Origin of the sequence: Saccharopolyspora indica, from assembly GCF_027853965.1 — a bacterium.
Classification (GTDB): domain Bacteria; phylum Actinomycetota; class Actinomycetes; order Mycobacteriales; family Pseudonocardiaceae; genus Saccharopolyspora; species Saccharopolyspora indica.
The window spans coordinates 450,510-508,180 of record NZ_JAQGLB010000004.1; the positions used below are offsets into that span (position 1 = coordinate 450,510).

Here is a 57,671-nt window from a genome sequence, read left to right on the forward strand (position 1 = left end):
ATCGCGGAACAGCCACGGGCGGCCCAGGCAGCCGCGCCCGACCACGACGCCGTCGCAGCCGGTCTCGGCCATCATCCGCAGCGCGTCGTCGGCGCTGAAGATGTCGCCGTTGCCGAGCACCGGGATGGTCGTGACGTGCTCCTTGAGCCGGGCGATCGCCGTCCAGTCCGCGGTGCCCGAGTAGCGCTGGGCGGCGGTGCGGCCGTGCAGCGCGACCGCGGCCGCACCGTTCTCCTCGGCCAGCCGGCCCGCGTCGAGGTAGGTGGTGTGGTCGTCGTCGATGCCGATGCGGAACTTCACCGTCACCGGGATCCCGGCCGGTTCGGCGGCGCGCACGGCGGCCTGGACGATGTCGGCGAACAGCCGCCGCTTGTACGGCAGCGCGGAGCCGCCGCCCTTGCGGGTCACCTTCGGCACCGGGCAGCCGAAGTTCATGTCGACGTGGTCGGCGAGGTTCTCGTCGACGATCATCTGCACGGCCTTGCCCATGGTCACCGGGTCGACCCCGTAGAGCTGCATGGAGCGCGGGTGCTCGTCGGGGTCGAAGGTGATCATCTCGAGCGTCTTGGGGTGCCGCTCGACCAGCGCCCGGCTGGTGATCATCTCGCACACGTAGAGACCGGCGCCGTACTCCCGGCACAACCGTCGGAAGGCGACGTTGGTGATCCCGGCCATCGGCGCGAGCACCACCGGCGGATCGACCTGGTGCGGGCCGATCTTCAAGGCGGGCTTGGACAAGGTGGCGGTCACGCCCCCCATTGTCGCCGACGCCCGAAACGACCTTCAGCCCCCTCGGGGCAGGTGGCGTCGCCATGCCCATTTGGGGTAATGCCCACTTGTCCACATGCCCCGTATGCTGGATGCGAGATTAGGAGGGGATATGACGGCATTGGACGATTTCCGGCCGGTCGCCGAGGTGACAGCCGATGAGCGTGCACGCGTCGCGGTGGGTAAAGCCGGAGCCCACAAGGATGATCGCTACGCTGTGTCAGTGAATGCTGACGGAGCGATACTGCTGACTCCGTTGGCGAGCATTCCCAAGCGCGAGCTGCTGGTCTGGGAGAACGCCGAACTCCGCGCCTCGCTGTTTCGCGGCCTCGCTGAGGCGGCGGAGGGCAAGGGGCGGCAGCTGCCTTGGGTGACCGCCGATGCCGACGAGGATGACGACGACGAGTGAGTGCCCCGCCGTTCACGCTGATCTACCAGCCGGAGGCTGAGAAGGTCCTGCTGGACCTGTATTCCAAGAAGCAGTACGCGACGAAGTTCAAGAAGGTCCGCAAAACGCTGCGACTTCTCGAACAGGCCGGGCCACGTCATCCCGGCCTGCGCTCGCACGCCTACCAGTCGGTGCCCGCACCGGACGGCGGCACGTTGTGGGAGTCGTACGTCGAGAACCACACGCCATCGGCCTGGCGAATCTGGTGGTTCTACGGTCCGGACGAAGAGCAGATCACCATCGTCACGATCGGCCCGCATCCGTAATGCGTGGTGGCTTGGCCGACGCGTGGGTGGCGGCGCGGGAGTATGCGGCCAGGTTCGGTGAGCCGGATCCGGAGGCGCTTGTGCAGATCAGGAGTGCGCTCGCAGAGGCCGGAGTGGGCAGGCCCGAATCTCCCGAGGAAGCCGCGGTGCGGCAGCGAGCTTTGGTTCGTCTGTTCTCCGGCGACTCCGAGTGTGATGTTCGGTAGCTGGCTCAGCCGGGGATGCGGCGGTACTGCTGGGTGTTGTCGCGGTCGCGGAGGACCACTCCGATCGCTTGGAGCTGGTCGGCGAGGTCGGCCGCTGCGCCGCGCTGCTTGTCGGTGAGGGCCCGGGACCTGGCGCGGAGCAGGCCGTTGGCCTCCTCGTCCAGGCCCGGCTGGCCGTCCAGCCACTTGCGGAACTCGTTCTCGTGCGGGTCGGCCGCGCCCGCCCACGGGTAGCCGCAGCGCTCGAAGGCCTCGCGGACCTGGGCCTTCGACAGGTCCGACGACTTGTGGCGGGCCAGCTGGCGGGTGGTCGCGTCCAGGAAGACCAGCTCCTTGCCGTCCTGGAACACCGCGTCGATCCGGTCGCGCTGGAGGTACCGCTCGGCGCCGTCCTGCTTGAGGTGGACGCCCGCCGGGTCGACGGTCACCTCCAGGGCCTCCTTCTTCGCCTCGGCCGCCAGCCAGGCCCCCGCGAGCAGACCGACGACCGCCAGCACCGGAACCGCCCAGACCGTCGGCAGCTCGGCGGCCAGGAGCAGCGGGCCGGGGGCCTCGCCGATCAGCTCGACGATCCAGTTCACCAGGGGTTTGACCAGGAAGCCCAGGCCGAGGCCCAGGGCGCCGCAGCCGATGACCAGCGCCCAGAGCACCGAGCTCTGGAGGCGGAGGGTGGTGGTGGACTGTCCCGTCTCTCCGGAATTTTCAGTGGTGGTCACAGTCCCGCCTCTCCGCGTTTTTCAGTGGTGGTTGCGTTTCGTGTCGTTCTCGCGTTTGGCGGTTTCTTGTGGCTGGGTTGCATCACGGTCCCCCTGAGGTGCGTCTCCTGCCCCTTGTCTGACGCAAGGGGTGTCATGCGTGGTCTCCGGCGTGGTTGCACGGCCGGGAGAGGAAACGGGTGATCATCCGGCGCAGCATCGGGCGCGGATCGTGGTCGGGGTCGGCGTTGAGGAACGCGCCGTCGATGGCGACCTGGATCCACTGAGCGGCCTCGCCGGGATCCAGCGCCGGGTCGATCGCGCCGGCGCGGATGCCGCGTTCGACCAGCGCCGCGAAGCCCGCGTGCTGGATCGCGGCGGTCTCGGTGATGACCTGCGCGAGTTCGGGATCCTTGCCGACCTGGCGGACGATTTCGACCAGGATGCCGGGGGCCAGCGGGTCCATCGCGTCCGCGGCCAGTGCGTCCACCATCGCCAGGATCGAGGCAAGCGGATCGCCGTCGGCGTGCCGGGCCACGAGCTCGCGGGTGGCGGGCAGGTCCTGCTCGAAGATCGCGCGGAACACCGCCCGCTTGTCGGTGAAGTAGTAGAAGACGCTGCCCGAGCTCAGCCCGGCTGCCTTCGCGATCTCGGCGGCCGAAGTGCTCTCGAAGCCGCGTTCGGCGAACAGCACGGTCGCGGCGCGCATGATCGCTTCGCGCCGCGCGGCGGCGCGTTCGGGATCGGCGGTCCGGGCCATGCGGCCAGACTAGCAGATTAACTGATCGGTCAGTTAAAGAATCAGGCCCGAAGAGAGGGCGCCCGCACGCGAGCGCCCTCCGCATCACGCGGGGGCCTGGTCAATTTCGTACGAAATTGACGCCCGGCCCGGTCGGGGACGGTCAGAACTCGGCGTTGAGGCAGGAGAGGCGGCCGCCTGCCGTGCCCGCTTTGCCCGGTTCGGTGTGGGTGTGGCTCTCGTGGATCACGAACGACTTCGCGTCCTGGCGGGTGTCGAACGACCAGGTGCCCTCCGCCGTGGCGGTCGCGTTGCCCTGCGCGTCGGTGTGGAAGTCCAGCCACACCTCGTTCTGCGGGTTGGCGAAGGCCGGGTCCACCGACGGCTTGACCGGGTCCGCCTTCTCCTGGAAGTGCGGGCCCGCGTCGTCGCCGGTCGGGCCGCAGGGCTTGGTGTGCACGTGCGCGCCGTACTGGCGGTCGGGGACCAGGCCCTTGAGGTCGACGGTGATCTTGGTGTTGCCGTTGGTCCGCTCGGAGGTCAGGTCGACCTTGGCGCCGTCCGGGACCAGGGCCGGGTCGTAGGTGACCGCCTTGGCGTCCGGCGCGAAGGAGCCGTAGGTCGCGGACGCGTGCTTGGCCTGGGCGGTCTGCTCGTGGCCCGGGGGGTGTTCCTCGGGAGTGCCCTCCTCGGCGGGTTCGGGCTGGCCGCCGCACCCCGCGACCAGCGCAGCTGCCGCGCACGCGCCGAAGATCGAACTGAGCAGTCGGGTCCGCTGCTGGGGCATGGGTATCCGTCCTTATCCATCACCGGCTGTAGTGGTGTTGATTCTGCCCGTGATGTCGATCTCGCGGCCACGGGCATAGGTGGGTGCTCTCCGGATCGAGCCTAGGGCGGGGTGCCTGCGGTGTCCTGTCATGTGAACCGGGGCGAATGCGAGATCGATTCGCGGTTAGGTTGGCGGCATGGCGTTGGCGCGGGGTGCGGACCGGACTTGGTTGGTGGCGCTGGCCACCGCGATGTGGGGCACGGATGCGCTGTGGCGGCAACCGCTCGCGACGACGCTGCCCTCGGCCAGCGTGGTCTTCTGGGAGCACGTGATCATCGTGCTGCTGCTGGCGCCGCTGCTGCCCCGCGCGTGGCGCGCGCTGCTGGCCTGCGGGCCGCGCGAGCGCATCGCGATGATCACCGTCGGCGTCGGTTCGTCGGCGTTGGCCACGGCGCTGTTCACCGCCGCGTTCAAGTTCGGCGATCCGGTGACGCCGCTGGTCCTGCAGAAGTTGCAGCCGATCTTCGCCGCGGTGGCGTCCTTCGCGCTGCTGCGCGAGCGGTTGACCGGGCGCTACTTCCTGTTCGCGGTCCCGGCGCTGGTCGGGGCCTGGTTGCTGGCGTTCGAGAACCCGCTGCACATCGAGGTGTCGCAGGTGGTGCCCGCGCTGCTGGCGCTGGGCGCGGCGGCGCTGTGGGCGGCGGGGACCGTGCTGGGCCGGTTCGTGAGCCGCCGGATCCCGGCGCGGGACGTGACGGCGCTGCGGTTCTCGATCGGTCTGCCCGCCGCGGCGGTGGTCCTGCTGGTCAGCGGCTCGCCGGTGGCGGTCGGCTGGGACAACGCGTTCGGCCTGGTGCTGCTGGCGCTGATCCCCGGACTGCTGGCGCTGGGCCTGTACTACGTCGGTCTGAGCACCACGCCCGCGGCGCGGGCGACGTTGGCGGAGCTGTCGTTCCCGGCGACGGCGGCGATCGTCGGGGTGTTCGTGCTCGGCGCGGACCTGAGCGCGACGCAGTGGGCCGGGTTCGTGCTGGTGGTGGTGATGGTCGCCGCGCTGGGCTGGCACGAGCGGGTCAGCCGCGTGAAGCTCGTCGAGGCCCCGGAGGTCGAGCCCAGCCCGAGCAGGTGAGCGGCACGCGTCGGTGTCGGCACATCCTTCTGCAGGTCAGAGCCCGTGAGTGGTTTGGGGTGCTATAGCCCCACAAAGCACTCACGGTCTTTGACCAGGGCGAACGGAGCGGTCAGGGTGCCGGGCGCCAGCGGCGCTTCCGGCCGCGGGGGATGACGACGGCCAGCGCCGCGGCGGTGCCGATCACGAGCACCGCGGCCGTTGCCACGATCGCGGCGGTGATGTCCGGCGTCGGGTCGACCGGGGGCGGCATGTGCACTGCTGCCGGGATGACCGGCGGTTTTCCCGCTGCGGTGGGGAATTCCGCGGTCACCGCCGTGGCCGGGTCGACGACTCCGCTGCCCAGCAGCGGGTGCGGGGCGCCGCCCGGCGGCGGGTAGGCGGTGTCGCGCAGGCGGCGGGCCAGGTCCGCGCCGGTCAGGTTCGGGCGGTAGGAGAGCACCAGGGCCGCGGTGCCGGCGACCTGTCCGGCGGCGACGGAGTCCCCGCCGGAGATGAACAGCCCGTTGCCGCGAGGACCGATGCCCGTCATCGCCACGCCCGGAGCCGCCATGTCCACCTTGATGCCCGGTGCGGCCAGGGTCGGTGCGCCGCCGGGATCGGTCGCGGCGACGGACAGGACCTCCGGGTAGGCGGCGGGGAAGGCCGGGACGACCTCGTCGCCGGTGCCGGTCGACGCGGGAGCCACCACGACGGCCCCGGCGGCTGCGGCCTCCCGCACCGCGGCGGCCAGGGAGTCGCTCGGCCCGGGTGCCTCCGCTGCCACCGAGATGACGCGCGCACCGCCCGCGACCGCCTGGCGGATGCCACCGGCGAGGCTGTCCGCGGTGGCGTTGCCCTGCTGGTCGGTGGCCTGGACGGCCAGGATCCGCGCGCCCGGTGCGACTCCGGAGAAGCCACCGCCGGGGCGGGGCGCGGCGGCGATGATGCCTGCGACGAAGGTGCCGTAGCCGACGCAGTCCGGACCGGCGCCGGTCACCCGGCCGGACAGCGCCGGGGAGGTCGCGTCCACGCCGCTGCCGACGACGGCGACCGTGACGCCCGCGCCGTTGCCGTGCGGCCAGGCGCGCTCCGGCCGGAGCTGGGCCTGCGCCCACGGCTTCTCGTTGAGCTCCACAGTGGACCCGGTGCGGCATTCCTGGTGGGACTGCAGCACCGGGGCGATCGCGGGCAGCTCCGGCGGAGCCGCTACCGCCACCGGAGCCGAAAGCACTGACGCGGCACCGAGAACAGCCAACAACCGAAAGCCATTTCGCACGCCTCGAAGCTAAGCCGCCCGAAGCCCCGCCGACACGTCCCGGAAAAGGTGAGGCCGCTCCGAGCGACGCCGCGCAGGTGGGGCGGGCGTCGGCGATTTCGCGCGAAATCGACGTCTCTCGCGTGTGCGGCGTGACGCTTTCGCGCGAAATCGCCACCCGGACCCCGACCCGCTGGCAGAGGCCCGTGAGTGCTTTGGGGCGCCATAGCACCCCAAAGCACTCACGGGAGCTGAACGGGGGGAGACGGAGCCGATGACGGTGCCGGGTCGTCAGATCGGGAGGTCCTCCGGGTGGAGGTTGCGGAGGTCTTCCAGGGTCGGGTTGGGGAGGGTGCTGAGGCGGCCCGCCTGGCGGGTCATCGTGGATTCGAGGAGCTGGCGGGCGTAGCGGGCGTTGCCGAAGCTGCGGTCGCGCGGCATCTCCTCGAGGTGGCGCAGCAGTGCCGTCAGGACGTCCTCGCCGCACTCGTAGCCGTTGGTGCGGGCGCTGGCGGCGAAGATGTCGGCCAGCTCCGCCGGGGTGTAGTCGGTGAACTCGACGTGGCGGGAGAACCGCGAGCCCAGGCCCGGGTTCGTCGCCAGGAAGTCCTGCATCTCCGCCGGGTAGCCGGCCACGATCACCACCACCTCGTCGCGGTGGTCCTCCATCAGCTTCACCAGCGTGTCGATCGCCTCGCGGCCGAAGTCGTTGCCACCGGCCGAGGTCAGCGCGTAGGCCTCGTCGATGAACAGCACGCCGCCGCGGGCGCGCTCGAAGGCGTCGCGGGTGAGCTGCGCGGTGTGCCCGATGTACTTGCCGACGAGGTCGGCGCGGCTGACCTCGACGAGCTGACCGGTCGGCAGCACGTCCAGGTCGGCGAGCACCTCGCCGTAGAGGCGCGCCACCGTCGTCTTGCCGGTGCCGGGCGGGCCCGCGAACACCAGGTGGTTGCTGATCTTCGGCGTCGGCAGCCCGGCCGCGGCGCGCTGCCGGTTCGCGGCCAGCAGGTTCACCAGGTCCTCGACCGCCGACTTCACCGACGGGATGCCGGTCATCTCGCGCAACCGGGTCAGCGCCGTGGGCTTGTCCGGCTCCGCGGCCTCGGGTTCGGCGCCGATGTCGGCGGGCAGCATGCGGGACAGCTCGTCCTGGTCGGCGTCGGGGAGCCCGGCCAGCCGGACCGCCTGCCGGTCGATCATCTCCTCGAAGAGCTTGCGGGCGGCGCGGCCGTTGCCGAAGTCGGGGCCGCGGTGCATCCGGCCGAAGTGCCGCTCCAGCGCCTCGCGGGTGCCCTCGCCGAGCGAGTAGCTGTGCGCCTCGCACATCCGCTCCACGATGGTGACCAGCTCGGGCACCGCGTAGTTCTCGAACTCGACGGTGCGGTTGAAGCGCGACGCCAGCCCGGGGTTGGAGGCCAGGAAGCCGTCCATCTGCTCGGAGTACCCGGCGGCGATGACCACCACGTCGTCGCGGTGGTCCTCCATCAGCTTCACCAGCGTGTCCACCGCTTCGCGGCCGAAGTCGGGCCCGCCGCCCTCCTGCGCGTTCAGCGTGTAGGCCTCGTCGATGAACAGCACGCCGCCGAGCGCCTTGGTGAACGCTTCGGTGGTCTTGATCGCGGTGCCGCCGACGATCTGCGCGACCAGGTCGGCGCGGGCCACCTCCACCAGGTGCCCGCTGCGCAGCGCGCCGAGCGAGGCGAGGATCTCGCCGTAGAGGCGGGCCACGGTGGTCTTGCCGGTGCCGGGCGGCCCGGCGAAGATCAGGTGGCGGCTCATCGGCAGCGCGGGCAGCCCGGCCGCCTCCCGCCGCTTGGCCATCTCGGTGAGGTTCACCAGGGTCGTGACCTGCTGCTTCACCCCGTCCAGCCCGACCAGTGCGGCGAGTTCGGTGAGCGGTCCGGCTTCCGCGTCGCTGGTTCCGGCGTTGTCCCGGCTGTCCAGGTTCTCGATCTCCAGCCGGGAGCTGTCCGGCGTGTGCACGCCCGCGCCGCCGTTGCCGGTGGCGGTGCAGTTGGTCACCGCGACGTGCTCGGTGCTCTCCACCCGGACGCCGTCGCGGGTGTTGTCGACCAGCTCGCAGTCCTCCAGGGTGGCGCGGCCGCCGTCGTGCACCAGCACGCCGTGCCCGTCGTTCTTGACGACCTTGCTGCGCAGCAGGGTCAGGTCCGCGTGGTCGGCGACGGTGACGCCGTCGCCGGTGCAGTCGCGGATCTCGCACTCCCGGAGCAGCCCGGTGCCGCCCTGCTCCACGGCCACCCCGGTCGCCGCCCGGATCACCGCGCGGTCCGCGGTCGGGTCGGCGTCCTCGCCGATGCGCAGGCCGGTGCGCGTGACGTCGCCGATCTCGACGTCCTCCAGCCTGCCGTGCCCGCCGCCGAACACCGCGATGCCGTCGCCGCGGACGTCCTGCACGGTGATCCGGCGCAGCATCGGGTTCGCCCCGGCGCGCACGGTGATCCCGGTGCCCTCGACGTCGTGCACCTCCAGCCGCTCGAACTCGGCGACCGACTCCTCGGTGAGCACCACGCCGTCCGCCGCGCAGTCGCGCACCGAGGTGTCGCGGAAGATCGGCCCGGCCAGCTCGCCGACCTCGATGGCGGCCTTGCGGGTGCCGAAGATCCGCAGCTCCTCGTAGTTGCCCTTGGCCTTGTCGGTGATCAGCAGGCCGTTGGCCTTGGTGCGGCCGATCCGGCAGCCGGTCAGCACCGGTTCGCTGCCGCCCAGCACCACCACGCCGTGCTCGCGGGTGCCGGTGATCGAGCAGTCCCGCAGCGTCGGGCGGCCCTGGCTGTGCACGTAGGCGCCGATGGCGACGTCCTTGACCGCGGTGCTGCGGATCGTGGTGCTGCTGTTGGCCTCCAGCGCGATCGCGGGCTTGTCGGTGCGGGAGATCTGGCAGTCCTCGACGGTGCCGCGCGAGTCGGCGTTCGCGCAGACGCCGTTGCCGCGGCTGTCGCGCAGCACGCAGCGGCGGATGGTGGGCGCCGCGCGGTCGCTGATCACGATCGCCGAGCTGCCCAGGTGCTCGATCACGCAGTCCTCGACGACGCTGCCGGACTCGGAGGTGTCCACGATCCCGGCGCCCGCCGCGTTGGTGACCCGGCAGTCCCGCATCGCCAGCGAACCGGACTCGCGGGCCAGCACGGCGGTCCAGGCCGAGCCGGCCACCTCGCAGTCGTCCATCGCCGCTTGCCCGCGCGGAACGTCCACAGTGGGCAGTTCGGGGTCCCGGCCGCGCAGCACCAGCCCGCTGAGCTGAACGGCCTCGGACACCACGCGCACCGCGCTGCCCCGCACCGGGGACAGCTCCACGGTCCGCGAACCCTCGGCCGCGATGATGGTGACCACCTTGGTGATCACCAGGTTCTCCTGGTAGCGGCCGGGGTGCACCGAGATGACCGACCCGGGGCGGGCCTGCTCCAACGCCGCCGCAATGGTCCGGTGCCCGTCGGATCCCTCGGCTCGAACGGAAAGCACAGGCCGCGCCACAGATACTCCTCCAGCCACCGCGGGTCCGGGCGCGAACCCGGAATCGCTCGAGTTGAAACGGTGTTCCCAGCCTGCCCGGTACGTCCCGGTCGCTTGTAGTCCCAACTACGTAGCCCGCAGACCCCTATTCATGGGACTGCCCGCGCGGGGTTACCGGGGGGTTAAATGGAGCGGACGAATCGGAGGGCACCGGAGCCGCCCGAACTCGGCGAACGCACTAGGGGTGACCGAACGTGGCCAGGGTGAGCAGGGGGCTGGTCGCGGCATGCGTGGCGTCGAGCGCGACGGGCTGGCTGCTGGGCCGCTGGTCGCGCCGCCAGGCGACGCCGGAAGTGCGCTGGCTGCGCCAGGAGCTCACCGCGACCAGCAACGCGCTGATCGAGGCCGAGCAGGAGCGCGCCGACCTGCGGCGCGCGCAACGCGAGCTGATCACCGCGATCTCCCACGAACTGCGCACCCCGCTGGCCAACATCCGCGGCGCCGCCGAAGCCCTGAAGGACGGCGTGGCGCAGGAACCCGAGCGCTACCTGGACAGCCTGATCGGCGGCGCGCAGCGCCTGAACCGCGTCACCAGCGATCTCTTCGAACTGGCCCGCCTCCAGGTCGACAGCCTGCAGCTCACCCCGGCCAGGCTCGCCGACCTGCTGGATTCGGCCCTCGCGGCGGCACTTCCGGTCGCGCTGGAGCGCGGCGTGCGGCTGCACGGCGTCGGCCTGGACAGCGCGACGGACCCGGTGCTGGTGGACGTCGCGGTGACGACCCGAGCGCTGGCGAACCTGGTGATGCACGCGGTCCGGCACACGGTGCCCGGCGAACCGGTGACGGTGACGGCGGTCGTGTCGGGCAACGAGATCGAGGTGATCGTGGTCGACGGCTGCGGCGGCATCGCCGCCGAGCTCGACCTGGCGGCGGAACCGGCCGACAGCGGCCTGGCGATCACCAGGGGCCTGATCCGCGCCCACGGCGGCGAAGTCCGCATAGACCAGGTGACCGACGGCTGCCGCTTCACCACCCGCCTCCCCGCAGGTCGCCAAGACCCGTGAGCGCTTTGGGGTGTCATAGCGCCCCAAAACACTCACGGAGCCATCGTCACTGAACGAATCGGTCGGCCTTCACAGCGGCGACGAAAGCCGACCACTGCTCACGGTCAGCGACGAAGTAACCGGCGGCGCGGTCCTTGGTGTCGCGGACCGCAGCACCGCTGGCTAACGCACCGACCTCGACGCATGCGTTGCCCGTTGAACTCCTGCTGGACTTGCGCCAGTTCTGTGGTTCCTTTGCGGCACTACGGGTTGCGTGAGGTGGTAGGCCGTGAGCGCTTTGGGGTGTCATAGCGCCCCAAAGTACTCACGGGACCTGCCTCACTGAACGAATCGGTCGGCCTTCACAGCGGTGATGAAGGCCGACCACTGCCTGCGGTCAGCGGTGAAGTATCCGGCGGCGCGGTCCTTGGTGTCGCGGACTGCGGCACCGCCGGCTAACGCACCGACCTCGACGCAACTGGTCTGCTGCCCCGATCGACTCGACTTCCGCCATCCGGTCGGCTCTGTCATCTGGTTGCCTCCAACTTGTCCGCGCATTCAGCAATGAGCCGCACCGAGTCGTGTTGGCTCATGGTCAACTCGCGCAGGCTAGTTACCGCTTCCAGGTATGCCCGCGCGATCCCCACGTTGTGCAGCGACACCGACGATCGGTAGTGCTCCAGGTGCACGATCGGTGTCGCTTTCGGAAACTCGAAAACGATGAAGGCGCCCATGTGTGCGGGATGCCATCGTTCCGCACCGGCTGGAAGGACTCGAACCTCGACGTTCGGCCACTCGGCCATCTTGACCAGGTGGCGCAGTTGCTCGGCCATCACCGTCGCGCCGCCGATCCGCTCGTTGAGCGCGCCTTCGGCGATAAGCGCCACGAAGTCAGGAGCGTTCTTGGAGGTCAAGATCTCACGACGGCCCACACGCATGAGCACCATCGTCTCGACCTCGTCCGGCGGAAGCCCCTGCATGATCGCCCGCGCATAGTCGGAGGTTTGCAGCAGACCGGGGATCACGCCCGTGGCAACGTCGATGATTCGGGTCGCGGTGCGCTCAAACTCGATCAGCGTCGTCAGCTCTTTCCGGGCACCGGTCTTGCTGGTGGAAAGCCAATCGGGGCGGTCGTCGCGAGCCATGTCGGCGAGTCGTTCGCGCTCTTCCTCCGACACGCCGTAGGTGGCCAGCATTGCGGCAACCTCTTCGGGTGAAGCTGCGCGCTCACCTGTCTCGATCCGGGCGTACTTCGAGTGATGCCCGCCGAGCTTTTGCGCCACTGCGCGCACGGTCAGCCCGGCCTGTTCGCGATATTCCCGCAGTTCAGCGCCCAAAGCGCGCAGTCGCGGTGATCCGCTGCTGGTGCTGGCCATGCGACGAGCATAACGACGGCTCATAACCCCTCACCCATTCGCATCATTGGACGTGTCGCGCGCGACATCTATCGTTGTTCGCGACAAGACTAGGACTTGCGACAAGAACTGTCGCGGTCTCCAAGAGTGACGGAGGGTATGCGAGTGATGTACCAGCCCTACCCCTTCCACTGGGTTCCGGCCGCTGGGCAGCGGCATGCGAGTACTGATCGGCGGCCCGAGGGCGCTTTGGCGTATCCGACCGGGACTTCTGTGGCGACGTTGTGCCGGGAGCAGGTCGTTGCCGACAACACCGAGATCGGCTGGTTGTGGCCCACCTGCGATGGCTGCAACACCGAAGCACACCGCATCGTGCGGGAACTTTCCGCCACCTCGACCGGACGGAGCATCTGACATGGCCACCGCACTGCCCAGCATCATCATGATCACCGCTGGCGTCGCGTTCTACGTGTTCGCGATCTGCTGGAACACCCACCGCCCCCAGCACTCCGGCAGCGGCGAAGGCGCCCTGACGGTCCACCAGCTCATCGCCCACGTCGAAGCCGAACGCCGCCAACGCGAACGAACCGGCCGCCACCGCCTCCGCGAACCCGAGCCACCACCGTCCACACCGGACGCACCACCACCGCTTGAGCTCCAGCACCGGATCCTCAAAGCGCTCCGCCACCTGTAGTCCCACGCGATTTCGCGCGAAACCGTCACCGCCCACGCGCACCGAACGCCGATTTCGCGCGAAATCGCCCACCAAGCCAGAACCCCGCCGCACCGTGCCCCCGACCACGCGGCCCGGGCTCTGCGGGCCGGTCGGCGCAGCGCCCCTCCCCGACGCGCCGACCGGCCACCCCCGCTCAGAATCCGCCCGGTGAAGGGCACCTTTAGGCAAGTAACTTGCTAAAAGGTGCCCTTCACCGGGCCCCATCACCCGTTGCGGGGAGAGGTGAAGGGCACCTTTCACCGACTAACTTGGTGAAAGGTGCCCTTCACCTCGGGGAAATCACCCGAGTTGGGTGGAGCTGTTAGGGGGTTGGGCCGAAGCGGTAGCCGACGCCCCAGATCGTGTTGATGATCGTGGGGTTGGCTGGGTCGGTTTCGATCTTCTCGCGTAGGCGGCGGACGTAGACGCTGATCATGGAGGAGTCGCCTACCTTCCACTGCCAGACTCGCTGCATCAGCTCGTCCTTGCGGAAGGTTTCGCCGGGGTGGTCGAAGAAGAAGTCCAGGAGGTCGCGTTCGCGGCCGGTGAAGCGGAGGGGTTTGCCCGCTTTGGTGACCTGGCGGGTTGTGAGGTCCATGACCAGGTCTTCGACTTGGCGGGTTTGCGGTGCGGGTTGTGGTTGGGGGGTGTGGCCCGCGGAGCGGCGGAGGAGGGCTTGGGCGCGGAGGACCAGTTCGCGGGGGCTGAAGGGCTTCGTGACGTAGTCGTCCGCGCCGAGTTCCAGGCCGTGGATGCGGTCGTCCTGCTCGCCCAGGGCCGTGACCAGGATGATCGGCACCGAGCTCTGCTCGCGGAGCTTGCGGCAGACGTGGGTGCCGTCGAGCCGGGGGAGCATCCGGTCGAGGATCACCAGGTCCGGGTTGAAGGCCTGGAAGCCGTCCAGCGCCATCACGCCGTCGGCGGCCACCGCCACCAGCATCCCGGCGTGGTTGAGGTAGCTGGCGATGACCTCGGCCATCATCGGATCGTCTTCGACCACCAGCACCCGGTGCCGTCGCTCCGCACCGGACGGTCCGATGTTCACCGCACGCCTCCGATCAAGCCGCCCGGACCAGAGCCTAACCGGTGCGCGGTCGACCACCCGTTGCCTCCCCGCCCAGGGTTCCGGCGAAGTCGCCTGAGCGGGGCCTGCGTCAGTTTTGCCTATAACCGACCGGGTGTTCCGGGCGCGGCGGGGCGTCAGTTTCCGGCAAAACCGACGCAGGACTCAGCCCGCGGCGGACTTTGCTGGAACCCTGCCCCGCCGGGCCCGGGGGAGCCCGCCTCACTCCGCCTTGAGCAGCGGGGTTTGCAGCAGGACCGCCTTGCGCCGGGTGATGTACTGCGCGCGGCCCGGGGGCAGCTTGCGCGGCTTGGCGTCGTGGAACGCCTGGCCCTCCGACGGCGGGCAGGACAGCAGCGCGGCAGGCGTGTTGACCTCCAGCATCCGCCGCACCAGCGGGTCGTACATGGCGCGGGACAGGCCGTTGGCGCTGCGGGCGACGATCAGGTGCAGGCCGATCTCGTGGCCCTGCGCGAGGCAGTCGAGGATCGGCAGGAACGGGTTGTCGCCCTGGTCGGAGCCGAGCATGTCGTAGTCGTCGACGATCAGGAACAGCTCCGGCCCGCTCCACCAGTCGCGCTTGCCGAGCTGGGCCGGGCTGATCTCCGGGCCGGGCAGGCGTTCCCGCATCGCCCGGGACGAGCCCATCACCGCCTCCCGCACCAGGTCCTTGGAGACGGCGTAGCCGAGCCGGTACTCCTCCGGCACCACGTCGAACAGCTCGCGGCGGAAGTCCACGAAGGTGATCCGCGCTTCCTGCGGGGTGTACTGGCGGGCGACCGCGGCGGCGACGTGCTTGAGCAGGTTCGTCTTGCCGGTGGCGTCGTCGCCGGCGATCAGCAGGTGCGGGTGCTGGGTGAAGTCGTGCCACAGCGGCTCGATGTCCTCGCCGGACAGGCCGAGCGGAACCCGCAGCTGACCGTCGGCGGCGGGCAGCTCGGTGACGTCGAGGACGGCGGGCAGCATCTTCACCCGCGGCGCGGCCGGTCCGTGCCAGGCCGACGCGATGGTGGTGATCAGCTCCTGGGTGCCCTCCGCCGTCTCGCCCGGACCGTCCAGGCGGGGCACGCCCGCGAGGAAGTGCGCCTGGTCGTCGGTGAGGCCGCGGCCCGGGATCTTCGGCACGGTCGCGGCGGCGCGCATGTTGATCGCCGACTCGACCGGGTCGCCGAGGCGCAGCTCGAACCGGGTGGTCAGCTGGTCGCGCAGACCGGCGGCGACCTCGCCGGGGCGGCTGCCCGCGATCACCACGTGGATGCCGTAGTTCAGGCCGCGGGTGGCGAGCAGGGTGAACTGCGGGACCAGGTCCATGAAGTCCTGGCGGATCGTGGTCCAGCCGTCGACCACCAGGAACACGTCGCCGTAGGGCTCGTCGGCGAACTCGCCCCGCGCGCGGCGCCGCCGGTAGGTGCTCATCGAGTCCACGCCCCACTCGGCGAACTTCTGCTCGCGCTCCTCCAGCAGGGCGTTGACCTGGTTGATGGTGCGCATCATCCGCTCGGTGTCCAGCCGCCCGGTGACGCCGCCGACGTGCGGCAGTCCGGCCAGCGACGAGAGCATGCCGCCGCCGAAGTCCAGGCAGTAGAACTGCACCTCGCGCGGGGTGCGGGTGAGGGCGAGCGCGGTGATCAGGGTGGCCAGCAGGGTGCTCTTGCCGCTCTGCGGGCCGCCGGTGACGAGCACGTGCCCGCCCGCGCCGGACAGGTCCGCCAGCAGCGGTTCGTGCCGCTGCTCGAAGGGCCGGTCGATGATGCCCAGCTGCACCTGCAGGACGCGCTCCGCGGCGTCCGCAGTGGTCAGACCGCGCTCCGGGTCGACGCTGAGCTGCGGCAGCATCTGCTCCAGCGTCGGCGAGACCTCCAGCGGCGGCAGCCAGACGCGGTGCGCCGGCGGGCCGGAGTCGTGCAGCCGCTGCACGGCGACCTGGAGCAGCGACTCGCCGCCGTCCTCCTGCGGCAGCTCCGGTTCCTCCGGCATCGGCAGTTCGCGCTGCGGGACGTAGGAGGTGCTGTAGGGCACGATCTGCCGGGCCACCACGGCCTGCCGGATCTCGCGCCGGGCCTGCCGGTAGGCGCCCGAGACGTAGGCGGCCTTGAACCGGGTCAAGGTGTCCACATCGGTCTTGAGGTAGCCCGCGCCTGGCTGCGAGGGCAGCTGGTGGGCGTCCGGAACGCCCAGCACGCCGCGGCTCTCCATCGCGGAGAACGTGCGCAGTCCGATCCGGTAGGACAGGTGCGATTCGAGCTGGTGCATGCGGCCCTCGTCCAGCCGCTGGGAGGCCAGCAGCAGGTGCACCGAGAGGCTCCGGCCGAGGCGGCCGATCATCACGAACAGGTCCATGAACTCGCGGTGCGCGGCCAGCAGCTCGCTGAACTCGTCGACCACCACGAACAGGGTCGGCAGCGGGTCGAGGTCGGCGCCTTCGGCGCGGGCCTTCTCGTACTCGGTGACCGAGCTGTAGTTGCCCGCCTTGCGCAGCAGCTCCTGGCGGCGGACCAGCTCGCCGTGCAGGGCGTCCTTCATGCGCTCCACCAGCGACGCCTCGTCGGCGAGGTTGGTGATGACCGCCGAGGTGTGCGGCAGCTCGTCCAGGCCGAGGAACGTCGCGCCGCCCTTGAAGTCGACGAGCACGAAGTTCAGCGTCTCCGAGGAGTGCGTCAGCGCCAGCGCGAGCACCAGGGTGCGCAGCAGCTCGGACTTGCCGGAACCGGTGGCGCCGATGAGCATGCCGTGCGGACCCTGCCCGCCCTGCGCGGACTCCTTGATGTCCAGCTCGATCGGCGAGCCGTCGCCGGTGACGCCGATCGGCACCCGCAGCCGCGCGCCGCCCGCGGCCCGCCTGGCCTGGGTCCGCGCCAGGTCGTGGGTGCGCAGGTCGCTGATGTTGAGCAGCGTGGTGAGCTCGAAGTCGGCGGCCAGCGGCTCGGTGGTGTCGGTGGAGATGGCCAGCCGGTAGGGCGAGAGCAGCCGGGCCAGCGCATCGGCGCGCAGCGGGCTGAGGAAGTCCGGCGTGCCGACCGGGGAGGCGTCCTCCTTGCCCGCCCGCCCGATCCGCACCAGGTCGACGCTGTCCGGGGCGACCTGCAGCAGCAGCGTGCGGGGATCGTTCTGCCAGTCCAGCGAGCCGCCGAGGTCGATCACCGTGGTGTTGCGGTAGCCGTTGGTGGCCATCCGGCTGCTGGAGGCAGGTTGCGCGCCGTCGAGCACCACCACGACGTAGGGCTCGTCGCGGGTGGGCATCGCGTCGCGGTCGAAGAACGGGCGGCCCGCCAGGTCCTCGCCGAGCAGGCCCTCCAGCTCGCCGACCGTCTCGGCGGCCAGCCGGACCGGGCCCGCGCCGTCGGTGTCGGTGGGGTGCAGGCAGTGCGGCAGCCACTTGGTCCACTGCCACTCGTGCAGCTCCCGGCCCAGCACCACGATGCGCAGGTCCTGCGGCGCGTGCAGCACGGCCAGCTGCGCGATCATCGAGCGCACCATGCCGCGGGCGGCGTCGAGGTCGCCGCGCAGCAGCACCCGGGCGTAAGCGCGCAGGTACACCGGGACCGGCTGGTCCGGGACGGTGGAGTAGGCGCGGATGAAGCGGCGCAGCGCGTGCGCGGACAGCGGCTCCAGGTCCTCGATCGGCTTGGTGCTCGGCTGCGCGATCTTGGTGCCGAGCTGCTGGTCGCCGACGGCGATGCGGACCTCGCCGAAGTCCGGGTGGTCCGGCCGCACCTCCCACAACCGGGAGGTGCCGACCAGCGACCAGGCCGCGCTCGGGTCGGGGTGCCGCCAGCGCTGCGCGTGGCGCTGCGCCACCACCGTCTTGCGCACCTGGCGGCGCACCTGGCCGAGGTAGCGCAGGTAGTCGCGGCGGGCACCGGTCATCTCGCGCTTGCGGTCCGCGGCGGCGCGCAGGAAGTTCGCGGCGAGCATGCCGAGCGCGGCGAGCACCATCATGCCCATCGCGAAGTACATGATGGTGCCGCCACCGCCCATGCCGGGCCGGAGGAAGATCATCACCATCGCCAGCGAGCTCAGCGCCATCGGCAGGTAGGTGATCATCCCGGAGAACCCGCCCTGGACCTCGGGCAGCTCCGGAGGTTCCTGGAGGGTCAGCTCGCCGGACGGCATCGGCGGCCCGGATTGCCGTTCAGGACGGCGGAACAGCGTGACGCTCACGCGGATTCCCTTCCCGCTGGGGAAAACTGTGACGGGAGAAGAATTCCACTGAGGACCGGTGATTTTCAGGTCACGTAAATCGGCGACAGCACGATTACCGGATTCGGCCTTAGGGTTTCCCCAGGACGACGGCGCAGGATGAACCTACTGCCGCGCCGCCGTCCCCGGCCTCGAAAGCAACTGTCCCCCGGCGATCGAGGCATTCCGGTGGCGGCGTTGGGCATCCGAAGCATGGGTCCGGTGCCCGGCGCCGCCGCCGTTTTCGAATTCCTTGCGGGAAAAGGGAGCGTGAACCGGCGTGAGCACCAGCGCAGTCGCGGGTCTGTGCCGACTGTCCATCCGGGCGCCAGATCGGAACTTCGATCTCGCGGTGCCCACGGACGTGCCGCTGATCGACCTGATGCCGACCATCATCAGCTACGCGGGCACCCAGGTCGAAGAGGCCGGGTTGGAGCACGGTGGCTGGGTGCTGCAGGGCATGGGCCGCGAGCCGCTGGACGAGGAGGCGACCCCGGAGGCCCTCGGCCTGCAGGACGGGGAGACGCTCTACCTGCGTTCGCGGCAGGAAGCCATGCCCGCGGTGCACTTCGACGACCTCGTGGACGGCGTGGCCACGGGCATGCAGGACCGTCCCTGGTCCTGGAAACCCGCCGCCACCAAGCGGATGCTGCACGCATCGACGCTGGTCGCGGCGGGGATCATCTGGCTGGGCCTGCTGCTGCCCGGCGATTCGCTGGTGCGCGCGATCGCGGCCGGGGTGGCGGCGCTGCTGCTGCTGGCCGCGTCCGGATCGGCCTCCCGAGCCGTCGGCGACGCCATGGCGGGCACGGCCTTCGGCCTCGCCGCGGTGCCCTACTTCGCGCTGGCGGGCTTCCTCGCGCCGGGCCCGGAGGCCTCCGGGATGGCGGTGCTGCTCGCCGCGTCGGCGACCGCCGCAGGTGGCGCGGTGCTGGCGCTGGCCGCCTCCGGCACGCACCCGCACGCCTTCCTCGGCGTGCTGGTGACCTGCGCATTCGGCCTGATCACGGCGCTGTTGTCGCTGCTCACCGGCACGCTGGCCGAGGCGGTGTCGGCCACCGCGCTGATCGCGGTGCTGTTCGGCGCGTTCGTGCCGGGCCTGTCGTTCCGGGTCGCCGGGCTGAAGATGCCGCCGCTGCCGACGAACGCCGACCAGCTGCAGGAGGGCATCGACCCGCACGCGAGCCGCCACGTGCTGGAGCGCGCCGCGATCGCCGACCGGTACATGACCTCGCTGTACCTGGCGGTGGGCGCGGTGTGCATGACGGCGGTCGTCGGCCTGCTCACCGAACCGCACTGGGCGACCTACACGATGGCGGGCGTGCTCAGCGCGATCCTGCTGCTGCACGGGCGCGACGTGGGCGGCATCTGGCACCGGCTCTCGGTGGTGCTGCCCGGTCTGCTCGGCTGCACGGTGCTGGTGCTGGCGCTGTCCATGCAGGACCTGTTCGGCAGGCTGCTGGTGTTCGCGGGCGTGGCCCTGGTGGGCACGGCGCTGATGGTCGCGGGCTGGACGGTCCCGGGCAACCGCCTCGTCCCGTATTGGGGACGCGCGGCGGACATCCTGCACGTGGTCCTCGCGGTCAGCCTGATCCCCCTGATGCTCACCGTGCTGGGCGTCTTCGGCTGGATCCGGGCCTTCAACGGCTGACGCGGCACCCGCTGCGGGGCGGCGGTGTCAATTTCGTACGAAATTGACCGTCACCCGGGTGAACGTCAATTTCGTACGAAATTGACCAAGGCCCGGGTGACGGCCTGGCGGACGACTTCGAGATTCGTAAGGGCGTGGGAGTGTGCAGTCGCGTCGGGATCAGGTTCAGGCGCACATGTTCGTCATGGGTCGGCTCAGCGCCGGGATGTTGCGGGCCGATCCGGATATCCCGGACACGCCGCAGCGGCGGACTTCGCGCGGCATCGTCATCGGTGTCATCGTGTCGGTGCTGCTCGGGCTGGGAACGTTCCTGTTCGGGCTGATCAAGCCGGGCGGCGCGACGTCCTGGCAGGTGGCGGGCGCGGTCGTGGTGGAGAAGGAGACCGGCGCGCGGTGGCAGTACGTCAACGGCGCGCTGCACCCGGTGCTCAACCAGGCCTCGGCCCGGCTGCTGGCCGGGGCCGAGATGCAGGTGCACACCGTGTCGGCGAACTCGCTGGCCGGGACGCCGCGCGGGCTGCCGATCGGCATCCCCGGCGCGCCGGACGGCCTGCCCACCGCGGGCGCGCTGAGCAGCGATCCGTGGCTGTCCTGCGCCTCGCCAGCGCAGGGCGGGCGCGACTTCGCGATGCTGGTCGGCGAGTACGACGGCGAGCCGCTGACGGCCACCGACGGCGCGCTGGTGGCGGGCCCGGACGGCACGGTGTTCCTGGTGTGGTCCGGGCACAAGCTGCGGATGGACGTGGCCTCGGCCGGACCCGCCGCGCTCGGCTACGGCACCACCGACCCGATCGCGGTGCCCGCCGGGTTCCTCAACGCGCTGCCCACCGGGCCGGACCTCGTCGCCCCGGAGATCGCCGGCCGCGGCGAGGCCGGGCCGCAGCTGGCCGGTGCGCCGAGCGTGATCGGGCAGCTGTTCCAGGACGCATCGGGCGAGCCGTACCTGCTGACCAAGGCCGGGCTGGTGCCGCTCACCGACACGCTGTTCAAGCTGATCAGCGGTGATCCGCGCACCCAGGCGGCCGCCTACGGCGGGCAGCCGGTGGAGCCGCGGCGGATCGGCGCCAAGGACCTCACCGCCAACAGCGCCCCGTCGGAGGCCAAGGGCGAACTGACGCGCAACGGAGCCTTCCCGGACGCGCCGCCGGTGCTGGTGCAGGACGACGACGAGCAGGCGCTGTGCGTCGCCACCGAGCCCGGCCCGCCGGTGTCGACCAGCGTGTCCCTGCTGCCGAAGGAGCTCACCGACACCGCGAACCCGGTCGTCCCGCAACCGGGGATCACCGTGTCCTGCCCGCGCCCGGACCGGGTGGCGGTGGTGCCGGGCAGCGGCGTGCTGGTCTCGGTGCTGCCCACCGGGGACGTGCCCACGCCGACGCTGTACCTGGTGGCCGACAACGGTGTGAAGTACCCGGTCCCGTCCGCCGACGTGGCGGGCAGGCTCGGCTACGCGACCGCCCCGGTCGCGATGCCCGCGATGCTCGTCGACCAGCTGCCCACCGGACCGGCGATGGACCCGGCGAAGGCCGGTCTGCCGGTGACCGAGCTGCCGCCGGTGACGCCCGCGCAGTGCTGAAACACCCGACCACGTCCCTGTTCTGGGATGTGGCCGGAAGCGGGTGCCGGTTCTAGTTTCGGTGTTGTCCAGCAGTGCTTTTCGGACCAGATCTACGGGAGTGAGCCTTGTCCACGCCATTGATCAACCAGGATTCCGCTGTACTCCAGCAGAAGACCCAGGCCTTCACCGGCCACATCGGCCAGATGTCGACCATCGCCGCCACGGTGCAGGGTTTCGAGGCCGAACTGCGTGCCGCCTACACCGGTCCGGAAACCGAGATCTTCGGCCGCAAGATCCAGGAGTGGGTCACCAACTACCAGACCGTTCAGAAGCAGTTCGACGCCGTTGTCCAGCAGCTCGGCGTGACGCAGACGAACACCCAGAACCAGTCGGACCACAACTCGGTCACGGCAGGCAGCATCGAGACGGATCCGTTCGGAAACGCCTTGAACGGCAAGGGCTGAGGGAGAAGAAGCATGAGCCTGCACATCGACACCAACAAGGTGCGCGACATCCTGGACAGGTTCCACCAGGAGAACAACAAGATGCAGCAGCTGATCGACCAGGTGATCCAGGACGGCAACGGCCTGGCGCAGGTCTCGGACGGTGCGTGGAAGAACGCCTGGGCCGAGGCCCAGGGCAAGGTGAACGCGGCCAAGGGCAAGATGCAGGAGTCCTTCGGCAAGGCGACCCTGATCCTCCAGGACATGAGCGACGGCCAGATCAACACCGACTTCAAGAACGCCGCCGGCTTCTAGGCGCTCGGTGAACCATGGCTGAAATCGCCCACGACAAGTCCGCGACGGACGCGTACCGCAAGTTGTTCGAGGAGTGCCGCCTGGAGCTCACCGGTGACAAGGACATCATCGCCCTCCAGGGCACCTTCGACATCCTCGCCGGGAAGACGGAACAGGGCAAGCGCGTCGCGGAGCAGTTCAAGCGGTGCCGGGAGGCCCTCACCACGCAGGTGATGGAGTTCGCGAACAAGACGTTGGTCGAACTGAGCCAGAAGCTCGACACCGTTGACCAGAACGTCGAGACCACGACGGACGAGAACTCGAAGAAGGCGGAAACCACCCCCGTCACCTTCTGAAACCGGCCTCCGGCCGGTCTTGGCGAACCGGCCGGAGGCGCGGCGCGCGGCCCGGGAAAATCACGGAGGTTCTGGGCGATGCCCTGGGAAGATGTGCTGGACACCTTTGCGGAAACCGCTGTCACCAAGCGCGACGAGCTGACTGCGAAGCAGTGGATATTGACAGTGGACTACGACAACTCCGCCGAGGGCGTGTCCAAGGACTGGGACTACACCGGCAAGCAGAATTCCACGAAAGACAGGGGCACGTCCGGGTTCGACATCGTGGCGGTTGCGGCGAGCGATGTCAGAGCGGGCGGCGGGGCGCGGGTCGGCGTGAAGTTGAACTGGCCGGAGTTCGACAACCCCAGCGGCCCGTGGGCGAAGATCCTGAGCGTGGGCGGGACCGTGCTCGATCCCCTGGTCGGCAGCCCGAACCAGAACCAGGTGCTCAGCTTCCCGAGCTTCACCAACGCCATCAACTCGTTGACCAACGCTGCCAACACCATGCAGAGATGGGCCGACAGGTTCGCCGAAGAGGCCAAGAACGTCGAATCGAACGGCAACTTCAAGGGCGAGACCGCGAAGTCCTTCCAGAGCATGATGCAGAACGGCAGCACGTCGTTGCAGCAATTCGCCAAGACCATCGGCGACCCGGTCATGCTCAACGCATTGGCGGAGAGCCGGGACAAGTACTTCCAAGAAGTCGCGGAGATGCTCCAGGGGTTCATCTCGTGGCGGGATCACGAAAGCAATCTGATGTCGCCCGCGGCGGCCGTGCAGAAGGCTTTCAACGACAACGTGCGGGGAGTCACGGTCGAGCGGCCGAACGCGTTCGAGAACCTCCAGGTCAAGACGATCCACACGAGCTGGGGCGACTTCGAGATCCGCGATTCCTGGGAGGAGAACCTGCGCGGCAACATCGAGCGAGCCGCGAAGGACCTCTGGCTGGGGCACTTCGCCGGGCACCTCGATCCACCGCCGAACACCTACCACGGCCCGTTGGTGCAGAACCTGCAGACCACGGCCAACCGGATCAACGACAGCCCGAAGATCGAACCGTTCGCGTCCACTCACAACGCACAGCAGAACGAACTGCAGAAGCAGCTCGACGACTTCAAGAAGCAGTACGGCGACCAGCAGAAGAGCCTGCAGGACTCCCTGAAGGAGCAGCAGGACCAGCAGAAGCAGGAGCTGCAGGACCTGCAGTCGCAGAACGATCTGCAGAGCCAGGACGACCTGGAGAACTTGAAGAACCAGGGCGGCGCGGGAGATCTGCAGAACGAGCTCGGCGAGCAGGGCGGCGGTTCGGAGACCTCGGAGCTCAACGGAGGCGCCGGGCCGGACGCGGACCTGACCGGCGGGGACACCGACGTCGACGCCCCGGAACTCGACGGGCTGGACGAGAACAACGGGCTCGGCGGGAGCACGTCGGAAACGCTGGGCCTGACCAGCGGCAACGGCGACGACCAGTTCGCCGGCGGGCCCGTGCCGCACGGGCTCGGAGGAGGGCCGATCACCTCCGGCCTGAACTCGTCGGGCAACGGGTTGGGAGGCGGCCCGGACGGGTTCGGCCAGAGCTCGATCTTCACGCCCGACGGCGAGCTCGTGCGCGGCCCCGACGGAACCCCGCTGTCGGTGCCCAACGGGTCCACGATCAACCCCGACGGCACCATCACCAAGCCGGACGGCACGAAGGTGCTCGGCCCGGACGGCAAGCCGCTGGTGGTGCCGGAGGGCTCCTCGATCAAGCCCAACACCGCGATGCTCAACCCCAACGGCAGCCAGTACACCGACGCCAACGGCAACCCGCTCTACGGGCCGCGCGGGTCCTACCTCAGCCCGACCGGGCACATGCTGGACCAGAACGGACGGATGATCTTCGGACCCGGCGGCAAGCCGATCACCGTCCCCGACGCGGTGAACCACAACAAGCTCGCGCTCAACAACCCCGGCGTGGGCAAGAAGTTCGCCTTGTCGCCCGGTGACATCAGCGACCCGATGAAGCGGGCCACGATGAACAGTTCGGCGCTCAACGAGAAGCTGAGCAAGCCGTTCTCGATGGCCACCGAGACGTCTGGCCTCGGCGGCCGCGGCGGCCAGAACGGCCAGCAGCCGATGATGCCACCACCGGCGATGGGCGGCGGTGCGGGCGGCCAGAACGAGCAGAAGCGGCAGTCGAGCACCTGGTTGCAGGAGGAAGAGGAGACCTGGGGAGTCGCGCACGGCTTCACCGGTCCCATCGGCCGCTGACGACCAGCCGACCGACCGCGCGGTCACCGGAATGTGAGGAGCACGGGATGAACTTCGGCAGCTTGCAGTCGCAGCTCGACGAGACGCTCGCCGAGCTGAACAAGCAGCGCGAGGAGCTGCAGCGGGTCGAAGACGACCTGTCCAAGCGGACCGCCTCGGTGCGCTCGAAGGACCGGATGGTGACGGCGACGGTCGGCGTCGGCGGTGAACTGTCCAAACTGGAGTTCCACGACGAGCGGTACCGCTCGATGCCCAAGGCTGAGCTGGCCGCGGCGATCGTGAAGATCGTGTCCGAGGCCCAGCGGCAGCTGCAATCGGAGATCAACGAGGCGATTCGGCCGCACCTGGGCGACACCGCTGAGCTGCGCAAGCAGTTCCGCGACGAGTCGCCGTGGGGCGACTTCCTGGCCCCGCTGCTGGACATGCAGCAGGAGGCCTCGTCCTGGCTGAAGGAGAACAACCGCAATGCCAGGTGACAACGAGATCATCGCCATCCCGGTCGACCTGAAGCACAAGTTCGCCGCGCTCGGCTCCTCCGAGCGGGCCCTCAAGCGGGCCTGCGAGATCTGGGAGGGGATGGACGCCGAGCTCCAGGTGGCCGCGGGCAACGACGACGAGACCGCCCGGTCCATCAAGAAGGAGGCCAAGAACCTGAACAGCAACATCACCGCGATGCTCGACTCGCTCAGCCAGCTGTTCAACCTGACCACGGTGAAGGGCCAGAAAGCGGCCGACAACCACGAGAAGCAGTCCGACTACAACTCGCAGTCGGCGAACAGCATCGAGACCGGGAGCTGACGGCTCCAGCAGCAGACCACCCCGAGGTGGGGTGAGGCGATCGGGAAGGGGATGTGCTCGGCCGTGGCGTTGTACATCCCACCCGAACACGCTGAAGCGTTCGCCGGGCTCACCGGCTCGCAGTGGCCGGAGGCCGACGAGGACCGGCTTCGGGCGCTGGCCGAGGAGTACCAGGACCTGGCCGGTGAGCTCGAATCGCTGCAGACCCACCTGCACGAGTTCGTCAACGCCATCAAGAACTCCACCGAGGGCGAGTTCGCGAAGGCCTTCGGCGAGTACGCCAACCAGTACATCACCCCCGGCAAGGAGGGGCAGATCCCGCTGGAGACGGCCGTCAAGGGCGCCCGCGGGATGTACAAGTACCTGCGAAACGTCGCCGCGCAGGTCGAGTACATGAAGATCCAGGCCATCGCGCAGCTGATCTTCATGGCGATCGAGATCGCGATCGCCATCGCGCTGGCGGTGCCCACCGGCGGGCTCTCGCTGCTGAAGATCGCCTCGATCAGAGCCCTCGCGCAGGCCGTGCTCCGGCTGCTGATGCAGCTGCTCATCGCGACGATCATCTCGCTGGTGATGGAGACGATCTTCGCCGCGATCCTGGACGCCGCCACCCAGCAGTGGCAGATCGACCAGGGGCTGCGCGATGGGTGGGATCAGGACCTCACCGATGCGGCGATGAAGGGTGCGGCGATCTCCGGTGCGCTCGGCGGTATCGCCTCGCTGGGCGCGCAGGCCTTGGGCAAGACCCTGACCAAGCTGTTGGGCAAGGCGTTCAACAGCAAGTTCATGAACAAGATGGTGCCGTTCAACAAGATCGGCAGCAAGCTGCAGGACTTCGACGTCTTCCTGGGCAAGGGTGTCAAGGACGCCTTCGGCGAGCAGAACGCCAAGTTCGGGGCCGGTATGGCGTCGACGACCAAGAACTTCTCGACCTACATGATGACCGGGTTCGGAAACCCGAAGATCGCCAACTTCTCCGGCATCAAGGGCCTCGGCAAGCTCAGCGCCGGTGCGGGCCACAACTTCAAGAACCAGCTCGGCGAGGTGTTCGCCAAGAACTTCGGCGAGAACTTGGGCGAGCAGCAGGCCAAGAAGGTGGGCGAGCAGGTCGCCGAGAAGATCACCAAGAACATCGGCAAGAACCCGGTCCACGTGCTGTCGAAGGAACTCGACGAGGTGCTTGCCCCGTACCAGAAGGAGTTGGGCGAGAAAACCGTCGAGTCGCTGGTCAAGAAGTACCCGGAGGCCATCCAGCAGGCGGTCAAGGACCACCACAAACCCGGCAAGCTGTTCATGCTCGGCACCTCGGTGCTGGGATCACCGGTGCACGGCGCGCACGGCGTGCTCAGCGAGGGCTTCAACAACCTGTTCTTCGGCGACGAGAAAGAGTTCAAGGTCAGCTGGTACAGCTTCACCGGTGGCGCGGTGATGGGTGCCGCCGAGTCGCTGGGCGAGCAGTTCGTCGGCGATCCGCTCTCGGACAAGCTCAAGGAAGCGGTGTGGGGACCTCCGGGCATGTCCACTTCGGACGGGGCGACCGGTGCCAACGTCCCGACCGAGTCCGACGCGACCAAGCTCGGCGGATCGCCCACCGGGGGCGACCAGCCGACCGGCGGCGACAGCTCGAACGGTGATGGCTCGTCGTCGACCGAGCACAAGTCCGCGGCCGAGGACGACGCGATCCAGTGGTGGATGGCCGACACCGAGAACTCCTCGGAGGGCCTCGGCGAGTTCCCGGGCAGCACCGGTTCGCAGCACTCCGCACCGGACAGCATCGTCACCGAAACCGGCCCGGGCGACGACCGGAGCAGCTCTCCCGACGACTTCGACGGTGACGTGCTCGAATTGGACGAGCACGGGAACCTCGGCACCGACCTGCAGCAGTCCGAGGTGCAGGGCAACGACCAGCAGGCCGTGACCACGCCGTCCGGTGTCGCACCGCCGACCCAGGTCCAGACGACGGCGGGCCCGCAGCCCAACCAGGCCGCCACGCCGAACACGCAGGTCACGCCGAAGGCGGGCGGCCCGAGCGCCTCGCTGCACGACCCGGCCCCGGCGAACCACTCCGCCCAGACCTCGCCGAACGCCGGGAACACCCCGGAACAGCCCGTCTCCCAGCCGACGACGTCCGTCCCCGAATCCGGATCCGCCCCGACGACGGACAACGGCTCGCCGAACACCACCTCCGGCGACCAGCACCAGCCGACGCCGGTCGTGACCAGCTCCGAGCCGAACACCTACAGCGCGCAGACCGACACCGGGCACTCGACGGAACTCCCCGACGCGGACAACCCGAATCCGGCCGAATCCCGCCCCGAGCAGCACAACGTCGACGAGTGGCAGGAGGATCCTGGGAAGCCGCGCTTCGTCCCCCCGGAAGAGCACGAGCAGTTCCAGCGGAACATGCTCAACATCGACCTGCTGGGTACGACGCCGGACGAGCACGCCGCGCTGAACGACGAACTGGGCGCTGCCGACGACGTGCCCGCGACGACGTCGTTGCTGGACAACGGGATGTTCATCGCCGAGCAGGACTCGAACCCGGACACCGTCCTGGAACCGGACCTGTTCGGCCTGCTCGACCCGGCGCCGTCGTTCGTGCCCACCGATGGCTACGGGCCCGGCTTCGAGAACCTCACCGCGCAGCAGGGAGTTCACCTGCTGGAGCAGCTCGACCTCGCGCACGCGGCGCCCCGCGATCCCGCTCAGCTGGACTTCGAGCCGCTGATCCCACCGGGTCTCGCCGCGGAGGAGCTGGTCGGCAGCCCGGTCCCGGTGGCCGTCCACCACCCCACCGCCCAGCAGTGGGCCCCCGCCAGCACCACGCCGCTGCCGAAGCAGCTGGAGATGCCGCACGTGCGGCACTCGATCTGGCTCGGCGGCCCGATCACCGACCTCACCTCGGCCGCCACCGGCAAGGCCACGATGATGGCGAACCTGGAGCACTCGGCCAAGGAGCTCGGCGCCCAGGGCAAGGTCGTGCTCTGGACCGACGTGCCGCGGGACCAGTTCGCCAACCCGCCGACGCAAGCCGTCCTCGACATGAAGACGTGGGCGCAGGACAACGGCGTGATCCTGGCGAACGTCCACGAGGTGTTCAACGCGGCAGCGCCGATGAAGCTGCAGCAACCGTTCCAGTCCGAGATGGTGAAGAACACCAAGGCCGGTTACGCCGCGGCCAGCGACATCCTGCGGATGGAACTGCTCAAGCGCTTCGGCGGCGTGTACAGCGACGGCGAGTACCGCACCGGAAAGGACTACTTCGCCGCGGCCGCTCAGGTGGCCACCAGCGGGCCGGGCTACGGCGTGCACGTCCTCGACAACAGCAACGCGGGCAACGACCTCTTCGTGATGGGCAAGGGGCACCCGTTCGCGGACTTCTACCTGGACCACCTCGGCGCCAACTACCTCAAGACGCAGTCCGAGCTGGTCCCGGCGTTCCAGCAGAACCTCGACGCGGAGGCCGGTCCGCGCCCGTACCACGACTACGCCCTCAACATCTTCCCCGCGCGCCGCCACACCGTGATGTTCCAGACCGGCCCCAACGCCATGGAAGCGATGGCCGCGGAACTCGGTCTCGGCGGGGTGAAGGGGTTCCCGCAGTCGCCGAGCGATGCGATGCGCAGCGGCAGCTCCTGGACCAAACCGGAGTCGTCGGCCCCGACCGTCGGTGCCGACGACCTGCCCGCGTCCATCGCGCTGACCAAGAACGTGGTCCAGACGCTGGTGAAGGAGCTGCACAGCCGCGGCGGGGACCTGCACCTGACGCTGGTGAACGAGCTGGTGTCCAAGCACGAGCGGCCGGACATCATCTGGACCGCGGCGATCGGCTACCTCGCCTCCCACCCGGAGCTGGCGAACCTGGTCACCAGCGTCACCGACGTCACGACGGTGTCCGACAAGGGCGGCGGCTTCCACGAGGAGAAGGTCGAGCTGCCCCCGCAGGCCTTGAAGCACCTGCAGTTCGGCCCCGGCGACCGGACGCACTCGCTCGCCGAGTTCTCCCGGCCCGCCACGATGGTCCAGCCCGACGCGGCGGGCACCGAAACCTCCCCGCTGACCTTCTTCGACGGCGAGGACACCGCGACGACCTCGAACGAGGCCTCGACCAGCGCGAATCCGGTCGAGCTGTCCTGGGGCGGGCTCACGGAGGACACCGTCCAAGCGATCTACGACGTCCAGCAGGGCGTGGCCGACGAGGTGCAGGAGTCCCTGCACGCGGCCGGTACGACGACCACGACCGTCCTGCAGTCGCGCGACAACGGGTTCGTCGTCGACGTCGAGCACTTCCCGGTCCAGCGCGACCCGGACTGGCCCATCAAGCAGGCGGCGCTGCAGAAGGCGCTGGACCGGATGGACGGCGCGGGCTTCCGGCTCCCCGGGAAGCTGACCGTGTCGGTCGCCGCCCCCAAGGTCGACGGCGTGCTGACGCAGATGATGCACCTTCGCGACGGCGAGGGGAATCCGAGCTGGCACATGTTCCTGGGGCCGAGCGTCTTCGCCGACAACGATCCCAACCCGGGCACGGACAAGATCGTTCGCGGCGGCGCCGGGGATCGCGGGTTGCGCGGTGTCGCCCACCGGGTGGCCGAGGCGGTGTCGGTGAACTCGCTGCTGAAGCGGATCCGCGGCGCGGGCAAGTTCAACTCGGATTCGGTCGCCTACAAGACCGCGATCGCCGAGGCCACCGTCGTGCACGAGCTCGGGCACGCGCTGCACACCGCGAACAACCCCACCGAGTTCCTGCTGGCCCAGCACAAGGCGATGACCAAGCAGGGCGAGTCGAAGCCCGGGCAGAGCGCGATGGATGTCAGCCACTACGCGACGCGCAACGGCCTGGAGTTCGTCGCGGAGGTCTTCACCGCCAGCGCCTTCGGCGAGAAGCTGAGCCCGAAAGTCGTCGCCGAGTACGAGAAGCTGGGCGGTGCGCCGCTGAAACAGGCAGCGCACGACGGCAAGCGCCGGTTCGGCAAGCTGACCTTCTTCGACGGCGAGGACACCGCGACGACGCCGAAGGAGGCCTCGACCAGCGTCGATGCGCCCGGCAGCGCGCACCAGGACTCGGTGGAGGAATCCGCCGGTGAGCAGCTGGTGGACTTCGACGACGTCCAGCCGGTCGAGGAGTTCCTCAAGGACTTCGGCACGTTCTCGGACGCCCCGAAGCTGGAGGTGCCCGAGCACGGTGCCGGTGACCTGCGGGAGAACTTCCAGCAGACGCTGGACCTCTTGCAGGAGCTGCCGCCGGACGTTCCCACCAGCCTGGTCCGGGACGGGTTCATCGCGGCGCGCAACACGCGGCTGCTGCGGATGTTCGACGTCGTGCCGGGGCCCGGTGGCGGGCTGAGCCGGAAGGACGCGGCCGAGCAGCTCGCCGGGAAGGTGGTGCAGAAGCTGCCGTTCACCAACTCGGTGGCGGTGAACTCCCTGCGCGACCAGTTCACCCACCTCGTCATCAACCGGGGCGAGATGGGGTTCTTGCAGGACCTCTCCCAGGGCAAGCTGTTCATGGTCGACACGCAGGAGGTGACCGCCGACGGCGTCGGGACCGTCCAGAAGGACATCGTCCTGACGCTGGAGTTCACCGGCCTCCACCAGGCCGAAGCGGACACGAACGTCCAGCAGAAGAGCGTCACCGAATCCAGCACCAAGTTCGAGCAGAGCGTCGAGAACGCCCGGAAGACGGCGTTCAACGGCGTGATCGGTGCGGCGCTGAGCGCGGCTCAGGCCGTCATCGGCGTGACTCCCACCCTCACCACCGGCGGGGAGCGCGGGAACAAGTACGGCTCCCGCTACTCCGACGACGTGTCGGGCACGATGAAGCTCAGCTCGGCGAAGAAGACCTTCGACGTCGACGCCGTGCTGCACTGGGAGGAATTGACCAAGTCCGGCGACACCGGCCCCACCGGGCAGGCGCCGTTCGGTCCCGCGCTGGTGGCCTACCCGAAGGAGAACGTCGGCCCGGCCGTCGACGCGGTGCGCACCAGCACGCCCAGCCGCGCCGACGCGGTGGACCTGCCGACCAAGCTGACCGAGCTGGTCGCCGCGATCGACATGGTCAAGCTCGGCGACCTGCACAAGCACGTGCTCAGCAACGTGCAGGACAGCGTCCGGCAGGACAAGGTGCTGTGGCACAACCTCAGCGACAGCATCAACGCGGGCAGGTTCGAGGAGGCCTCCGCGCACTCGCTGCCGCACGGGTTCTCCATCACCCACAAGTCCGAGCACGGCCAGCTGCTGCCCCAGTTCCGGTTCTGGCAGAGCACCAAGCCCGCCGAGGTCACCGCGCACTTCAAGCCGAAGTTCCGCGGCTACGAGGACCTGGGGCCGTTCACCGGAAACGTCGGGACCGACTCCCGCAGCACCTTGGAGGACCTGCAGGAGAGCAGCACCACGATGGGCGCCGAACCCGGCATCCGGGTGGGCGGTGCGGGCGAGATCCTGCCGAACGTGCAGATCGCACCGACCGCCCACATCGGTGCCGGGGCGACCAGCAAGCACACCGACACCAACAAGGTGGCCTGGTCGGACAAGCAGAAGCTGCTGGAGGCCGGGCCCCCGATGCGGCTCGTCCGGCTGGACGCGAGCTTCCAGGTGGATCTGGAGACGCGGGAGTTCGGCGCCGCGAAGACCGTCACGAAGGACCTGGGCGAGAGCCGCGACGGGGCCTACTACGTGACCGTCGAGGAGTCGAAGTACCAGGCGCTGGTCGAGGAGCTCGACGCCGCGCTGGCGAACCAGAAGCCCGAGCCGGCGGAACCGACGCCGAAGCCCGAGCTGGACCCGCAGCGGAAGAAGGCGCTGAGCGACGCGGTGTCCAACGACGGCCTGGTCAGCGGTCTGAAGTACATCCACCAGGCCGACCAGGTCTTCGACAAGACCCTCGACCTGATCACCGGCCACCTGGAGAAGCAGGGCGTCGAGCTGACCGCGGCCGACCTGCGCGACCTCAAGCGCCAGCTCTCCGGGCTCAACGCCCGCGACCTGGCCGCCAAGTTCAACCGGTTCACCCACTCCGACGGCGAGCTCCCCGACCAGCCCCTGAAGCTGACGGTCGACCACGGGAAGCGGCACTACCAGATCACCGTCGACGGCGTGCTGGGCGAGGTGCTCGCCGAGCACCGGAAGACCAACCTCGTCTCCACCGGGACCAGCTCCTACAGCACGAGCTGGCGGGAGCGGGACAAGAACACCGTCGGCATCCGCGGCACGCTGTCCGCGCTCGTGCGCGCCCGGCTGTCCTCGGAGGGCTACGGGCGCCCGAACTACGTCGGCGCCGGGCTCACCGCCCAGGTCAAGGGCGAGGTCCACAGGCTCGGCGGCCACCTGTCCGCGTTCGGGCACGAGGACAAGGTCAAGTACACCGGGCCGGGCAGCGTCGTGGAGCGCGGCGTCACCTTCCACGTCCAGGTCGAGGAGACCCTGGACGTCGGTCTCGGCGACCGCGTGAAGAAGGCGGTGACCAAGTCGGGCGACCTGGTGGCGGTCGCGCAGTCGCAGATCAAGACCGACCTCGGGAAGGTGCAGGTCGACGCGGTCACCGGTCACCAGGTGCCGGACTTCCTGATCGACGCGCAGGCCGAGCTCACCGGCGAGGCTGTCGAGGAGCACCTGCAGCAGAACGCGAAGGAGCTGCGCGGCGGCGTGCTGGTCTGGTCGCCGGACCACTACCAGCAGCTCAACCGCGAGTTCAAGGACCTGCAGACCAAGCTCGGCAACGACTCGAAGCTGTGGCTCACCAAGAAGTACGCGAACGCCGTCGACCTGACCCGCCAGTGGTTCGACGTCGCCCAGCAGTCCGCTGGCCAGGCCCCGCAGACGCGCAACCTCGGCGCGGAGCGCGGCTACCTGTTCGACCGGCGCGGCGCGGGCACCGTCGAGTTCAAGTACTTCAACCCCACCCCGCTGCCCGTCGTCGAGGGCATGACGTGGCAGCACGTCAACACCAGCGAGAAGTCGGTGCACGACGGCGAAGGCGCGGGCATCGCGGGCGACGCGGGAATCTCGGTCCTGTTCGGCGCGGGCGAGTTCGGGCTGAGCGCCGGTTACCAGGCCGAGCGGGGCGACCGCGACACCTACTCCGGCGCGGGGAAGGTGACCAGCGCGCCCACCCCCTCGCCGGTCCTGCTGTACAAGGCGGACCAGCTGGCCACGATGAGCTGGGCCACCTGGCAGGAGCTCTGGGGCCAGAGCAGCAACCACGGCGCGGACGTCGCGCCCAAGCTGGTCAAGGCCACCCAGGACCACGTCGAAGTCCTGTTCCCGAACAGCTCGGTGGTCGCGGTGACCGCGGAACAGGCGGTGGCGCAGGGACTCCCGCTCCCCGATGGCTGGCAGCCGCCGACGGTCGAGCCCGTCGCGATGCCCGACGGGGTGCCGGTGCTCAACGGGCTCGGGCACGGCCTGGACAAGGACGTCAAGGTCCTCGACTTCTCCTTGACGGACGAGGAGAACCTGGCCGACCAGGTGACGAAGACGCTCGAGAAGCACTTCTCGAAGCTCGCACCGCCCACGGCCGACAACGCCCAGACGCCGGACCCCGCGGGCGGCAACACCAAGCCGTCGGCGTTCGGCGCGATCCTCCGGGCCAACGGGCTGAACGGGCTGCACAGCACCGGTGTGGTCCAGCAGATCCTCAAGGGCGGCTGGGAGCACACCTTCACCCGGGGCAACTTCTTCTCCGGCAGCACCCGCTACACGGTGAAGATCACCTTCGAACCGGACGGCAACCCGGTGCAGCTGGTCCACCACCCGGCCTCCGACAACCCGGTTCCGCCGGTCCAGAAGCCCACCGGCGGTTCGGCGGAGACCTCCGGCAGCAGCGCGGTGGAGCACCAGGGCTCCCGGTCGGTCAAGTTCACCGTCGGCGGCGTCGGGCGCCCGATGGTCCCCAGCGGCAGCGGCAGCACCGGACCCGCCGTGGTGGCCGGCGGGCACCTCTCCGACGGCGTCGAGGTCAGCAACACGGTCACCGACAACTACCAGCACCGCAGCCGCACCGGTGACGCGGCGCAGTTCGAGCAGCCGGGCAAGTTCAAGATCGAGCTGATCAAGGTGTCCAAGCCCGCGCTGCTGGTGAGCGAGCTGACCAACGGCCACGCGGGCAGCGAGCGCTTCCGGAACCCGGACTCGCGGACGGTGCACACCGACGCCTTCGCCGGCAAGGTCCGCCTGGAAGTGCCGGAGGGGCTGCTGAACACCGGCACCGCGGCCCAGGCGCAGGGCGTCGCGGCGCAGCTGGACCCGGAGACCGGCAAGGTGCCCGGGGAGATCACCGACGAGGTGCGCGGATCGTCGTTCACCCTGGCCAAGGTGGTGCCCGGCGATCTCGCGGCGAAGGTCGGCGCATTGATCGGGAAGTCCGGGCACCGCGAGCACAGCGCGTTCTCGCCGGGCACGGAGCACCGGGCGAAGCTGGACGCCCTGCTGTCCACGGACGTGCTGCTGGGCAACGCGCACGAGTTCGCAGGCCCGGACGGGCACGCCGTGAAGTTCGAGCTGCCCGAGGGAACCCGCAACGAGCAGATCGAGCTCAAGGTCAAGATGCGGTTCGCGAACCCGGTGCACGACGCGAGCTGGGACCTGCCCGCCACGCAGCAGAAGCACGACCAGAAGCGCGCCACGGACTACGCCGAGACCGAGGAGCAGGCCGCTTACGCCGGGCTCGGGTACGCGGCGATGCAGCCGCCCGCCAACAACAACGCCGCGATCCAGCTCAACTACAAGGGCGCGGGCCGGAACGGTGACCAGAGCACCTTCAAGCTGGAGGGCAACGAGAAGGTCTCCAAGGCGACGCTGGAGCGCTTCCACTCCGACGTGATCTACGAGATCGAGGTGCACAAGCAGCTCCGCGGCGGGGGATGGACGAAGGTCGGCGGCGAGACGCTGCTGTACGAGAAGAGCGCGGCGTTCGACCTCGACCCCGCGGACGCGGCGAAGTTCCGCCCGAACGACACCCCGGCTGCGACGTTCTGGGACGGCGCCGGTGACAGCCCGACGAGCACCGACATCCCGGCCAACGCCGACGAGCTGACCGGCGGTGACCCGGAGTACGCCGCCTACGTCGCGAACCTGCTGGAACTGGCGGACGCCGAAACTCCCGAAGCGTTCGACGCGATCGTGCAGTCCCTGCAGAACGGCCTGCCGCGGCCCGACGCGCTGACCGCGTCCAACGAGAGCCTGAACCTCTCGGAGCTGGAGTTCGGCACGCCGATCCAGGCGCATGCGCAGTCGTTGCGCGGCAGCTCGGACGAGCAGACCGGTTCACCGGTCGAATCCCTCTCGCCGAGCCAGCTCGCGGCGATGGAGCACGACATCAGGGAACGGCTGGCGCGGCTGCACCGCTCGGTGCACTTCGACGCGCGCACCCCGGTTCCGCTGGCCCGGGACAACGCGGTCACCACCGACGCCGGGCTGGTCGCCGTCGGCGAGCAGTCGGTCGGCGACCCGACCGCGGCCGGCGAGAAGCTGGTCGACATGATCGTGGGCGCGGTCGAGGGCAGCCTGGCCAAACCGCTCACCCAGGCCGAGCAGGCCGCACTGGACGCGCTGCCCGAGCACCTGGCGAAGCTCGCGGCGGGCGACGGGCTCACCGGGTTGCTGAGCAAGAAGATCTGGCTCCCGCTGGGCGGCGGCCGGAACCTGTCGCTGGACCTGATCCCCAACTCGGCCACCCACCTGGCGAACTTCGATCCGGGCAGCCCGGTGCAGAAGGCCGTGCTGGAGACGACCCCCTCGACCGGCGCCTCCGCCAGCCACGCGCACAAGACCGGGGTGAACCTGACCGGCGGGGTCATCGCCGATGTCGCCTCCGGCGGCCTGCTGTACGTGCTGCCGCTGGTCAACATGTCCGGGGAGACCACCAACAAGGTCGGCACCACCCAGACCGAGAGCAACCTGCACGTGCGCAAGACCCGGTTCACCGATGTCTTCGACGTCGGCTTCGACGTGCGCACCACGCTGCACCAGGCCGGTGCCGACCCGGTCGCGGTGACCGGAAAGCTGCCGGAGAAGATCCAGCTCGCCTACCCGGCCGAGGCGGTCGGCCCGGAGAGCACCGAAGCGCCGCACCTGCTGCCGCCCGGCGGGCAGGCCAAGCCGCTGCCCGCCGACGTGCTGACCCTCATCGCCAACGTGGAGGGCTACACCGATCTCCGCGACTTCCAGGACACCGTCCTCACCGGGATCGCCAATGCCGTGCCGCACGCCGGCGGGCTGATCAAGAACCACGCCGACCGGCTCTCCGACGCCGGCCTGATGGACAACTACCTGCGCGGCGTGGCCGCGAAGCTGTCCGTCCAGGTTTCCGGTGTCGTGCCGAAGGACCCGAACCGCCCGGCGGTCGCGCAGCTCGGTCCGAAGGCCGACGCGGTCGCCCGGTACGTGCGGAACAAGATCGCCAGCAACGACCACCGGATCGACCTGAAGACGACCGGCGAACTCCACCTGACGGCGTTCCAGAAGGTGAGCACCGCCGAGATCGACGCGGGCACCACGCACCGGAACAGCTTCGGAACCAACTCCGGCGTCACGAGCACCGGCGGTTTCCTGGCCGGTGTCACCGTCCGGGGGCTCCAAGCGATCGAGAGCCTCATGGCCAAGGTGCACGGGCGGAAGGGGCAGGTCGGCGCCAACTTCGACCTGAGGATGAGCGCGAACCAGAGCAAGGGCGTCACCGCGGGCACCAAGGCGTTCTTCAAGGAGAAGAGCTTCCACACCGCGGAGGCCACCCGGTACCGGCTGGACCTGCGGGTGGACCACACCACCTCGATCGAGGTCGGCGGCAAGGCGCGCCCGGACAAGCCCGAGGGCAGCCACGTGATCAGCGCCTACGTCTGGGTGCGCAACACCGACGTCACCAAGTTCGAGAACCTGCTCGACGCCTCGATGGCAGACGCGCCGCACCGTCCGCCGCTGCCCGCACCGTCCGCCCTCACCCCGGAGCTCAAGCGGGACCTCCGGACGCTGACCGGCAACGGCAGGCTGACCGATCTGCGGCACCTGCACGGTTCCGGGCAGGTGCTGGACAACGCGCTCGGCGCGGTGCGCGACCTGCTGCTCCGGGACACCTCGCTGACCGCCGAGCAGCGGTTGAAGCTCTACGACGAAGCCCGCGAGAAGCTCGCCGACCTGGACCCGGTGAAGCTGGTGCGCGCGGGCCACAAGATCGGCACCACCTCGATCAGCACCGAGGTCGAGCTCAACGGCCACACCTACGTGGTGCACAGCGACCAGTCGCCGGGCGAGGCGGTCGCGGAGTTCGCGGAGCAGCTGGCGAAGCAGGACATCCCGCTGGGCGACCAGGAGTGGCTGGAGGTCCTCGACCAGCTGGAGGCGAACCAGCGGGCCCGCGCCCGGGACGAGAACGCCCACACCGTCGAGTTCGACCTCGGCGGCAAGAAGGTCGAGGTGTCGCTCACCGGCAGGCCCAAGGACATCCGGTCGGCCGAGCACATCGAGCACGCCTCGCTGTCCAGCACCCGGGGCACCGAGGCGTCGGCGAGCAACAGCGTCAGCAACGACTTCTCGCTGAGCGGCGTGCTCAACGCCCGGTTCCGGATCCAGCACGCCACGGAAGGCGTGGCCAGCCGCCTGTACTTCAACCTCAACGGCGGTGGTCGGATCCGGGGTTCGGCGAACACCGGGTCGACCGCCGGGTCGGCCGCCGCCCACGAGATCAAGGCCGCCTACAACGGCCCGGCGGTGCTGTTGCAGCAGGACCTCGACCTGGACGTCAAGGTCGCGGTGACCGGCAAGAACGGCGCCGAGCGGACCTACAACAGCACGGTCGGGACCGTCGCCGAGTACCTGGTCCCGGAGTTCAAGGCGGCCCACGCCGACGAACTGCACGCCGGGACCACCGAGATCCTCGCGGCCGATGCCGACCTCACCGCGCTGGGACCGCAGCTCGGACCGGGCAAGGCGATGATCCTCTCCTCGCCGGTGGAGAAGGTCAAACAGCTGTTCCAGACGTACTCGAAGGACCTCCAGCTCGCCGGTGCCGCCGGGCAGAAGTCGTACTGGGGCAACTGGATCGACAAGAACGAGCAGCTGCCCGCCGTGCGCGGGGCGACGGCGATCGCCTCGAAGCTGCTGCCCTTCGGCAGGGGCCCGAAGTTCCACGTCCCGACCGATCCCGACGCCTTCGCGACCGCGCTGGCCGCGGCGGAGCACGGGCCTCAGCTGCTGGCCAAGGGAATCAAGCCGGGCTTCTGGGGGCACTACGACCTGGTCGTCTCCGAGAGCGCGAACGTCAAGCTGTACGGCTCCAAGGTGATCGGCGAGATCCCGCCGGACGTGCTGAAGATCAGCAGCGCGAACAAGCTGAGCAGCAACGCGGCCTTCAACCACGGGGACTCGATCGGCGGTGGCGGCGACCTGCACGTCGGCGTGGGCGGCCTCGACGGCGTCGTCACCTACAGCAAGAGCACCGGCACCGGGGAGACGTCGTCGCGCAGCGGGTGGTGGAAGACGACCCAGCAGGTGGCGCCGGGGGAGAAGCTGGTCATGGTGCTGGCCCACGCCGTGGTGGACCAGCAGGTCAACGCGGGCCAGCACGCGCTGCACAGCGATGCGCTCAACCCGTACCCGGCGCACGGCAGCACCCTGACCAAGAGCTACCTGCTGCGCGATTCCCACGTGCTGGTGATGACCGAGCGCGACGCCAACGCCTGGCTGGAGAACTCGTTCACCCCGCCACCGCCCGGGACGCTGCGCCCGACGCCGGGCCTGGCCGACCTCGGCAAGTCGGTCAGCGCCGACATCACCGTCCAGGAGCTGGCCGCCGGGCAGCCGCTGGGCAAGCCGTTCCTGGACGCGCTCGCCCAGCACGCGCCCGCCCTGGTGCGCGACGAGAACCAGGTCGCGGTGGAGCTGATCAAGCAGCTCGACCACCCCGCCGTGCAGCAGGAACTGCTCAACGGGGGCAAGACGCTCAACTTCCGCGCGGGCAAGAAGTGGGGCGGGCGGTTCTTCGGCCTGCACGTCTGGGCCGAACCGGCGCCCGGTTGGAAGGAGCACCAGCAGTCGGTGGTCCGGCCGCTGCCCGGCAGCAAGGCCGTCACCGAGAACCAGCGCTCCGAGGGCGAGCAGCACACGCTCTCGTCGACCACGAGCAAGGCCGGGACCCTGGCGTTCAACGTCCTGCCCGGCACCGACGATCCGCTGGTGTTCCCCGGCCCGTCGGCGCAGTTCGGCAAGAGCAGCTTCAAGTCCACCGAGCTGTCGACCGGGTTCGCCCAGCAGCACGGTTCGCGCAGCGAGCGCAGCGACGCCGACGTCGAGGTCGACGTGCCGGTCACGCTGCACTACGAGATCAAGCAGTACAGCGTCGGCTCCTACCTGTACGAGACGATCGCGCCCAGCTACTTCCGGAAGATGCAGGCCACGCCGGTGCCGATGCCCGAGGGCACCGGCACGGCACCCGCCATGGCGAAGCTGCGGATGCCGGAGTACCTGCTGGACCTGCCCAGCACCGGCAGCGCGCTGCGGCCGGGCGGGTTCCCCGCGGAGAAGCAGGGCGAGGACCTCACCGCGAAGGTGCGCGGCGCGAAGTCGCTGCAGGTGGTCAAGCAGAACCTCGACGGGGTCGTGGACCTGGCCGCCGAGGTCATCGGCAAGGCGGCCAAGTCGGGCGAGAAGGTGCTCCCGGCCGCGCAGCGATTCGCCGGTCCGGCCAGCCCGCACCGCAAGCAGCTGGAAGAGCTGCTCTCCGCCGCGGCGATGGTCAGCGATCCCCAGGCCTTCATGAAGGGCGAGGTCGTCACCTCCATGCAGCTGGCCGAGAAGTTCTTCGCCAGCGACTACGTGGTCGGCTTGAAGTACCAGCTGGACAAGCCCGTCCTGGTGGAGCAGGTGGGCACCAGCGGCGGCGAATCGTTGCAGGGCGGGGTGTTCTCCTCGGCGGAGACGACGTCCAAGAGCACCGGTCTCGTGCACGGGGCGGGCGAAGTGACGATGCGCGACATCGGCTACATCTCCCCGGACGTCGTCGACAGTCACAAGCACACCACGACATCGGAGAGCAACGACGGGATCGACCTGCAGGGCCGGACCAGGAGCGGCGGCGAAACCCGCTACGTGTACGCCTTCGACGTCCAGTACACCGCGGCGGCGTGGGTGGTCTCGGCCTTCGGCGAGACGAACCACCACCAGGACGCGGTGCGCGATGGTGGTCTCCTGCTGTCCTTCACGAAGGAGGAAGCCGAGGCCATGGGCCTGCCGCTCCCGCAGGAGCCGGGCCAGAACGCGTGGGATCAGCAGACCGAGAACGCGTCGCACGACGGTGATCCGGTCCCGGACGGCCAGCAGCTGTTCGTCGACGTGCTGAACACCGAACCGGCGAACAGCCCGGACCGGGACGACGACGTGGTCGAGGGCCTCGTCGACGGCAAGACCGTCCAGTTCAAGGTGAACGAGTTCGAGTCGCACGAGCTGCGGGACAAGAACGGCGAGCTGTTCGGCGTCTCGTTCGCCGAGGGCGAGCAGCTCAAGGCCGCCCAGAACTGGGCGGCCAAGAGCGATGCCGCACCGGCGGCGAACTACTCCGTTCCCCTCGCCGACCTGCACGAGGTCAGCGAGGCGATGCAGAAGCCGGACCGGGGCGACCACCTGAAGCCCGTGGACTGGGGCTCCGGCCGGGGCACGTTCGTCATCAACGCCCACGCGACCGAGAAGCACTTCACCGTCGTGCACAGCGACGGCAGCAAGGTGAAGCTGCGCGGCGACGCCTTCGCCAAGGTCGTGAAGCACTCCGGGTACTTCACCGCGAACCAGAACCGCGACTACCTCATGCTGGCCTGCAAGTCCGGCAAGCTCACCGGGCCCGGCGGATCGGCCTACGACTTCCAGCAGGCGCTCGCCCAGTTCGACAGCGGCGCGGTGCGCGCGCCGAGCAGCAAGGTGGCCACCATGCTGCTCGATTCGGTCCCCGTCACCGTGCTGAACGAGGGCGGCGACTGGAACACCTTCGGCGACGCGACCCCGACCACGACCGCGACCAACGCGGGCGAGGCGACGCAGCAGCACTCCGCGCAAGAAGTGCAGTGGTACGACGACGACTCGGCGATGGACGAGGACGGCGAACCGCCGCAGGACATGGACACCGACACCACGCCGGTCCAGAGCGTGGAGAACGAGGTCTTCAGCGCCCTCTCCGGTGGCCGCACCTCGGCGAACACGACCGGTGAGCCGATGGACGCCGTCGCGGAATCGAGCACAGCCACCACCAGCACCGACCCGGAAGCCCTGCAGCAGCCGCCGTTCAACGGGGAGTGGAACGACCACCTGAACGAGAAGGACATCACCGGCGGTTTCGTGCAGACCGAGCCGGGCATCACCGCGTTCCGGTGGCTGGACGAGAACCCGGCGCTGGTGCTGGAGTACGGGCTCCAGCCCAAGGACGCGAGCTACTCGGACTCGATCGAAACCCACGTGACCACCACTGGCAAGACGCAGTTCGTCTCGACCACGATGGACGAGGGCTACTGGCACAACAAGCGGCGGTACCGCTACGAGATCCGCGCGCCGCGGCCCGGGATCGACATCGAGAAGACCTTCAAGAAGCGCGCCATCAGCTGGTCGGCGGCATCGTGGGAGAAGGAAGCCGCCTTCCTCGGCACGATCCGGCCGGAGGACATCGTCGAGGTCGCGGAGGTCGACGAGACCGGTGCGCCGAAGACCATCATCTGGTCGGCGGAGAACGGGCCGCCGGAGTCCAACCCGCGGCCCGCGATCCGGGACATCGAGCTGGAAGGGCCATCGGACCGGACGCCGAACAACACCAGGAAGAACAGCCCGGAGATCGTCGCCGAGGACTTGGTCGAAGCGGCGGTCCGGGCGTACAAGGCCGAGCACCGGAGGGCCCCGGACCTGGACGAATCGCGGCTGGCGGCGTACCGCGGCCGCTACGAGAACGCCTTCCGCAACGGCGACCGCGCCGAAGTCGATCAGGTGCGGCAGGACCTGCACGACGAAATGCGCGGCGTCGACCCCGACCGCGGCACCGGTGCGGACGAAGGCCCATCGCGCAAGCGGGCCCGCCACTCGGACGACGTGCCGGACCAGGACTCCGCGATGCAGGAGCCGGCCGAGCAGCACTCGCCGGAGCAGGGCACCAGCCACGCGGACGACGCCTCGCCGCAGGACGGCCGCCGGGAGGAGTGGCAGCAGAAGTACGAGGAACTGTCGAAGATCGTGGAGCGGGGCAAGTTCCCGGCCGCCGATCCTTACCGGGCGATGAAGATCGCCGACCAGGCCAACGTGAAGTACGTGGGCATCGAGGACTACGAGGGCAGCCAGCGGTACATGCGCCACCTCGCGATGATCGAGTACGTGCGCGCCGAGGTCGCCGCGGTGGCCGACGACGCGGCCGGCGACGCGGCGGCGCTGGACTTCGCCAAGGGCCTCGTGGAATTCAGCGGGGACTACGACAACAGGCCGCGGCTCAGCGGCGGTGCGCGAGGCGAAGGCGCCACCCCGCCGCAGCAATCGGCGTCCACGTCGGCACAAGCATCGGCATCCGGATCCCAGCAGCAGACGCCCGCCCCGGCAGGGGGATCGGCGTCGGCCCAGCAGCACGGACCCGACTGGGGCGCGCCCACGCAGTTCAAGAACGAGGACGGCGAGGACGTCGGCTACTTCGTGAAGGCCCGCAACAGCGATCAGGTGCTGCTCGTGGACAAGGTCGGCGCGGCCCACCTCGGCACCTGGCGCGACGGGGGCGAGGACGACGTGCGGCTGGCGTTCCAGCACTGGCACGACGGGAAGGCGGGGAACCCCGATCTGTACTTCCGCGAGTTGAAGTACCTGCCGAGCACCGGTGAGATCAGCCTGATCGACGCGGTCGAGACGGGTTTCCTGGTGCACGGGAGCACCGATCTGCCCGAAGACCTCTCCGATGCGCCGCCGACCAAGTCCACATCGGACGGGACGATGTACTACGCGCGGCCCGACACCGGCGCGTTCAACTTCTCGCCGCTGGCGCTGGGCGGGAAGAAGAAGCTCTCCCCGGGCAACTTCCAGCTCGCGCAGGACAGCAGCGAGAGCTGGCTGGCACCGCACTTTCGGGACGGTCACCTCGTCCAGTACAGCGCGGACGGGCGCTGGACCCGCACCGCGCACCAGAACGGCGCGGTCGACATCACCGCGGTCGACGTCGCGGACACCGACCTCAAGGCGAAGGTCGTCAACGGCGGGTACGTGTGGCTGACCGGGACGGTCGAGGCGGCGACCACCGCGATCGGCAAGTACATCCCGGTGGAACCCGGCAACGACGTGACGACCTTCGGGTGGACGAGCAACCAGCCGCCCGCGGCGGTCGTCGACATCCCGGTCGACCTGGTCCTGCCGCGTCCGGAGGTGCTGGTGAACCCGAAGCTGACCTTCCGGATCGACCGGCGTTCACCGGCCGAGATCCTCAGCAGCGCCAGCCCGGAGGCGCTCAAATTCCCCGGATTCCACCCTCTCAACGCGGCGAACACGACGGCCGGCCGCAACATCTCGCTGATCGAGTACGCCGCCGAGAACAAGCGCTCCATGTACGTCAGCGCCACGTTCAGCGCGAACCTGCAGATCCGCAACTCGGACTGGCGGTACTGGATCTTCGCGCCCGGTGGCATCGACCTGAACAAGACGCTGTCCTTCGGTTCGAAGAAGCCGCAGGAACGCGAGGTCACCTTCGCCGGTGGTGTCGACGAGAAGTTCGTCATGGGCTACGAGTACGCGGCGAAGGATCCGGGCAAGTTCGCGGGGAAGCCCTACCGCAACGGCGACTTCGAGCTGAACCCCCGGGCGTTCGAAGGCATGCCGCCGGAGTACCTGGCCCAGGCGGCCGCGCAGGTGATCGAAACGCAAGTCGACGCCTACCTGGAGTCGAAGTCCAAGCGGCGGCGCATCGCGGTGGTCGACAAGACCGGGCTGGAGGTGTTCGCCGAGCCGCTGAGGCAGGCGTTGGAGAACCGGGACGCGGCGGAGTTCAGCAGGGTGCTCGCGGAGCTGCGCGCCAAGATCGCCGCTCAGGGGACGCCCGCCTAGCCCGGTTCCGGGACTCGCGGCGGGTCGCTGCGGCGGCGATCCTCGAAGGCGTGAATGCGGACGATGTTCTGCCTGCGGAGCCCCGGTGGGTGTTCCTGATCGAACCGGCCTGGGACGGCGACCCGCAGCAGCCGCCGCGCGAGGCGGTGGTGGGCGGCTGGCACGTCGACGCCGACGGCGCGACCGGTCGCTTCCACGCGAACCCCGACTACGCGCCCTCCAGCCCGAACTCGCCGACCGATCCGGTCGACGCCGCGCTGCAACTGGCGGCCAAGGGCGAGCTGGTGGCCGAGCAGCTGCTGTCGGTGCTGCGCGACGCGGTGTTCGGGATCGCCGTCGGCGACGAGGGCGAGCCGGTGGTCGCGCCCGCGCCCGACGGAGCGGCTTCGATGCTGGTGACCACAGCACCTGCGCACCGCGAGCGGGTGCAGGTCGCGGGCTGGCGGGACGCGACCACCGCCGAGCTGGCCCGCGCGCTGCCGGACGAAGGCGTCGACGTGCTGATCAACCCCGGTTCGGCGGCGTCGATGCGCGTCCTCGCCGGTGCGGTGCGCAAAGCGGCGGCGCAGTCCCCGGTTTCGGTTACTCGGCTTTGATGAGAGGTGCGGGATGGGTGAACAGGACCAGGCACGGCACGAGCTGCTGCTCCGGCTCGCGCCGCTGCTGCCCGACGACGCGGTCTGGCAGGCACGGCGCTGGCTGGCCGCCGGGCAGTGGGCGCACGCGGCGCGGCTGATCGCCCAGACCTTCCACAACGGCTACGAACCGATGCCGCCGGAGGCCCGCGAGGTCCTGCTCGACGGCGCCGACCCGGCGCTGACCGAACTGATCTCCCAGATCCCCGACGACGCCCGCGGCGCGGTGGTGACGTGGGAGTTCGGCGCCGCGACGGGCGATCACGCGGTGATCTGCGCGGACGTCGTCGCGAGCTACCTGGCGTCGCAGCCGGGCAAGCACACCGCGTGGCAGGCTCGGCGGCACCCGGAGGGCGACACCGCGCGCACCGGTCACCTGGTGCACCTGGTGGAGACCCAGGCGGGCGCCGAACCGCACGTGCTGGCCGCCGAACTCGCCGACCTGCTGTGGAACGCGGGCGCGCCCAGCCCCCAGGTGGAGGTGTTCCACCCGGAGAGCGAGCTGGACTTCTACTACCACGCGGCCGCGCTGGTGGAGGGCCGCGAGATCTACGCGGTCGGCGCACGACCCACCATCGAGCTGGCCCGCTTCGACGAGACGAACCCGCACCGCGAACCCGAAGGCCCGGACCGCGAAGCCCAGATCGCCTACCTCGACTCCGGTGAACCCCTGACCGAGGAGGACGCACTCCTCCCGGACCTCTTCGCCGACGACGAGCAACCGGTGGTCCCGGTCAACCTCCGCACCGACGGCACCTGGATCTGGTCCGACCTCACCACGTACTACCTGGCCCACCACGGCATGGCGCTGCCCCCGGAACTCCGCGCCCACATCGCCGAATCAGGCCCGAAAGCCCGGACCCCCACCCGAAGGGAGTGGGTGGCGATGGTGGCCCTGGAAACCCAACCCACCTGACCCCAACGCTGATCTTTCGAGGTGAAGGGCACCTTTCACCAAGTTACCTGGTGAAAGGTGCCCTTCACGCCTCCCCGCAACGGGTGATGGATCGTGGTGAAGGGCACCTTTTAGCAAGTTACTTGCCTAAAGGTGCCCTTCACCGGGTGGCCACAGCGGTCACGGGGTTGGGAGAGCTAGGCAGCGTCGAGTTCGGTGAGGAGTGCTTGGATCGCTGGGCTGGCGTCGGCGCTGCTGCGCCACACCGCGTGGACCTCTCGCTGAGGCGGCCTGCGCAGCGGGCGGGGGACGAGGCCTTCTCGCAGGGGTGGTCGGGCGAGGCGGGGGATCAGGGCGAGCACCTCGCCCGCCGCGACCAGTGCGAGCTGGGTGGAGAAGTCGTCCACCCAGTGGCGGACGTCGGGATCCTCGGGCACGTCCGCGAACAGGCGGCGGAACCACTGGTGGCAGACCGTGCCGGGTGGGCTGGTCACCCAGCGGTGGCCGATCAGGTCGGCGTTGCGGAGCGGTCGGTCGAGCTGTGCGAGCGGGTGCGCGCGGGGCACGACGACGTCGCCGATGTCGGTGTGCAGGAGGCGCCGGTTCAGGGACGCGGGCAGCGGGACCGGCAGGCCGTCGGCGTCGTGGGCGAGGGCCAGGTCGGCAGTACCGGCGTCGACGCTGTGGAGAGCTTCGTCGGGATCCTGCTCGACGATCTCCACGCGCAGCTCCGGGCAGCGCGCCGACAGTCCCGGAACGGCGGGCGCGAGCAGCCCGCGGATGGCGGTCGAGAACGCGACCACGCGCAGCGTGCCGCGCGGTGCCCCTTCCGCGACGGACTGGGCGGCTTCGGCGCAGCGCTCCAACGCCTGGAACACCTCGGGTGCGGCGTCGACGATGGCCTGCCCGGCGGGCGTGAGCACGACCCCGCGCCCGGCAGGCGCCAGCACGGGCACCCCGACCTGCCGCTCCAGCCTCTTGATCTGCTGCGACACCGCCGAAGCCGTGAACCCGAGCTCGTCGGCCGCCCGGGCCAGCGTCCCGAGCGCGGCCACCGACCGCAGCGCGCGCAGCGCACCCACTTCGATCATGAAGCGATGCTACGCAACATCGGCAAGAAACCATCGCTGGACCGCACCTGTCGGCAGCGTCAGGATCGAACCATGAACCCCGCTGAGCTGCTCTTCGGCTCCAACCTCGTCGCCATGGCCACCCCGATGAACCCCGACGGCACGCTCAGCGAACCCGGGCTCGCCAACCTCGTCGACCACCTGCTGTCCACCGGCTGCGACGGCATGGTCGTCAACGGCACCACCGGTGAAGCGCCCACCCTGACCGACGCCGAGGCCACCCAGGTCGTCCGCACCGCGGTGGCCCGAGCGGACGGCCGGGCACGGGTGATCGCGGGAGTCGGCACCTACGACACGGCCGCCAGCGTGCGCCGGGCCCGCGAGGCCGAGGCGGCCGGGGCGGACGCGCTGCTGCTCGTCTGCCCCTACTACTCCAAGCCGACCCAGAGCGGGGTGATCGCCCACTGCGTCGCGGTCGCCGACGCCACCGAGCTGCCCGTGATGCTCTACGACATCCCCGCGCGCACCGGCATCGCCCTGGAGATGCCCACCCTGCTCGAACTCGCCCGCCACCCCCGGATCCGGGCGGTCAAGGACGCCAAGGGCGACCTGTTCGAAGCGATGTCGGTCATGGCCCGCACCTCGCTGGCCTACTACTGCGGGATCGACGAGCTCAACCTGCCCTACCTCGCCTCCGGTGCCACCGGCGTGGTCAGCGTGGTGGGCAACGTCGTCGCCGACCGCAACGCCGAGCTCATCCGGGCCGTCCGCTCCGGCGACCTCGACGCGGCGCGATCCGTCCAAAGAGGACTGATCCCGCTGGTGGAAGCCATCATGCGCACCTCGCAAGGCGCGATCATGGCCAAGTCGGCCCTCGCCGAACTCGGCATCATCCCGCACCCCTCGGTCCGCCTCCCGCTCCAGGAACCGCAACCGTCGCACCTCCACCGCCTCGCCGAAGCCCTGACGACCATCGCGGTTCCGGCCTGACCCCGCTTGTCCCCGTATTCGGTTACTTGTTCCGTCGCCCGCTGTTGACCAGGCTCTGAGCAGGGGCTCGGTGGCTCTAGCGCACCCGCCTCCGCTGCGCGTGACCGCGCGTCCCCTGCCGGTGGGAGCAGTTGGCGATGTCGCGGCTGGAACGACTCAACCGATGGGAACCGACAGATGAGCCCGAGCGGCAAAGATGCGTCCACAGCAGGCGAGCACCCTTGGGAGAAGACCTCCGGCGTCAGCGTGAACGCCGTTGCCGAGGCCGCGGACACCGAGCTGCGGGCCGCGGCCGCGGACACCCAGGTGATGCCCGCCGTCCAGGAATCCGCGCTGGCCGACCCGGTCGCCGCCACCAGCGGCAAGGTCGAGGCCACCACCGAGACCACCAGCAGGGCGAAGGCCGAGACCAAGGTGACGCCCGTCGTCACCGCGAAGACCGCGAAGGACGCGACGACCCCGGCGCGGCCGGGCAACCGCGTGTCCAAGCCGGTGATCGCCGCGGCCGCGGTCGCCGGCCTGGTGCTGCTGTCCGTTCCGCTGCTGGTCATGGGCCTGTCCAGGGACAACGGCCCGACGCAGGTGCAGTCCGTGCCCGCCGCGTTCGAGGACGACGCGCAGGCCCAGTCCGGGTTCGTGCCGGGCGTGGCGCAGGAGCAGGCGAACCCCGGGCAGGTGCCGCCGCCCGCGCCGCCCGTCGGGAGCCCGAACCAGCCGCAGGCACCGGCCGAAGGCGGCACCCCGCCGCCCCCGCCCGCAGCCGGGGACGAGACCAACCGCGCCCAGGAGAACCCCGCGCCGCCCGCGGGCCCGGCCTTCACCGCGGTCAGCGGTCCCGGTTGCGCGGCAGGTGGCTTCAGCACGCCCGGCTACTACACCGATGGCGAAGCGGGCTGGAAGACCGCGGCCAGCGGCGGGCACGCGGCCGACGGCTGCAACGGCTCGTTCAACTCGCTGCCCATGTCGGGTGACCCGAACAAGGACGGTGACAACAGCGCGGTCTGGCGGTTCACTACTGGTGACGTCAGGCAGGGCAGCTGCCAGGTGTCGGTGTTCGTCCCCCGCGGTGGCCTCACCCGGGTCGGCGGCGACCCGAGCTACTACACCGTCTACCGGACGGACCAGACGTCGAACCCGGTCGGCGACTTCCGCGTCGACCAGGTGCGGCGGCAGGGCGGCTGGGTCGACGCGGGCCGCTTCCCGGTCAGCGAGGGACGTCTGACCATCAAGCTGCACTCGCGCGGCGCCGACTGGACCAGCGACGGCCCGACCTACGCCCGCCACGCGGCGGCGCAGATCAAGGTCGCCTGCGGCGCGTGAAGTCGGCACATCGATCTTGACGGAGGAAACCGTGTTCGTTTGGGAGCAGGGCGTGTTCATGCCTGCTGACGCCGACGCGATGGCCGGGTTCGAGGCGCTCGACGAGGTGCTCCTGCACTTCGCCGCCGAGATGCCCGACCGCCTCGCCACGATGATCGGCCACCAGCTGGACAGCGGTGACGTGCTCGGAGCAGCCACGGGCCTGGCGTCCTTCGCCGCTCGCCGCGAACTGCTCGTCTCCAACAACGACCGGCGAACCCTGCGCGAGGCCATCGAGGCCTACCGCGGCGACACCGGCTGCGTCGACCAGCTCGACCGGCGGGCCGGTGTCCGCACCAGCGCCCCGCCGCAGATCCCGCCCGCCGCCGCGACGCGGGTCATGCCCGCGGTTCCGCCGCAGGTCGCGCCGCCGCGCTCGGGCTCCCGCCAGCCCGTCCGGCGGGACCACGCGACCGGTCGCCCGACCGTGCCGATGCCGGCCCACCGCCCGGAGCTCCGGGTCGACCCGGCCGCGCAGACGATCATGATGCCCGCCATCAGGTGATCCAGACCCCCGGTCCTTCCCGCGGGCCGGGCTCGCACCGCGCCGCGCGCCCTAACTCCCGCGCCCTGGGCGCGCGGTGCGGTCGCACGAAGGGGCCGTGAGTGCGCAGCAGCGTTTCGCTGCTACGCGCTCACGGCCCCTTCTTACAGTTTCTTACAACGTTTCCGACCATCCCTTACAGCTGGTCGACAACTCTTCGCAGACCGCGATCCCGCAGGTAGCGTTCCTGGTGTCCGAAAGGGGCCGGGAAAAACCACCGGCCCGAACTAATTTCCGCCGTATCGCGACGAACAGACGATGCTGCCTGTGCCGCGGCGCGAACCGGCGAAGTGTGGGAGTGAATCGCCTTGCTGATGCGCGTGCTGTCGGAAGTCACGGTGTTCGCCGACCAACCGGAACTGCAGGAGAAGGTCACCCGGATGCTGGGCGAGGCCCCGCAGCGGTCGCTCACCGACGTCGCCGTGCTCGCCTTCGGCGGAGCCACCCCGATCGAGTCCCTGCACCACTGCGTCTCCCGGCTCAGCCGCTCCTACCGGGTGCTGGTCGTGCTGCCGGAGCAGGCCTTCGACCAGGTCCCGGAGCTGCTGCGGGCCGGTGCGCTGGGCTTCCTCGGCACCGGCTGCGACCAGCAGGAATTCCACGACGCGCTGGCCGTGGTGGCCCGCGGCGCGGTCTACGTGACCTCCGGCTCCCGGCAGGCGCTGACCGGCGTGAGCGCCAACACCGAGGCGGTGCAGCAGGTGCTGACCCGCCGCGAGCAGGAAGTGCTGCGCTGGATCGCCGACGGCTACACCCACTCGCAGGCGGCCCGCCGGATGGGCCTCTCGGCGGCGACCGTGGACACCTACGTCAAGCGGATCCGCGCGAAGCTGGAGGTCCGCAACAAGGCCGAACTGACCCGCAAGGCCATCGAGCTGGGCGTGGTCCGACGGGAACCCCTTCTAGCGGCCGCGTGAAGTCCGCTGAGCACAAGACCGTGAGTGCTTTGGGGTGCCATAGCGCCCCAAAACGCTCACGAGGCGGAAGCGCGGTCAGGCCAGCGGGAGGCTGGCGGTGAAGCGGCAGCCTCCCTCGATGTTGTCCACCGCCACCGCGCCGTGGTGCGCCTCGACGATGCCGCGCACGATGGCCAGCCCCAACCCGCCGCCGACGTCCTTGCCCGCCGGGCGCGCCGGCGTTCCCCGCCACCCGGGCTCGAAGACCTTCCCCAGGTCCGCCACCGGAATCCCGCCGCAAGCGTCCGAAATGGACAGCACGGCGGTGCCGCCCGCGGAGTGCGCGGACACCGTCACCGCGCCGCCGGGGTGGGTGTGCCGGACGGCGTTGCCGAGCAGGTTGCCCAGCACCCGGCTGATCTGCCGGACGTCCACCCGCACCTCGATGGACTCGATGCCGCCGGGCACCAGCCGGACGCCGCGGTTGCGGGCCTGCGGTTCGATGGCGGTCACCGCGTCGTTGATCAGGTCGGGCAGCGTCACCGGCGTCAGCGACAGCGTCAGCGAGTTGGACTGGATGCGCGACAGGTCGAACAGGTCCCCGACCAGCTGGTCCAGCCGCTGCGTCTCCTGCAGGATCAACCCCAGGTAGCGGTCCTGGTCGCGGGCCATGCCGTCCTGCAGCGCCTCGGTCATGGCGCGCAACCCGGCCAGCGGGGTGCGCAGGTCGTGCGAGACCCAGGCGATGAGCTGCCGCCGCGAAGCCTCCAGGACCCGCTCCTGCTCGCGGGACGCGGTCAGCGCCGCGCTGGTGGCGGCGAGCTCCTGCGTCAGCACGGCCAGTTCCGCCGAACCGGACTGCGCGGGCGCCGCGAACCGCCCGTCCTCGCCCATGGTGCGGGTGGCGCGCGCGAGGCTCCGGCTGCCGTTGAGGATCCGCGCGCCGAGCAGCAGGCACAGCGCGAGCGAAACGGCGGTCGTCGGGATGCAGACCAGCAGCACGGCGACCAGCGCCTGCTCGGTGAACACCCCGAGGAAGCCCAGCGCCACGAAGGTGAAGGCGATCTCGATGACGGTGACCACCGAGAGCACCATCATCATCACGACCAGTGAGCTCCGGCGCATCATCCAGAGGACCACGGCGCCGAGCACGCCCACGGCCACCGAGCACCAGAGCGAGACGAGCGCGACGAAGAGCAGGTCTTGCATGGCCTTCATTTCTTTTCGAGGCAACAGATTGTTCACGTTCGATGAAGGTTGCCCCCGCGCAGGTTTCCCCCAGAACGGCGCAAAGTATAAGGTACTGAACCGAAAGTGGTGCTCCGTTCGGGATCAGCACCGGAGCCGGACTTCTGGAGTTAGTGATACGAGTGACGTCGGAAACTGACCGGAATGACGGCCCGAAGGACGAATCCCTGGATTCGCTTCCGCCGGAACTGCGGATCTACGCCCCGGCCGAAGGCACCCCGGTGCGGCCGCCCGAGCCGGAGAAGCCCGCCGAGCCGTCCTACGAAGAGGTCCCGCTGGCGTCCCTGTCCGGCACGGCCCAGCCGCAACCCGCGCCGCCCGCCGATCCCCGGCCGGCCAAGCGCGTCGGCCTGCCGTCGAAGTTCTCGCTGATCGCCCTGGCGGGCGCGGCCGTGGTCCTGGTGTCGGTGCCGTTCGTGGTCGCGCTGCTGATGAGCGGCCCGCGCGAGTCCGCGCCGACGCTCGAGATCGGGTTGAACGCCTCGGAGGGGCAGCCCGTGGTCGCAGAACCGGGTCCGGCCGTCCACCCGGATGAGCCGGTGAAGGTCGTCCCGGACCCGACCCCCGAACAGGAACCGGTCGAGACCGAACCCGAAGCGCCTGCTCTCGACCCCGTCCCGCCGCCCGCCGAGGCGCCCTCGGGCGAGATCTCGCTGGTGGGCGGGCCGGGCTGCGCGAACAACGCGCGGCAGCAGTACCAGTCGGTCGGCTACTACGAGCGGGGCGCCGACGGCTGGTACACCCGCAGCGGCGGCAGCACCGAGGCGGGCTGCCGGGGCGTCTTCGACTCGATGCCGATGTCGGGCAAGTCCAACACCTCGGACTCGAGCTTGTTCAGCAAGTGGACCTTCGACGTCTCCGCCGATCTGACGGCGGCCAGCTGCGCGATGTCGGTCTACATCCCGAACGAGAGCGACCGCCGCTACGTCGGTGCCACCGCCGCCCACTACTCGATCTTCAACGGCTTCGACCAGGGCGCCGCGAACGTGATCGGCGTGGAGGACATCGACCAGACCGCCAACCGCGGCAAGTGGGTCGACCTCGGCACCCACCGCATCGACCAGGGCAAGCTCTCGGTGAAGCTGCACAACCGCGGCGAGGACTACGCGGGCGGCGCGGACGGCGACGGCGCCCACGTCGCGGCCACCCAGATCCGCGTCACCTGCACCGCGGCCTGACCACGCGAAGAGCCCCTCTCCGGGGAAGTGGAGAGGGGCTCTTCGGCTGTCCGGATCAGAAGACGGTGACGCCCTGGGCCGCGGGCTGGTACGAGCCGACGGTGATCGACACCACCGGGTACTCGAAGTAGTCGGCACCGGCGACCTTGGCGTTCGTGGTGCCCTCGCCGTTCGGCATCGTGGCGTTGAAGCCGTTGGCGACGCGCACGTTCGGGTCGCTCTTGTCGCCGAGTTCCATCTTCACGCCGGCGAAGGCGGTCTCACCCGGCTCGATGCGGGTGGAGGTCGGCTCGCCCGGGATGTCGACCTTCGTGGACGGCACCTCGATCGGCGAGCCCGTCATGTCCAGCGGCACGACCCCGCCCCAGCCGTCGACGTAGCAGGGCTGCGACGAGTTGTTCGTCGCGGTCATCAGGAAGATGCCGGGGCGGTCCGGCTGCGGGGTGAGCGTCACCTCGACGTCCTCGACGGCGCAGGGGCCTTCGGTCGAGATGTCCGGCTGCGTGCCGTCCGCCTGCTCCCGCTGGGCCTGCTGTCCGTCGGCCTGCTGCCCGACGACGGCGGCGTTGCTGCCCGGGGCGGGCGCGTTCGTCGCACCCTGGGAGCACCCGGTGAGCATGGCGATCCCGCCGGCGAGAGCAGCGACGGTTCCCAGCACGCGAGTCCGGTTCAGCATGATTCTGTCCCCTCTTTTTGGACGGTGGGTGCGTCCCACACCCTTTGCTCAGAAGACGTCTGCTGCCACTCGGGGTTGCGTTTTTCTCAGAACTCGTCCGCGACCAGTGGAAACGCGAACCCGGAGCGGAGCCCGACCGGCCGCGGCGGCCGCGATGTGACCTTGATCCGGGCGCGAACCGCCCACCGGTACCGCACAAGATCGTCCGGACCTTGTAACCTGGGGCACGCGGGTCGTTAGCTCAACTGGCAGAGCAGCGGACTTTTAATCCGCGGGTTCAGGGTTCGATCCCCTGGCGACCCACCAAAACCCCAGGTCACAGACCTGGGGTTTCGCTTTGGTAGGGGTTGGGGAGGGCCGGGATGCCGATGATCGTGTGGTGGCGCAAGCCGCCCACCGCCAAGGGACGGCCTGGTGGCCGCGCTCTCGTCGCGGCGCGCGTGTGCGTCGTGGCCCCGTGGGTGTACCTGGCGGTCTTCTTGCCGGTGGCGGTGCTGGCGCCGGTCACGGCCTGGGTGGGCCTGTGGGGACTGCGGGTGCTGGTGGTCCTGGCCGTCGCCGGGCTGATCGCGGTGTTCTTCCGGGATCCCGACGACCCGGATGCGGACCTCGGGTTCACCCTGGGTTTCGGATCGGTTCTGATGGCGCTGCCCGCCCTGATGGGCCTGTTCTGGCCGCTGGCCCTGCTCCCGCTGACCGTGCCGGTCCTCATGATCGGCGCAGCCATCCGCAGGCGCCTGCGCCGATAGCCCGGCAGTTCCAGGGGGCGTGGTTCTTCAGCGGCGCACGTCGAGATCGACGATGTAGCCGTGGAAGTGCTCTGCGGTGCAAGCGGATTCGTCTTCCCAGCCGTCCGCCTCGTGGAGCCACAGCAGGCGGCCGGAGCCGGGAACCAGGTAGCGCGCGTTCTTCTCACCGCCAGGGCGCGGTTCGGATCGGCAGAAGATGGCGTGGATCGCGGTCACGACGCCGGGAGTCGTCGGCGCATCCGCGGGGAGGCGGCCGTGATGATCCTCGACGTGCGTGACCGGCGCGCCGACGTCCTGCCCGACCAGCTCGATCAGCATGTCCGTGCGGTCCACGGGTTCCAGCGTCCACGCCACCTTGTCCCCGATGCGGAAAGCGGTTCCGCAGCACTGCATCTGCCAGTCGTCCACCCACACGCGGATCGTCATGCCGCCGAGCTTGGCAGACATCGATGCCCTGCCGAATGCGGATCAGCCCTGTCGGTCAGACGGGTTGGCCGATCGGGCGGATGACCACTGTGTTGACGTCCACCCCGGATGGCTGGCAGACCGCCCACGCGATGGATTCGGCGACCTGCTCGGCGGTCAGCAGCAGGCCGTCGGGGCGGCCTCCCAGGCTGTCCCAGAAGCCGGTGTCCGCACGTCCGGGCGCGATCAGCGTCACCCCCACGCCGTGTCCGGTCACCGCGCGGCGGGTGTTCTCGGCGAGGCCGGTCATCGCCCACTTCGTCGCGCCGTAGAGGTTGCCGGGGGTGTGGATGAAGCCCGCGACGCTGCCCACCAGGACGATCCGGCCGCGCGTCGCCCGCAGTGCCTCCGCCGAGTGGCGGATGAGCAGCGCGGGCCCCAGGACGTTGGTCAGCACCATCTCCCGCCACCTGGTGGGGTCGCCGTCGATGACGCTGTCCGGGGTGGCGGATCCCGCGTTGGCCACGACCGCGTCCAGCCGTCCGAACCGCTTCGAGGCGGTCTCCACCGCAGATCGCACCGCATCGTGGTCGGCGGCGTCCGCGGTCAGGCCCAGCACCGCTTCCGGCCGTCCGCAACTCCTGGTGAACCTGTCCAGGCGCTCGCGGTCTCGCCCGGTGACGACGACCCGGTGGCCGCGGTCCAGCAGCAGCCGGGCCGCCGCCGCTCCGATGCCGCTGGAACCGCCGGTGATCAATGTGACAGGGGAATCGGTCATGGGTGCGGACGCTAGAACCTGGAGTCGGCTCTAGGGCAAGTCCATAGGATCGGAACATGTCGCGCACCGCCGCTCTCCTCAGCATCGGCCAGGCCGCCGAGCGCACCGGTCTCAGCGTGCACACCCTGCGCTTCTACGAGAAGGAAGGGCTGTTCATCAATCCGGTGCGCCGCGTCGGCGGCCAGCGGGTCTACAGCGAGAGCGACCTGAGCTGGCTCTACCTGTGCACCAGGCTTCGCGCCTCGGGGATGCCCCTCCCGGCGATCCGCGAGTACGTGGCGCTGGTCCGGGAGGGGGAGGCGACCATGCGGGGGCGGCTCGCCCTGCTGCGGGACCACCAGGAGCGGGTGGTCGCGCAGATCGAGGAACTGCAGGGCAGCTTGGCCCTGGTCTCCCGCAAGGTGGCGCTCTACGAGCATCAGCTCGCCGGTGACGGCAATGATCCACTGTGGACTGGTTCGTGCGTGGTCGAGCACGAACGACAGGACTAGGCTGCCGAAAACCCAGGTTGCGGACCTGGGTTTTCGCGTTGGTGGGGCTCAGGTGTCGAGGGTTCGGCGCAGTCGGGTGAGCCAGTCGAGGTGGGCTCGGATCGCCGTTTGGCCGGTGTTCGTGAGGCGGAACCAGGTTCGGGGGCGGCGGCCCACCGAGCCCTTGCGGACCTCCAGGTAGCCGGCGTCCTCGAGGGCGCGGCTGTGCCGGGAGATCGCGGAATCGGTCGCTCCCAGCATGTCCCGGGCCGTCGCGAAGTCGACCCACTCCGCGCCCTGCAGCAGGGCGCACAGCGCCAGCCTCGGGCCGGTTTCGAAGATCGGGTCCCGGCCGGAGGTCTCTTCCTGCACCGTCACGACCTGACCCGGCCTTCTTCGATGTCCCGGCGCATCGCCGAGCGGGTCTTGAGCTGGACGAGGAGCACGGCCAGCGCCACGACCGGGAGCACCAGGAGTGCGATCTCGCGCTGTCCGCTGCTGACCAGCGCCTGGATGCCGAAGAGGCCGAGCAGCGTGATCGCGATGCCTGCCAACCAGATCGGCCGGGCGCTGGGGTAGGCGGTGATTCGCTTCCGGAGGTGGACCCCGCTCCGGCGGCGCCGGACCGATTCGTAGGTCGCCGCTCCCACGGCCAGCACCGCGAGCGCCGACGTGATGTAGGGCCCGTTGCCCAGTCTCAGCCAGGTGTTCCATATCGGGAGACCGGCCAGGAGCACCAGGACTGCTCCGTAGATCACCCAGTAGGCGGCGGGGTACTGGGCGTGGGTCGCGAGCTGGCGGCGGGCGGCGGCGACCTGGTCGAGCTCGGGCGTTCCGGTCATCGTGATCTCCCATCTGCATCTACTTGCAATATTGAAAGTGTACGCAGATGTGGAAGTAGTTGCAAAGAGTTCGGCCCGGCGTTCGCGCGGAACGCCGGGCCGAACTCGTCGGGAAGCGCGATCAGTCCTGGTAGGTCGCGGTGCTGGGCTCGTGCCGGGCCTCCGCGCCGGTCCGGTCGCCCACGCCCAGGAGGGTGCCGTCGTCCTGGACGGTCGCGCCGTACACGCGGGTCATGGGCGGCGCGAGCTTGCCCTCCCAGCTGCTGCCGGTCCAGCCGCGCCAGATGGGTTCCAGGTTCGGGCCGACCGCGAAGAGCTGGACCTGGTCGCCGACCTGGACGAGCTGGGTGATCTTGCCCGACTCGGCGAGGTCGAAGACCTGCCACGCCGTGCCGTCCCAGTGCGCGGTGAACGGCACTTCCCGGTTCGTCTGACCGCTGTACCCGCCGATCCACACGTCGTCCGGGGCGAGGGCGAGAACGTCGGTGAGCC

The 57,671-nt window shown here is 69.8% G+C and carries 42 protein-coding genes, 1 tRNA gene and 1 pseudogene (2 of these 44 cut by a window edge); 25 read left to right on the forward strand and 19 right to left on the reverse strand.

Annotation, left to right across the window (positions count from 1 at the left end):
• On the reverse strand, positions 1–759 hold the 5' portion of the coding sequence (dusB, locus tag OU416_RS12770; protein ID WP_270927106.1) for a tRNA dihydrouridine synthase DusB. It extends 390 nt beyond the left edge of the window; only the first 759 of its 1,149 coding nucleotides appear in the window; its start codon is at positions 757–759; the stop codon falls past the left edge of the window.
• 121 nt (positions 760–880) lie between these two features.
• On the opposite strand from dusB, the gene OU416_RS12775 reads away from it, so the two are divergent.
• Both OU416_RS12775 and OU416_RS12780 read left to right on the forward strand, forming a co-directional pair.
• Entirely contained in the window at positions 881–1,177 is a 297-nt protein-coding gene (locus OU416_RS12775; protein ID WP_270927107.1) for a hypothetical protein, read from the forward strand.
• Entirely contained in the window at positions 1,174–1,482 is a 309-nt protein-coding gene (locus tag OU416_RS12780; protein WP_270927108.1) for a hypothetical protein, read from the forward strand. The genes OU416_RS12775 and OU416_RS12780 overlap by 4 nt, the downstream gene beginning before the upstream one ends.
• 211 nt (positions 1,483–1,693) lie before the next feature.
• On the opposite strand, the gene OU416_RS12785 is transcribed toward OU416_RS12780, so the two are convergent.
• The 3 genes from OU416_RS12785 to OU416_RS12795 form a co-directional block, all read right to left on the reverse strand.
• Positions 1,694–2,404: a YqeB family protein gene (locus OU416_RS12785; RefSeq protein WP_270927109.1), complete on the reverse strand. Its 711-nt coding sequence runs from the start codon at positions 2,402–2,404 to the stop codon at positions 1,694–1,696.
• Between the two features lie 133 nt (positions 2,405–2,537).
• The gene (locus OU416_RS12790; RefSeq protein ID WP_270927110.1) at positions 2,538–3,143 is read right to left on the reverse strand and encodes a TetR/AcrR family transcriptional regulator; all 606 of its coding nucleotides are present in this window, start codon (positions 3,141–3,143) and stop codon (positions 2,538–2,540) included.
• Between the two features lie 142 nt (positions 3,144–3,285).
• Positions 3,286–3,909 (reverse strand): superoxide dismutase family protein, encoded by a 624-nt coding sequence (locus OU416_RS12795; protein ID WP_270927111.1) that lies wholly within the window; start codon positions 3,907–3,909, stop codon positions 3,286–3,288.
• A 178-nt stretch (positions 3,910–4,087) separates the two neighbouring features.
• Here OU416_RS12795 and OU416_RS12800 point away from each other — a divergent pair, with 178 nt between their 5' ends.
• Positions 4,088–5,020: a DMT family transporter gene (locus OU416_RS12800; RefSeq protein WP_270927112.1), complete on the forward strand. Its 933-nt coding sequence runs from the start codon at positions 4,088–4,090 to the stop codon at positions 5,018–5,020.
• 112 nt (positions 5,021–5,132) lie between these two features.
• Here the strand turns inward: OU416_RS12800 and OU416_RS12805 are convergent, their stop codons facing one another.
• Both OU416_RS12805 and OU416_RS12810 read right to left on the reverse strand, forming a co-directional pair.
• Positions 5,133–6,218, reverse strand: coding sequence for a S8 family serine peptidase (locus tag OU416_RS12805; protein ID WP_270927113.1), 1,086 nt, complete (start codon positions 6,216–6,218; stop codon positions 5,133–5,135).
• Between the two features lie 330 nt (positions 6,219–6,548).
• Positions 6,549–9,749 (reverse strand): right-handed parallel beta-helix repeat-containing protein, encoded by a 3,201-nt coding sequence (locus OU416_RS12810; protein WP_270927114.1) that lies wholly within the window; start codon positions 9,747–9,749, stop codon positions 6,549–6,551.
• A 242-nt stretch (positions 9,750–9,991) separates the two neighbouring features.
• On the opposite strand from OU416_RS12810, the gene OU416_RS12815 reads away from it, so the two are divergent.
• Positions 9,992–10,792 (forward strand): sensor histidine kinase, encoded by an 801-nt coding sequence (locus tag OU416_RS12815; RefSeq protein ID WP_270927115.1) that lies wholly within the window; start codon positions 9,992–9,994, stop codon positions 10,790–10,792.
• 46 nt (positions 10,793–10,838) lie between these two features.
• Here the strand turns inward: OU416_RS12815 and OU416_RS12820 are convergent.
• The 3 genes and pseudogenes from OU416_RS12820 to OU416_RS12830 all read right to left on the reverse strand — a co-directional run.
• A pseudogene (locus OU416_RS12820) lies at positions 10,839–11,021 on the reverse strand (DUF397 domain-containing protein); the annotation flags it as partial.
• 89 nt (positions 11,022–11,110) lie between these two features.
• On the reverse strand, positions 11,111–11,302 hold the full coding sequence (locus tag OU416_RS12825) for a DUF397 domain-containing protein (protein WP_270927117.1): 192 nt from the start codon (positions 11,300–11,302) through the stop codon (positions 11,111–11,113).
• On the reverse strand, positions 11,299–12,147 hold the full coding sequence (locus OU416_RS12830; protein ID WP_270927118.1) for a helix-turn-helix domain-containing protein: 849 nt from the start codon (positions 12,145–12,147) through the stop codon (positions 11,299–11,301). The genes OU416_RS12825 and OU416_RS12830 overlap by 4 nt, the downstream gene beginning before the upstream one ends.
• 147 nt (positions 12,148–12,294) lie before the next feature.
• Here OU416_RS12830 and OU416_RS12835 point away from each other — a divergent pair, with 147 nt between their 5' ends.
• Positions 12,295–12,540 (forward strand): zinc finger protein, encoded by a 246-nt coding sequence (locus OU416_RS12835; protein WP_270927119.1) that lies wholly within the window; start codon positions 12,295–12,297, stop codon positions 12,538–12,540.
• Position 12,541: 1 nt separating this feature from the next.
• Positions 12,542–12,820 carry a hypothetical protein gene (locus OU416_RS12840; RefSeq protein WP_270927120.1) on the forward strand — a complete coding sequence of 93 codons (279 nt, stop codon included), beginning with the start codon at positions 12,542–12,544 and terminating at the stop codon, positions 12,818–12,820.
• 343 nt (positions 12,821–13,163) lie between these two features.
• Here OU416_RS12840 and OU416_RS12845 read toward each other — a convergent pair whose 3' ends face one another.
• Together OU416_RS12845 and eccCa are read right to left on the reverse strand one after the other, a co-directional pair.
• Entirely contained in the window at positions 13,164–13,886 is a 723-nt protein-coding gene (locus OU416_RS12845) for a response regulator transcription factor (RefSeq protein WP_270927121.1), read from the reverse strand.
• A 240-nt stretch (positions 13,887–14,126) separates the two neighbouring features.
• Positions 14,127–18,065, reverse strand: coding sequence for a type VII secretion protein EccCa (gene eccCa, locus OU416_RS12850; protein WP_270927122.1), 3,939 nt, complete (start codon positions 18,063–18,065; stop codon positions 14,127–14,129).
• Positions 18,066–18,363: 298 nt separating this feature from the next.
• Between eccCa and eccD the strand changes: the two genes are divergently transcribed.
• From eccD to OU416_RS12905, 11 genes are all read left to right on the forward strand, one after another.
• Positions 18,364–19,734, forward strand: coding sequence for a type VII secretion integral membrane protein EccD (eccD, locus tag OU416_RS12855; RefSeq protein ID WP_270927123.1), 1,371 nt, complete (start codon positions 18,364–18,366; stop codon positions 19,732–19,734).
• A 142-nt stretch (positions 19,735–19,876) separates the two neighbouring features.
• Complete coding sequence (gene eccB, locus OU416_RS12860; protein WP_270927124.1) at positions 19,877–21,310, forward strand: type VII secretion protein EccB; 1,434 nt, start codon at positions 19,877–19,879, stop codon at positions 21,308–21,310.
• A 107-nt stretch (positions 21,311–21,417) separates the two neighbouring features.
• The gene (locus OU416_RS12865) at positions 21,418–21,756 is read left to right on the forward strand and encodes a hypothetical protein (protein ID WP_270927125.1); all 339 of its coding nucleotides are present in this window, start codon (positions 21,418–21,420) and stop codon (positions 21,754–21,756) included.
• A gap of 12 nt (positions 21,757–21,768) precedes the next feature.
• Positions 21,769–22,050, forward strand: coding sequence for a hypothetical protein (locus OU416_RS12870; RefSeq protein ID WP_270927126.1), 282 nt, complete (start codon positions 21,769–21,771; stop codon positions 22,048–22,050).
• A 14-nt stretch (positions 22,051–22,064) separates the two neighbouring features.
• Positions 22,065–22,385 carry a hypothetical protein gene (locus tag OU416_RS12875; RefSeq protein WP_093354465.1) on the forward strand — a complete coding sequence of 107 codons (321 nt, stop codon included), beginning with the start codon at positions 22,065–22,067 and terminating at the stop codon, positions 22,383–22,385.
• 78 nt (positions 22,386–22,463) lie between these two features.
• The gene (locus OU416_RS12880) at positions 22,464–24,617 is read left to right on the forward strand and encodes a hypothetical protein (RefSeq protein ID WP_270927127.1); all 2,154 of its coding nucleotides are present in this window, start codon (positions 22,464–22,466) and stop codon (positions 24,615–24,617) included.
• A 47-nt stretch (positions 24,618–24,664) separates the two neighbouring features.
• Positions 24,665–25,093, forward strand: a complete 429-nt coding sequence (locus OU416_RS12885; protein WP_270927128.1) for a YbaB/EbfC family nucleoid-associated protein — start codon at positions 24,665–24,667, stop codon at positions 25,091–25,093.
• Positions 25,083–25,415 (forward strand): hypothetical protein, encoded by a 333-nt coding sequence (locus OU416_RS12890; protein ID WP_270927129.1) that lies wholly within the window; start codon positions 25,083–25,085, stop codon positions 25,413–25,415. The genes OU416_RS12885 and OU416_RS12890 overlap by 11 nt, the downstream gene beginning before the upstream one ends.
• Positions 25,416–25,478: 63 nt before the next feature.
• On the forward strand, positions 25,479–44,444 hold the full coding sequence (locus OU416_RS12895; protein WP_270927130.1) for a scabin-related ADP-ribosyltransferase: 18,966 nt from the start codon (positions 25,479–25,481) through the stop codon (positions 44,442–44,444).
• A gap of 50 nt (positions 44,445–44,494) precedes the next feature.
• Positions 44,495–45,040, forward strand: a complete 546-nt coding sequence (locus tag OU416_RS12900; protein WP_270927131.1) for a type VII secretion system-associated protein — start codon at positions 44,495–44,497, stop codon at positions 45,038–45,040.
• A 13-nt stretch (positions 45,041–45,053) separates the two neighbouring features.
• Positions 45,054–45,995 (forward strand): hypothetical protein, encoded by a 942-nt coding sequence (locus OU416_RS12905; RefSeq protein WP_270927132.1) that lies wholly within the window; start codon positions 45,054–45,056, stop codon positions 45,993–45,995.
• A gap of 176 nt (positions 45,996–46,171) precedes the next feature.
• On the opposite strand, the gene OU416_RS12910 is transcribed toward OU416_RS12905, so the two are convergent.
• Positions 46,172–47,065 (reverse strand): LysR family transcriptional regulator, encoded by an 894-nt coding sequence (locus OU416_RS12910; RefSeq protein ID WP_270927133.1) that lies wholly within the window; start codon positions 47,063–47,065, stop codon positions 46,172–46,174.
• 72 nt (positions 47,066–47,137) lie between these two features.
• On the opposite strand from OU416_RS12910, the gene dapA reads away from it, so the two are divergent.
• The 4 genes from dapA to OU416_RS12930 all read left to right on the forward strand — a co-directional run bounded on the left by dapA (position 47,138) and on the right by OU416_RS12930 (position 50,854).
• On the forward strand, positions 47,138–48,034 hold the full coding sequence (gene dapA, locus OU416_RS12915) for a 4-hydroxy-tetrahydrodipicolinate synthase (RefSeq protein ID WP_270927134.1): 897 nt from the start codon (positions 47,138–47,140) through the stop codon (positions 48,032–48,034).
• Between the two features lie 177 nt (positions 48,035–48,211).
• Positions 48,212–49,354: a hypothetical protein gene (locus OU416_RS12920; RefSeq protein ID WP_270927135.1), complete on the forward strand. Its 1,143-nt coding sequence runs from the start codon at positions 48,212–48,214 to the stop codon at positions 49,352–49,354.
• 31 nt (positions 49,355–49,385) lie between these two features.
• On the forward strand, positions 49,386–49,898 hold the full coding sequence (locus OU416_RS12925; protein ID WP_270927136.1) for a hypothetical protein: 513 nt from the start codon (positions 49,386–49,388) through the stop codon (positions 49,896–49,898).
• A 353-nt stretch (positions 49,899–50,251) separates the two neighbouring features.
• Complete coding sequence (locus OU416_RS12930) at positions 50,252–50,854, forward strand: response regulator transcription factor (protein WP_270927137.1); 603 nt, start codon at positions 50,252–50,254, stop codon at positions 50,852–50,854.
• 75 nt (positions 50,855–50,929) lie between these two features.
• Here the strand turns inward: OU416_RS12930 and OU416_RS12935 are convergent, their stop codons facing one another.
• Entirely contained in the window at positions 50,930–52,051 is a 1,122-nt protein-coding gene (locus tag OU416_RS12935; RefSeq protein WP_270927138.1) for a sensor histidine kinase, read from the reverse strand.
• 152 nt (positions 52,052–52,203) lie between these two features.
• On the opposite strand from OU416_RS12935, the gene OU416_RS12940 reads away from it, so the two are divergent.
• Positions 52,204–53,259, forward strand: coding sequence for a hypothetical protein (locus OU416_RS12940; RefSeq protein WP_270927139.1), 1,056 nt, complete (start codon positions 52,204–52,206; stop codon positions 53,257–53,259).
• A gap of 55 nt (positions 53,260–53,314) precedes the next feature.
• Here the strand turns inward: OU416_RS12940 and OU416_RS12945 are convergent, their stop codons facing one another.
• Positions 53,315–53,935 carry a DUF4232 domain-containing protein gene (locus tag OU416_RS12945; RefSeq protein ID WP_270927140.1) on the reverse strand — a complete coding sequence of 207 codons (621 nt, stop codon included), beginning with the start codon at positions 53,933–53,935 and terminating at the stop codon, positions 53,315–53,317.
• Positions 53,936–54,165: 230 nt separating this feature from the next.
• Here OU416_RS12945 and OU416_RS12950 point away from each other — a divergent pair.
• Positions 54,166–54,241: transfer RNA gene (locus OU416_RS12950), tRNA-Lys, on the forward strand.
• Between the two features lie 56 nt (positions 54,242–54,297).
• On the forward strand, positions 54,298–54,684 hold the full coding sequence (locus OU416_RS12955) for a hypothetical protein (RefSeq protein ID WP_270927141.1): 387 nt from the start codon (positions 54,298–54,300) through the stop codon (positions 54,682–54,684).
• A 27-nt stretch (positions 54,685–54,711) separates the two neighbouring features.
• On the opposite strand, the gene OU416_RS12960 is transcribed toward OU416_RS12955, so the two are convergent.
• Both OU416_RS12960 and OU416_RS12965 read right to left on the reverse strand, forming a co-directional pair.
• A complete protein-coding gene (locus OU416_RS12960) occupies positions 54,712–55,131 on the reverse strand; it encodes a DUF6578 domain-containing protein (protein ID WP_270927142.1) in 420 nt (139 codons plus the stop codon).
• Positions 55,132–55,165: 34 nt separating this feature from the next.
• Positions 55,166–55,867 (reverse strand): SDR family oxidoreductase, encoded by a 702-nt coding sequence (locus OU416_RS12965; RefSeq protein WP_270927143.1) that lies wholly within the window; start codon positions 55,865–55,867, stop codon positions 55,166–55,168.
• 56 nt (positions 55,868–55,923) lie between these two features.
• Between OU416_RS12965 and OU416_RS12970 the strand changes: the two genes are divergently transcribed.
• Entirely contained in the window at positions 55,924–56,358 is a 435-nt protein-coding gene (locus OU416_RS12970; protein WP_270927144.1) for a MerR family transcriptional regulator, read from the forward strand.
• Positions 56,359–56,406: 48 nt separating this feature from the next.
• Here the strand turns inward: OU416_RS12970 and OU416_RS12975 are convergent, their stop codons facing one another.
• The 3 genes from OU416_RS12975 to OU416_RS12985 form a co-directional block, all read right to left on the reverse strand.
• Positions 56,407–56,715, reverse strand: a complete 309-nt coding sequence (locus OU416_RS12975) for a winged helix-turn-helix domain-containing protein (RefSeq protein WP_270927145.1) — start codon at positions 56,713–56,715, stop codon at positions 56,407–56,409.
• Positions 56,712–57,179, reverse strand: coding sequence for a hypothetical protein (locus OU416_RS12980; RefSeq protein WP_270927146.1), 468 nt, complete (start codon positions 57,177–57,179; stop codon positions 56,712–56,714). Before OU416_RS12980 ends, OU416_RS12975 begins: the two co-directional genes overlap by 4 nt.
• Before the next feature lie 121 nt (positions 57,180–57,300).
• Positions 57,301–57,671 carry the end of a hypothetical protein gene (locus OU416_RS12985; RefSeq protein WP_270927147.1) on the reverse strand. The gene runs 697 nt beyond the window's last position, so only the last 371 of its 1,068 coding nucleotides appear in the window; its start codon lies off the right edge, out of view — the gene reads right to left on this strand; it ends in the stop codon at positions 57,301–57,303.

Excerpts from the sequence above, each read along its gene's own strand:
- OU416_RS12775 (WP_270927107.1), top strand. The coding sequence starts at position 881 with ATGACGGCATTGGACGATTTCCGGCCGGTCGCCGAGGTGACAGCCGAT.
- OU416_RS12790 (WP_270927110.1), bottom strand. The coding sequence starts at position 3,143 with ATGGCCCGGACCGCCGATCCCGAACGCGCCGCCGCGCGGCGCGAAGCG.
- OU416_RS12795 (WP_270927111.1), bottom strand. The coding sequence starts at position 3,909 with ATGCCCCAGCAGCGGACCCGACTGCTCAGTTCGATCTTCGGCGCGTGC.
- OU416_RS12800 (WP_270927112.1), top strand. The coding sequence starts at position 4,088 with ATGGCGTTGGCGCGGGGTGCGGACCGGACTTGGTTGGTGGCGCTGGCC.
- OU416_RS12825 (WP_270927117.1), bottom strand. The coding sequence starts at position 11,302 with ATGACAGAGCCGACCGGATGGCGGAAGTCGAGTCGATCGGGGCAGCAG.
- OU416_RS12830 (WP_270927118.1), bottom strand. The coding sequence starts at position 12,147 with ATGGCCAGCACCAGCAGCGGATCACCGCGACTGCGCGCTTTGGGCGCT.
- OU416_RS12835 (WP_270927119.1), top strand. The coding sequence starts at position 12,295 with ATGTACCAGCCCTACCCCTTCCACTGGGTTCCGGCCGCTGGGCAGCGG.
- OU416_RS12840 (WP_270927120.1), top strand. The coding sequence starts at position 12,542 with ATGGCCACCGCACTGCCCAGCATCATCATGATCACCGCTGGCGTCGCG.
- OU416_RS12870 (WP_270927126.1), top strand. The coding sequence starts at position 21,769 with ATGAGCCTGCACATCGACACCAACAAGGTGCGCGACATCCTGGACAGG.
- OU416_RS12875 (WP_093354465.1), top strand. The coding sequence starts at position 22,065 with ATGGCTGAAATCGCCCACGACAAGTCCGCGACGGACGCGTACCGCAAG.
- OU416_RS12880 (WP_270927127.1), top strand. The coding sequence starts at position 22,464 with ATGCCCTGGGAAGATGTGCTGGACACCTTTGCGGAAACCGCTGTCACC.
- OU416_RS12885 (WP_270927128.1), top strand. The coding sequence starts at position 24,665 with ATGAACTTCGGCAGCTTGCAGTCGCAGCTCGACGAGACGCTCGCCGAG.
- OU416_RS12890 (WP_270927129.1), top strand. The coding sequence starts at position 25,083 with ATGCCAGGTGACAACGAGATCATCGCCATCCCGGTCGACCTGAAGCAC.
- OU416_RS12905 (WP_270927132.1), top strand. The coding sequence starts at position 45,054 with ATGGGTGAACAGGACCAGGCACGGCACGAGCTGCTGCTCCGGCTCGCG.
- OU416_RS12910 (WP_270927133.1), bottom strand. The coding sequence starts at position 47,065 with ATGATCGAAGTGGGTGCGCTGCGCGCGCTGCGGTCGGTGGCCGCGCTC.
- dapA (WP_270927134.1), top strand. The coding sequence starts at position 47,138 with ATGAACCCCGCTGAGCTGCTCTTCGGCTCCAACCTCGTCGCCATGGCC.
- OU416_RS12920 (WP_270927135.1), top strand. The coding sequence starts at position 48,212 with ATGAGCCCGAGCGGCAAAGATGCGTCCACAGCAGGCGAGCACCCTTGG.
- OU416_RS12930 (WP_270927137.1), top strand. The coding sequence starts at position 50,252 with ATGCGCGTGCTGTCGGAAGTCACGGTGTTCGCCGACCAACCGGAACTG.
- OU416_RS12935 (WP_270927138.1), bottom strand. The coding sequence starts at position 52,051 with ATGAAGGCCATGCAAGACCTGCTCTTCGTCGCGCTCGTCTCGCTCTGG.
- OU416_RS12945 (WP_270927140.1), bottom strand. The coding sequence starts at position 53,935 with ATGCTGAACCGGACTCGCGTGCTGGGAACCGTCGCTGCTCTCGCCGGC.
- OU416_RS12955 (WP_270927141.1), top strand. The coding sequence starts at position 54,298 with ATGCCGATGATCGTGTGGTGGCGCAAGCCGCCCACCGCCAAGGGACGG.
- OU416_RS12960 (WP_270927142.1), bottom strand. The coding sequence starts at position 55,131 with ATGTCTGCCAAGCTCGGCGGCATGACGATCCGCGTGTGGGTGGACGAC.
- OU416_RS12965 (WP_270927143.1), bottom strand. The coding sequence starts at position 55,867 with ATGACCGATTCCCCTGTCACATTGATCACCGGCGGTTCCAGCGGCATC.
- OU416_RS12970 (WP_270927144.1), top strand. The coding sequence starts at position 55,924 with ATGTCGCGCACCGCCGCTCTCCTCAGCATCGGCCAGGCCGCCGAGCGC.
- OU416_RS12980 (WP_270927146.1), bottom strand. The coding sequence starts at position 57,179 with ATGACCGGAACGCCCGAGCTCGACCAGGTCGCCGCCGCCCGCCGCCAG.